Source organism: Dickeya zeae NCPPB 2538, assembly GCF_000406165.1.
Classification (GTDB): Bacteria; Pseudomonadota; Gammaproteobacteria; order Enterobacterales; family Enterobacteriaceae; genus Dickeya; species Dickeya zeae.
This window is the reverse complement of record NZ_CM001977.1, coordinates 3,507,660-3,565,330: the sequence shown is the minus strand read 5'-3', so window position 1 is coordinate 3,565,330 and position 57,671 is coordinate 3,507,660. Positions and strand designations below refer to the sequence as shown.

At 54.0% G+C, this 57,671-nt stretch carries 47 protein-coding genes (1 of these 47 only partly in view); 32 read left to right on the top strand and 15 right to left on the bottom strand.

The window, feature by feature from the left end; genetic code table 11:
* The 4 genes from DZE2538_RS15690 to garD form a co-directional block, all read right to left on the bottom strand.
* A protein-coding gene (locus DZE2538_RS15690) for a FlxA-like family protein (RefSeq protein WP_019846175.1) crosses the window boundary here: on the bottom strand, nt 1-223 show its 5' portion. 140 nt of this gene lie to the left of the window's left edge; the window shows 223 of its 363 coding nt (coding positions 1-223); the start codon lies at nt 221-223; its stop codon lies beyond the left edge, outside the window.
* Between the two features lie 327 nt (nt 224-550).
* Complete coding sequence (locus DZE2538_RS15685) at nt 551-883, bottom strand: FlxA-like family protein (protein ID WP_012885976.1); 333 nt, start codon at nt 881-883, stop codon at nt 551-553.
* Between the two features lie 158 nt (nt 884-1,041).
* Nucleotides 1,042-2,577, bottom strand: coding sequence for a methyl-accepting chemotaxis protein (locus DZE2538_RS15680; protein ID WP_038916751.1), 1,536 nt, complete (start codon nt 2,575-2,577; stop codon nt 1,042-1,044).
* A gap of 644 nt (nt 2,578-3,221) precedes the next feature.
* Nucleotides 3,222-4,811 carry a galactarate dehydratase gene (gene garD, locus DZE2538_RS15675; protein WP_019846173.1) on the bottom strand — a complete coding sequence of 530 codons (1,590 nt, stop codon included), beginning with the start codon at nt 4,809-4,811 and terminating at the stop codon, nt 3,222-3,224.
* Between the two features lie 686 nt (nt 4,812-5,497).
* On the opposite strand from garD, the gene DZE2538_RS15665 reads away from it, so the two are divergent.
* The 6 genes from DZE2538_RS15665 to DZE2538_RS15640 all read left to right on the top strand — a co-directional run bounded on the left by DZE2538_RS15665 (nt 5,498) and on the right by DZE2538_RS15640 (nt 12,647).
* Complete coding sequence (locus tag DZE2538_RS15665) at nt 5,498-6,850, top strand: MFS transporter (RefSeq protein WP_023640630.1); 1,353 nt, start codon at nt 5,498-5,500, stop codon at nt 6,848-6,850.
* Between the two features lie 20 nt (nt 6,851-6,870).
* Complete coding sequence (locus DZE2538_RS15660; RefSeq protein ID WP_038916750.1) at nt 6,871-8,232, top strand: enolase C-terminal domain-like protein; 1,362 nt, start codon at nt 6,871-6,873, stop codon at nt 8,230-8,232.
* A 15-nt stretch (nt 8,233-8,247) separates the two neighbouring features.
* On the top strand, nt 8,248-9,588 hold the full coding sequence (gudD, locus tag DZE2538_RS15655) for a glucarate dehydratase (RefSeq protein ID WP_012885971.1): 1,341 nt from the start codon (nt 8,248-8,250) through the stop codon (nt 9,586-9,588).
* An 86-nt stretch (nt 9,589-9,674) separates the two neighbouring features.
* Nucleotides 9,675-10,445, top strand: coding sequence for a 2-dehydro-3-deoxyglucarate aldolase (garL, locus tag DZE2538_RS15650; RefSeq protein WP_019846169.1), 771 nt, complete (start codon nt 9,675-9,677; stop codon nt 10,443-10,445).
* Between the two features lie 68 nt (nt 10,446-10,513).
* Entirely contained in the window at nt 10,514-11,404 is an 891-nt protein-coding gene (garR, locus tag DZE2538_RS15645) for a 2-hydroxy-3-oxopropionate reductase (protein ID WP_172640073.1), read from the top strand.
* A 100-nt stretch (nt 11,405-11,504) separates the two neighbouring features.
* Nucleotides 11,505-12,647, top strand: coding sequence for a glycerate kinase (locus tag DZE2538_RS15640; RefSeq protein ID WP_038916749.1), 1,143 nt, complete (start codon nt 11,505-11,507; stop codon nt 12,645-12,647).
* Nucleotides 12,648-12,772: 125 nt separating this feature from the next.
* On the opposite strand, the gene barA is transcribed toward DZE2538_RS15640, so the two are convergent.
* Nucleotides 12,773-15,541 carry a two-component sensor histidine kinase BarA gene (gene barA, locus DZE2538_RS15635; protein WP_038916748.1) on the bottom strand — a complete coding sequence of 923 codons (2,769 nt, stop codon included), beginning with the start codon at nt 15,539-15,541 and terminating at the stop codon, nt 12,773-12,775.
* Between the two features lie 60 nt (nt 15,542-15,601).
* Here barA and rlmD point away from each other — a divergent pair, with 60 nt between their 5' ends.
* The 7 genes from rlmD to bglB all read left to right on the top strand — a co-directional run bounded on the left by rlmD (nt 15,602) and on the right by bglB (nt 26,630).
* Nucleotides 15,602-16,936, top strand: coding sequence for a 23S rRNA (uracil(1939)-C(5))-methyltransferase RlmD (gene rlmD / locus DZE2538_RS15630; RefSeq protein WP_038916747.1), 1,335 nt, complete (start codon nt 15,602-15,604; stop codon nt 16,934-16,936).
* A gap of 9 nt (nt 16,937-16,945) precedes the next feature.
* Nucleotides 16,946-19,183, top strand: a complete 2,238-nt coding sequence (relA, locus tag DZE2538_RS15625; protein ID WP_019846164.1) for a GTP diphosphokinase — start codon at nt 16,946-16,948, stop codon at nt 19,181-19,183.
* A 67-nt stretch (nt 19,184-19,250) separates the two neighbouring features.
* Nucleotides 19,251-20,048 carry a nucleoside triphosphate pyrophosphohydrolase gene (mazG, locus tag DZE2538_RS15620; protein ID WP_019846163.1) on the top strand — a complete coding sequence of 266 codons (798 nt, stop codon included), beginning with the start codon at nt 19,251-19,253 and terminating at the stop codon, nt 20,046-20,048.
* Nucleotides 20,049-20,274: 226 nt separating this feature from the next.
* The gene (gene pyrG, locus DZE2538_RS15615) at nt 20,275-21,912 is read left to right on the top strand and encodes a glutamine hydrolyzing CTP synthase (protein ID WP_016940421.1); all 1,638 of its coding nucleotides are present in this window, start codon (nt 20,275-20,277) and stop codon (nt 21,910-21,912) included.
* 97 nt (nt 21,913-22,009) lie between these two features.
* Entirely contained in the window at nt 22,010-23,308 is a 1,299-nt protein-coding gene (eno, locus tag DZE2538_RS15610) for a phosphopyruvate hydratase (RefSeq protein ID WP_012885962.1), read from the top strand.
* A gap of 515 nt (nt 23,309-23,823) precedes the next feature.
* Nucleotides 23,824-25,398: an MFS transporter gene (locus tag DZE2538_RS15605; RefSeq protein ID WP_023640624.1), complete on the top strand. Its 1,575-nt coding sequence runs from the start codon at nt 23,824-23,826 to the stop codon at nt 25,396-25,398.
* Nucleotides 25,399-25,490: 92 nt separating this feature from the next.
* The gene (bglB, locus tag DZE2538_RS15600; protein ID WP_038914531.1) at nt 25,491-26,630 is read left to right on the top strand and encodes a beta-galactosidase BglB; all 1,140 of its coding nucleotides are present in this window, start codon (nt 25,491-25,493) and stop codon (nt 26,628-26,630) included.
* A 72-nt stretch (nt 26,631-26,702) separates the two neighbouring features.
* Here the strand turns inward: bglB and DZE2538_RS15595 are convergent, their stop codons facing one another.
* Nucleotides 26,703-27,677, bottom strand: coding sequence for an MBL fold metallo-hydrolase (locus DZE2538_RS15595; RefSeq protein ID WP_038916746.1), 975 nt, complete (start codon nt 27,675-27,677; stop codon nt 26,703-26,705).
* 256 nt (nt 27,678-27,933) lie between these two features.
* On the opposite strand from DZE2538_RS15595, the gene queE reads away from it, so the two are divergent.
* The gene (gene queE / locus DZE2538_RS15590; RefSeq protein WP_019846159.1) at nt 27,934-28,605 is read left to right on the top strand and encodes a 7-carboxy-7-deazaguanine synthase QueE; all 672 of its coding nucleotides are present in this window, start codon (nt 27,934-27,936) and stop codon (nt 28,603-28,605) included.
* Nucleotides 28,606-28,641: 36 nt separating this feature from the next.
* Here queE and queD read toward each other — a convergent pair whose 3' ends face one another.
* Complete coding sequence (gene queD / locus DZE2538_RS15585) at nt 28,642-29,010, bottom strand: 6-carboxytetrahydropterin synthase QueD (RefSeq protein ID WP_012885957.1); 369 nt, start codon at nt 29,008-29,010, stop codon at nt 28,642-28,644.
* A 213-nt stretch (nt 29,011-29,223) separates the two neighbouring features.
* Nucleotides 29,224-30,558, bottom strand: a complete 1,335-nt coding sequence (locus DZE2538_RS15580; protein WP_038914528.1) for a glycoside hydrolase family 28 protein — start codon at nt 30,556-30,558, stop codon at nt 29,224-29,226.
* Between the two features lie 534 nt (nt 30,559-31,092).
* Between DZE2538_RS15580 and DZE2538_RS15575 the strand changes: the two genes are divergently transcribed.
* On the top strand, nt 31,093-32,382 hold the full coding sequence (locus tag DZE2538_RS15575) for an ABC transporter substrate-binding protein (protein WP_038916745.1): 1,290 nt from the start codon (nt 31,093-31,095) through the stop codon (nt 32,380-32,382).
* A 17-nt stretch (nt 32,383-32,399) separates the two neighbouring features.
* On the opposite strand, the gene DZE2538_RS15570 is transcribed toward DZE2538_RS15575, so the two are convergent.
* Entirely contained in the window at nt 32,400-34,112 is a 1,713-nt protein-coding gene (locus DZE2538_RS15570) for a hypothetical protein (RefSeq protein ID WP_038916744.1), read from the bottom strand.
* Between the two features lie 313 nt (nt 34,113-34,425).
* Here DZE2538_RS15570 and cysJ point away from each other — a divergent pair, with 313 nt between their 5' ends.
* The 16 genes from cysJ to rpoS all read left to right on the top strand — a co-directional run bounded on the left by cysJ (nt 34,426) and on the right by rpoS (nt 51,170).
* Nucleotides 34,426-36,246: an NADPH-dependent assimilatory sulfite reductase flavoprotein subunit gene (cysJ, locus tag DZE2538_RS15565; RefSeq protein ID WP_038916743.1), complete on the top strand. Its 1,821-nt coding sequence runs from the start codon at nt 34,426-34,428 to the stop codon at nt 36,244-36,246.
* Complete coding sequence (cysI, locus tag DZE2538_RS15560; RefSeq protein WP_038916742.1) at nt 36,246-37,961, top strand: assimilatory sulfite reductase (NADPH) hemoprotein subunit; 1,716 nt, start codon at nt 36,246-36,248, stop codon at nt 37,959-37,961. The genes cysJ and cysI overlap by 1 nt, the downstream gene beginning before the upstream one ends.
* A 12-nt stretch (nt 37,962-37,973) precedes the next feature.
* A complete protein-coding gene (locus DZE2538_RS15555; protein WP_038916741.1) occupies nt 37,974-38,708 on the top strand; it encodes a phosphoadenylyl-sulfate reductase in 735 nt (244 codons plus the stop codon).
* Between the two features lie 60 nt (nt 38,709-38,768).
* Nucleotides 38,769-39,797 (top strand): hypothetical protein, encoded by a 1,029-nt coding sequence (locus DZE2538_RS20930; RefSeq protein WP_152486147.1) that lies wholly within the window; start codon nt 38,769-38,771, stop codon nt 39,795-39,797.
* Between the two features lie 199 nt (nt 39,798-39,996).
* Nucleotides 39,997-41,418: a siroheme synthase CysG gene (cysG, locus tag DZE2538_RS15545; protein ID WP_038916739.1), complete on the top strand. Its 1,422-nt coding sequence runs from the start codon at nt 39,997-39,999 to the stop codon at nt 41,416-41,418.
* 10 nt (nt 41,419-41,428) lie between these two features.
* Nucleotides 41,429-42,337 (top strand): sulfate adenylyltransferase subunit CysD, encoded by a 909-nt coding sequence (cysD, locus tag DZE2538_RS15540; RefSeq protein WP_012885949.1) that lies wholly within the window; start codon nt 41,429-41,431, stop codon nt 42,335-42,337.
* 11 nt (nt 42,338-42,348) lie between these two features.
* Entirely contained in the window at nt 42,349-43,776 is a 1,428-nt protein-coding gene (gene cysN / locus DZE2538_RS15535; protein ID WP_038916738.1) for a sulfate adenylyltransferase subunit CysN, read from the top strand.
* A 1-nt stretch (nt 43,777) separates the two neighbouring features.
* Nucleotides 43,778-44,410, top strand: a complete 633-nt coding sequence (gene cysC / locus DZE2538_RS15530; RefSeq protein ID WP_038916737.1) for an adenylyl-sulfate kinase — start codon at nt 43,778-43,780, stop codon at nt 44,408-44,410.
* Nucleotides 44,411-44,546: 136 nt separating this feature from the next.
* Nucleotides 44,547-44,909, top strand: a complete 363-nt coding sequence (locus DZE2538_RS15525; RefSeq protein ID WP_038916736.1) for a DUF3561 family protein — start codon at nt 44,547-44,549, stop codon at nt 44,907-44,909.
* 198 nt (nt 44,910-45,107) lie between these two features.
* Nucleotides 45,108-45,461: a cell division protein FtsB gene (gene ftsB / locus DZE2538_RS15520; protein WP_023640614.1), complete on the top strand. Its 354-nt coding sequence runs from the start codon at nt 45,108-45,110 to the stop codon at nt 45,459-45,461.
* A gap of 2 nt (nt 45,462-45,463) precedes the next feature.
* Entirely contained in the window at nt 45,464-46,171 is a 708-nt protein-coding gene (ispD, locus tag DZE2538_RS15515; protein ID WP_038916735.1) for a 2-C-methyl-D-erythritol 4-phosphate cytidylyltransferase, read from the top strand.
* A 24-nt stretch (nt 46,172-46,195) separates the two neighbouring features.
* Nucleotides 46,196-46,693, top strand: a complete 498-nt coding sequence (ispF, locus tag DZE2538_RS15510) for a 2-C-methyl-D-erythritol 2,4-cyclodiphosphate synthase (protein ID WP_012885943.1) — start codon at nt 46,196-46,198, stop codon at nt 46,691-46,693.
* Nucleotides 46,693-47,739 carry a tRNA pseudouridine(13) synthase TruD gene (truD, locus tag DZE2538_RS15505; RefSeq protein ID WP_038917204.1) on the top strand — a complete coding sequence of 349 codons (1,047 nt, stop codon included), beginning with the start codon at nt 46,693-46,695 and terminating at the stop codon, nt 47,737-47,739. The genes ispF and truD overlap by 1 nt, the downstream gene beginning before the upstream one ends.
* A 128-nt stretch (nt 47,740-47,867) precedes the next feature.
* Entirely contained in the window at nt 47,868-48,494 is a 627-nt protein-coding gene (locus DZE2538_RS15500; RefSeq protein WP_012885941.1) for a protein-L-isoaspartate(D-aspartate) O-methyltransferase, read from the top strand.
* Between the two features lie 388 nt (nt 48,495-48,882).
* Nucleotides 48,883-50,124 carry a murein hydrolase activator NlpD gene (gene nlpD / locus DZE2538_RS15495; RefSeq protein WP_019846145.1) on the top strand — a complete coding sequence of 414 codons (1,242 nt, stop codon included), beginning with the start codon at nt 48,883-48,885 and terminating at the stop codon, nt 50,122-50,124.
* 53 nt (nt 50,125-50,177) lie between these two features.
* The gene (rpoS, locus tag DZE2538_RS15490; RefSeq protein ID WP_012885939.1) at nt 50,178-51,170 is read left to right on the top strand and encodes an RNA polymerase sigma factor RpoS; all 993 of its coding nucleotides are present in this window, start codon (nt 50,178-50,180) and stop codon (nt 51,168-51,170) included.
* Nucleotides 51,171-51,268: 98 nt separating this feature from the next.
* Here rpoS and proS read toward each other — a convergent pair whose 3' ends face one another.
* The 6 genes from proS to metN form a co-directional block, all read right to left on the bottom strand.
* Nucleotides 51,269-52,987, bottom strand: a complete 1,719-nt coding sequence (proS, locus tag DZE2538_RS15485; RefSeq protein WP_038916734.1) for a proline--tRNA ligase — start codon at nt 52,985-52,987, stop codon at nt 51,269-51,271.
* A gap of 115 nt (nt 52,988-53,102) precedes the next feature.
* Nucleotides 53,103-53,810, bottom strand: coding sequence for a tRNA (N6-threonylcarbamoyladenosine(37)-N6)-methyltransferase TrmO (tsaA, locus tag DZE2538_RS15480; RefSeq protein ID WP_038916733.1), 708 nt, complete (start codon nt 53,808-53,810; stop codon nt 53,103-53,105).
* Nucleotides 53,807-54,214, bottom strand: a complete 408-nt coding sequence (gene rcsF / locus DZE2538_RS15475; protein ID WP_019846142.1) for an Rcs stress response system protein RcsF — start codon at nt 54,212-54,214, stop codon at nt 53,807-53,809. The genes tsaA and rcsF overlap by 4 nt, the downstream gene beginning before the upstream one ends.
* Nucleotides 54,215-54,328: 114 nt before the next feature.
* Nucleotides 54,329-55,144, bottom strand: a complete 816-nt coding sequence (locus DZE2538_RS15470) for a MetQ/NlpA family lipoprotein (RefSeq protein WP_038916732.1) — start codon at nt 55,142-55,144, stop codon at nt 54,329-54,331.
* Between the two features lie 64 nt (nt 55,145-55,208).
* Nucleotides 55,209-55,862 carry a methionine ABC transporter permease MetI gene (locus DZE2538_RS15465; RefSeq protein WP_038916731.1) on the bottom strand — a complete coding sequence of 218 codons (654 nt, stop codon included), beginning with the start codon at nt 55,860-55,862 and terminating at the stop codon, nt 55,209-55,211.
* Nucleotides 55,855-56,886, bottom strand: coding sequence for a methionine ABC transporter ATP-binding protein MetN (gene metN, locus DZE2538_RS15460; RefSeq protein WP_023640610.1), 1,032 nt, complete (start codon nt 56,884-56,886; stop codon nt 55,855-55,857). Before metN ends, DZE2538_RS15465 begins: the two co-directional genes overlap by 8 nt.
* Nucleotides 56,887-57,065: 179 nt before the next feature.
* On the opposite strand from metN, the gene gmhB reads away from it, so the two are divergent.
* Nucleotides 57,066-57,632, top strand: coding sequence for a D-glycero-beta-D-manno-heptose 1,7-bisphosphate 7-phosphatase (gene gmhB, locus DZE2538_RS15455; protein WP_023640609.1), 567 nt, complete (start codon nt 57,066-57,068; stop codon nt 57,630-57,632).
* Nucleotides 57,633-57,671 lie beyond the last annotated feature (39 nt).

The following is a 57,671-nucleotide window of genomic DNA, read 5'->3' as shown; positions in this document are numbered from 1 at the left end:
GTTGTTGGATTTGCGCCTGAATCATCTTTTGCTGTTGCTCAAGCTGCTGGCGCTCTTCATCCGTTTTTGCTTCTGTCGCCTGCTGAGTCAGCTGGGTCGCTTGCTTAGTCAGCGATTGAATTTGCTTGTTTAACTGGGAAATCTGCTGATCAACACTGGCGCTACTGCTGCTGCCTGATGATGCAGAAACGGCTGATGTTGCTGAGCCGATAGAACTTGCCATAAATTCCTCCTGAAAATAGCCATAACGGCTATACCGTTATCGGCATTGTATCGCGATAGCCTTATAGGTTTTTCGATTTCCTGACGAAGTATATACAAATATACCGGCATAAGAACGGTTGTTATCGCGCACCTTCAGTGAAATGCGCTACCACAGGTCAACGATTGCTCGTACGTCAATGATTGCCATACATCAACGACTTCTTTCTATCGAATCTGGTGAAAACCGCGCTGACCACGGTGTTGCCGCTGTATCCCCCGGCCTGAAAACGCAAAAGCCCGCTGGGTGGCAGCGGGCTAAGTTAAACGATATGTCTGACAGACCGAATCAGATATAGATGTCGATCGCGTGTTCGGCAGAAGGGCGGTTAACACCCTCAACCGGCCGCACCATCGGCTTGCTTTCCTGCGGCGGTGGAACCTGCTGATTTTGCATCTGTGCAATTTGCCCTTGCATCACAACGATCTGAGCTTGCATCGACTGCTGTTGCCCGTTAATCGTGGTTTCCTGCTGCTTTTTGGTACTTTCGCCTGATGTCTCAGCGGCTTTCAGGTTTTGCAAATTACGATCGGAAACCTTCTGTTCCGTATTGGTTTCGACGCTGGTGGATGCTGGCACCGGCATCACTGCAAACGCAGAGCTGGTAATTGGACTCAGCATACATCCTCCTGATTAGGTCGTCTTAGCAGGGGACTGTCCCTGCTATCTCTATTATCGGCACCTGGCGCGATCTTATGAGTGATTATTAACCAAAACGTGACACCTGGCTACTCTTTGAGCGTGATGAGAGGTAAAGAATTGTATCTTTATGCCTGACATCATTTCCCGTAGACGTTAATGGCATCGGTTAATCGCAGCGCCTGTTGGCTGAGGTTAGCGGAGAATTCAGCGGATTGATCGACCATACCGGTATTGCCTACGGTCATCTGTTCAATCTGGGCGATAGAACCGTTGATAAGCGACAGAGCCTCGGTTTGCTCCCGGGTGGCATTGCTGATTTCGCTAATCATCGCCGCCACCTGCTGCACGTCGTTAATGATATCGTGAATATGCTGACCGGCGTTATCCACCAGGGCGCTGCCGGTTTCAACGCTCGCCATATTGGCGTCGATCAACGCCTTAATTTCACGGGCAGCGGAGGCGGAATGTTGTGCCAGATTGCGCACTTCCGCGGCTACAACAGCAAAACCGCGCCCTTCTACACCCGCCCGTGCCGCTTCTACTGCCGCGTTCAGCGCCAGAATATTGGTCTGAAAGGCGATGCTGTCGATGACGCCGATAATATCGACTATCTTGCGGCTGGCGTTTGAAATCGATTCCATCATGCTGACAGTTTCAGCCATGATGTCGCCGCCTTTGCGAGCTGAGTGACTGGCGTTTTGCGCCATCTGCGTTGCTTGTGTGGCGGTATCTGCGCTTTGCTGTACTGCCACGGTAATTTGTTCGATAGCGGCCGCGGTCTGTTGCAGATTCGCAGCGGTTTCTTCGGTGCGTACACTCAGGTTGCTGTTGCTGTCGGCCAGTTGCTGGCTGATGCTGTTGATGCCGGAAACCTGTGTGCTGACATCGTTGACCAGCGAATGCAGGTTCAGCCCAAACTGGTTGACGACCCGCAGCAATAGCCCGATCTCATCCACCCGGTTGAGATGGATGCTGTCCGCCCGGCGGCCCGACACCACCTGCTGTGCCTGACGGAGGATCAAACGCAATGGGCGGGCGATTTGTTGTTGCAAAAAGGAGTCCAGCATCACCATGATCAGCAGTGTCGTGGCAATAGATGCGCCAGTGCCAATGCCCAGCAGGGTGAGGGCCAGTGGCATCAAGCCGCCAAATAATACCGCCAGCCGTAATCGCCAGCGTATCGATAAGCGCTGGAATAATGACAATACGGAGAATAGCCCGGTACGGACCACCAGTCCTTTATAAAAACGAAGGTGGCGGGCTTGCTTATTTTGTACTGCTTCATACAACGGTTCCGCTGCCTGAATTTCTGCCGCTTTAGGGGTATTGCGAACCGAAATATAGCCCGTCAGTTGGTTGTTGTGATAAACCGGCGTGACATTGGCACGCACCCAGTAGTGATCGCCGTTTTTACGACGGTTTTTTACCAGCCCGGTCCAACTGTCCCCCTGTTGCAGGGTGTACCACATGTCCGCAAAGGCTTCGACGGGCATATCAGGATGACGAACAATATTGTGCGGCGCACCCATAAGTTCATCTTCATCAAATCCGCTTATACGTATAAATGCGGAATTGGCGTAAGTGATGTGGCTTTTAACATCCGTGGTCGACATTAATGTTGTGTCGTCATCCAACAGGTGTTCCTGTTGTGTAATAGGTGTATTAACCCTCATTGGAAACCCCGATGCTGTGTGTCAGTAATATGTCGTGAGAATAAAAGGGCCAACGTGTGAGTGTGGCCTGATTAATCACACCGGTTGAAAACCTGCCTTTCGGGCCTTTCCGCGCAGTCCGCTTGTAGTCTGGCTGTGGCAAGGGCACCCGCTAAGCGAGATCATTAACGGTGTGTTAGATCATCATTTTTTGTTTTGATCATGGTTAGAAGGTACGAAAAAAAGGGCGCTTCAAATGAAAAAGCATCCCTAAGTAAAATTATTCCTTTTTTTGTAGGAAGGAATTTATGCTTTGGGTCTTTGTGTTGTCAATGAAATCATTTTTTGAACAGCACTTTTTTTATCTTCTTTGTGTTTATTAAATGTTGATCGATTTTTTCTTAAAGACGACATCACAATAAAAACGTTTTATTAACATGAGTCACGAAAACAGTCCTCCTGAAATGGAGTAAGATTGCATTACTTATTTAGGGGTATTGATGGTGGGCCGGGGGAAAATATGTGGCGTTATTTTCTTTCGAGAATAATTCACGTAATTGACACAATAAATTAATTTCAGGGTGCTGCCTGCTTTTGGCGTGCTTAAATCATCCCCCCAGATAAGGCATCTGGGGGGATGGGCGTTGATGGCATGATGGTGCGTATCAGGTAACCGGAGCCGGGTTAAACACCGACAGGGCATTATGCAGACCCCATTGATCAGACCAGGTTTTTTTCCTGCCGCTGGCAATATCCAAAATAAAGTGGAACAGCTGCCAGCCCACATCCTCAATAGTGGCCTCACCCGTCGCAATAGTACCGGCGTTAATATCCATCAGGTCATGCCAGCGTTCTGCCAACGCTGAGCGAGTCGCCATCTTGATAACCGGTACGGCTTTGAGTCCGTAAGGCGTGCCGCGCCCGGTGGTAAAGACCTGCACCGTGATACCGGAAGCCAACTGCTGCGTACCACAGACGAAGTCGCTGGCGGGGGTGGCAGCGTAAATCAGACCACGTTTAGTCGGGCGTTGGCCCGGCGATAGTACTTCCACAATCGCGCTGGTGCCGGATTTAGCGATAGACCCCAGCGCTTTTTCCACCACATTGGCCAGGCCGCCTTTTTTGTTACCGGGCGATGGGTTGGCGCTGCGGTCGGTTTTACCGCTGTCCAGATAATCGTCATACCAGGCCATTTCTTCCAGCAGTCGTTTACCGACTTCTTCGTTGATGGCCCGTGGCGTCAGCAGATGGATGGCGTCGCGCACTTCGGTAACTTCGGAAAACATCACCGTGGCACCGCAGCGCACCAGCAGATCAGAGGCGAACCCTACTGCCGGATTGGCGGTCACGCCGGAAAACGCGTCGCTACCGCCGCACTGCATACCAACCACCAGTTCAGAGGCCGGTACGGTTTCACGTTGACGACGGTTGAGCTGTTGCAAGTGTTTATCCGCCATGGACAGGATATCGTCCACCATCGATTTGAAACCGACATGGTGTTCATCCTGTAATCGCACAATACTGGTTTCATCGAGCGAAATCGCCTGCACATCCGGTGTGCCTTGCAGCAGTCGTTCCGGCTGCAGTTTTTCGCAACCCAGCCCGACGACCAGTACTTCGCCACCGAAATTCGGGTTTAACGCCAGATTATGAATAGTGCGAATGGGCACCACTGCCGCTGGGGCATTGATCGCCACACCGCAGCCGTACAGATGGTTCAACGCCACGACGCCGTCGACGTTAGGGTAGCGGGGCAGTAAATCACGCTCTATCAGATTGACGACATAGTCCACCACACCGGCGACGCAGTGAACGCTGGTGGTAATCCCAAGCAGGTTCTTGGTACCGACGCTACCGTCCGGGTTACGGTAGCCCTGGAAGGTAAAACCCTCCAGCGGCGGCAGTGCAGGCGGAACTTTCGTTGCCAGCGGCAGTGTCTCCAGCGCTGGCGCGCTGGGTAATTCCACTAGCGATTCGTCTATCCAACTGCCACGGGCGATATCCCTGAGGGCATAGCCGATGATTTCGCCGTAACGAACGATCGGAGCCCCTTGGGCGATATCGCCTAACGCAACCTTGTGGCCTTGCGGTATATGTTCTTTCAATTCCAGACCACAGCTGAACTGGGTACCGGCTTTCAGGCCATTATTGTTGACGACAATGGCGACATTGTCAGACTCATGGACCTTGATATAAAGCGGCCGCTCACTGTCCACACCCGTTGTTGTATTCTCTGACATGGCGCTAACCTTCATGAATTATCAACTGGTTATAGTTATAACGCGCGGTTTATGTTCACTGTTGCTGCTAATAATAACTTTGCTCGGCATCAGTATAGGTGAGCTTTCCACCATCATGCATTATGCAATTGACTGACATCCCGACGTGTTGTGCTTAATTTCTCGGGCGAAGAAACAATAGGCAGTGAGACCTGTCACATTATTTCGTCCATTGATGTAGCGACTATCCCATTAGGGCTATTTCACCGGCCATTTTGGCCTGGGCAGTGCCCGAACTCCTCACGTACTCCGTGTACGCTCCGGGTTCTCCGCGGCTTCCCGAGTCCAAACTGGCAGCGCCAATAATGCCTACTGGGATAGTCTCTGATTCCCTCCTTATTCTGACCGTCGTGTTTTGTGACTGCGATGACAAAAAACGGTGTTTTCGTGAAATGACTCCCAATGGCTTGGGCGATTGCCATAATCCATTTTGGATATTGTGGTGATTGTTGTGCGCCTGTCCAGTGAGGTGCTCGGTACCGCCCTTTATAATCGTTTCCAGAAGTCTAAGAGGTCCGTGGTTTATTTTTGCTGTTCTGTTTTTCCTTTGCTCAGGTTTCAAACCATTACCGACTCTTGATTTCATTCTGGTAACTCAACCCTACATTGTGTTGTTATTCGGAATGAATGAGCTAACCGCTATCTGAAAGTAGGAGTTCATCATGAATACCGTCAGCACAGCAGCAGGCGTACTACAAAAGAAAACCAACGCCCGTTACTGGATTGTCGTGATGCTGTTCATTGTCACGTCATTCAACTATGGCGACCGAGCCACGATTTCTATCGCCGGTTCCGCCATGTCCAAAGAAATTGGTCTTGATGCCGTTGGCATGGGCTATATCTTCTCCGCGTTCTCCTGGGCTTATGTCATAGGTCAAATCCCCGGCGGCTGGCTGCTGGACCGTTTTGGTTCAAAGCGGGTTTACTTCTGGAGTATTTTCACCTGGTCGCTGTTTACCCTGCTGCAAGGGTTTGTGGATCTCTTCCACGGCTCGGCCATCGTCATTTCCCTGTTTATGTTGCGCTTCATGGTGGGGCTGTGTGAATCCCCGTCTTTCCCTGGTAACAGCCGTATTGTGGCGGCCTGGTTCCCGGCGCAAGAACGTGGTACCGCTGTCGCCATCTTCAACTCCGCGCAGTATTTCGCCACCGTTATCTTCGCCCCCATCATGGGCTGGCTGACGCATGAAGTGGGCTGGGCGCACGTGTTCTGGTTCATGGGCGGCCTGGGTATGGTTATCAGTTTCCTGTGGCTGAAAGTGATTCATGACCCGAAAGATCACCCGGGTGTGAATAAAGCCGAGCTGGAATACATCGAAGCGGGTGGCGCACTGATCAACATGGATGCGTCAGCCGCGAAAAAAGACGTCGCTCGCGGTGAGAAGTGGCACCAGATTAAACAATTACTGACCTCCCGCATGATGATGGGCGTCTATCTTGGCCAATATTGCATCAATGCGCTGACTTATTTCTTTATTACCTGGTTTCCGGTGTATCTGGTTCAGGCTCGCGGCATGTCGATTTTAAAAGCCGGGTTTGTGGCATCAATACCGGCCATTTGCGGGTTTGTCGGCGGCGTGCTGGGCGGCGTAATTTCCGATTACCTGATGCGTCGCACCCAATCGCTGACCCTCGCCCGCAAAACGCCGATCGTGCTGGGTATGATGCTCTCCATGTCGATGGTGATTTGTAACTACGTCACTACGGAATGGGTAGTGATCGCGGTGATGGCCGCGGCGTTTTTCGGCAAAGGCATCGGCGCGCTGGGCTGGGCGGTGATGGCGGATACGGCACCGAAGGAAATCAGTGGTCTGAGCGGTGGCCTGTTCAACATGTTCGGCAATATCTCCGGCATCGTTACGCCGATTGCCATCGGTTATATCGTTGGCAGTACCGGCTCGTTCAACGGCGGCCTGATCTACGTCGGTATCCATGCGTTGGTGGCGATTCTGAGCTTCCTATTCATTGTGCAGGACATCAAACGTATCGAACTGAAACCTTATAAACCCCACTGATGCCGGGTAAGGACGAGAAAATGAGCAGTACGCAAGATACCCCTGTTATTACCGAGATGACCGTCATCCCCGTTGCGGGCTATGACAGCATGTTACTCAATATTGGCGGTGCTCACGGGGCCTATTTCACCCGCAATATCGTGATTCTCAAAGACAACGCCGGTCACACCGGCGTTGGTGAAGCACCCGGCGGCGAGGTGATTTACAACACGCTGACGGCGATGACATCACAGGTCGTGGGGGCACAGGTTGCACGTATGAACCACCTGGTGCATCAGGTTCACAAAGGCAACCAGTCTTCGGATTTCGACTCGTTCGGCAAAGGCGCCTGGACGTTCGAACTGCGGGTCAACGCTGTCGCCGCACTGGAAGCCGCCCTGCTGGACCTGTTGGGGCAGCACCTGAATGTGCCTGTCGCCGAATTGTTGGGGCCGGGTAAACAGCGCGACGAAGTCACCGTGCTGGGTTACCTGTTCTATATCGGTGATCGCACTAAAACCGATTTGCCCTATCTGGCAGGCGAACAGGGTAAACACCCGTGGTATCACCTGCGCCATCAGCAGGCGATGGACAGCGCATCGGTGGTGCGGTTAGCGGAAGCGGCGGCCGATCGTTACGGTTTCAAAGACTTCAAACTAAAAGGTGGCGTACTGCCGGGCGAGCTGGAAATCGACGCCGTGAAGGCATTGAAAAAGCGCTTCCCCGATGCCCGTATCACGGTAGACCCGAACGGTGCCTGGCTGCTTGATGAAGCGATAGGTTTGTGCAAAGGCCTCAATGATGTGCTGACCTACGCAGAAGACCCCTGCGGTGCGGAGCAAGGTTTCTCCGGCCGTGAAGTGATGGCGGAGTTCCGTCGTGCCACTGGGCTGCCGGTCGCGACCAACATGATTGCGACCAACTGGCGTGAGATGAGCCACGCGGTGATGTTGCAGGCGGTAGATATCCCGCTGGCAGACCCGCACTTCTGGACCATGCACGGTGCGGTACGGGTTGCACAACTGTGTGACGAGTGGGGGCTGACCTGGGGTTGTCACTCCAATAACCACTTCGATATTTCGCTGGCGATGTTTACCCATGTGGGGGCGGCGGTGCCGGGCAAACCGACCGCTATCGACACCCACTGGATCTGGCAGGAAGGCCAGCACCTGACCAAAGAGCCGCTGCAAATCATTAATGGCAAAATTAAGGTGCCGGACCGTCCAGGCCTGGGCATTGAGCTGGATATGGCGCAGGTGATGAAAGCTCATGAGCTGCATAAAAAACTGCCGAGCGGTGCGCGTAATGACGCGGCGGCGATGCAGTACCTGATCCCCGGCTGGAAATTTGATCGCAAACGCCCGGTATTCGGACGCGAGTTACCCAAGAATTCTACGTTTTAACAGAAGGAAATTACCATGACGTCGCAAAGTTCTACCCCGGTTATTACCAGTATGCAGGTGATCCCTGTTGCCGGGCACGACAGCATGTTGCTGAACCTCAGCGGGGCGCACGCGCCGTACTTCACCCGTAATATCGTGATCATCAATGACAACGCGGGTCATACCGGCGTGGGGGAAATCCCGGGCGGCGAGAAGATCCGCCAGACGCTGGAAGACGCCGCGGCGCTGGTGGTGGGTAAAACGTTAGGCGAATACAAAAACGTGATGACGGCGGTACGCAACCAGTTTGCCGACCGCGATGCCTCCGGCCGTGGCCTGCAAACCTTCGACCTGCGTACCACCATTCACGTGGTCACCGGTATCGAAGCCGCCATGCTGGACCTGCTGGGGCAGTTCCTGAATGTACCGGTGGCAGCGTTGCTGGGCGACGGTCAGCAGCGTGACGCGGTAGAAATGCTCGGTTACCTGTTCTATATCGGCGATCGCAACAAGACCGACCTGCCGTACCAGAGCCAGCCGAATGACAAATGTGACTGGTATCGCCTGCGCCACGAAGAAGCACTGACGCCGGAAACGGTGGTGCGTCTGGCGGAAGCCGCGTACGAGAAATACGGCTTCAACGATTTCAAACTCAAAGGCGGCGTGCTGGCCGGTAGCGAAGAGGCCGAAGCGGTAACCGCGCTGGCTAAACGCTTCCCGCAGGCACGTATTACGCTCGACCCGAACGGTGCCTGGTCACTGGAAGAGGCGATTCGCCTCGGTAAACAGCTACGCGGTGTGCTGGCTTACGCGGAAGACCCGTGTGGTGCCGAGCAGGGTTTCTCCGGTCGCGAAGTGATGGCAGAGTTCCGTCGCGCCACCGGTTTACCTACCGCTACCAACATGATCGCTACCGACTGGCGGCAGATGGGGCACACCATTTCCCTGCAATCTGTGGATATCCCGTTGGCGGATCCGCATTTCTGGACCATGCAAGGATCCGTGCGTGTGGCGCAGATGTGCCATGAATGGGGCCTGACCTGGGGTTCTCACTCCAATAACCACTTTGATATTTCACTGGCGATGTTCACCCACGTGGCAGCGGCAGCGCCGGGCCGTATTACGGCTATTGATACGCACTGGATTTGGCAGGAGGGCAACCAGCGCCTGACCAAAGAACCGTTGCAGATTGTCGGCGGCATGGTGGAAGTACCGAAGAAACCGGGTCTGGGTGTCGAGCTGGATATGGAACAGGTCATGAAAGCCCATGAGCTGTATAAAAACATGGGATTAGGCGCACGTAACGACGCCGTAGGCATGCAGTACCTGATCCCTAACTGGACGTTCGATAACAAACGTCCTTGTCTGGTCCGTTAATCCATCACGGTTCGTTAATTATCGTAGGTTGTTAATGAAGAGCGCCGCTTCATCCGGGGCGGCGCGGTAAAGAGTAAGGACAAAACATGAAGACGCCACTGTTGCCTAACCAATTTCGCCAGGATTTACGTCAGGGCAATACCCTGATCGGTTGCTGGTGTGCGCTGGCTAATCCGATTTCCACCGAGGTATTGGGGCTGGCAGGGTTTGACTGGCTGGTACTGGACGGCGAACACGCGCCGAACGACATCAACACCTTTATTCCGCAACTGATGGCGCTCAAAGGCAGCCACAGCGCGCCGGTGGTGCGTCCGCCCTGTAATGAACCGGTGATTATCAAACGGTTGCTGGATATCGGTTTCTACAACTTCCTGATTCCTTTTGTGGAAACCGAAGAAGAAGCCATTCGTGCCGTCGCATCAACCCGTTACCCGCCTGCGGGGATTCGTGGTGTATCGGTCGGCCATCGCAGCAATGCTTACGGCACTGAGCCGGACTACTTTGCCACCATTAACGACAACATTACCGTGCTGGTGCAGATAGAAACACAGGAAGGGGTGGACAACCTGGACGCGATTGCCGCCGTCGATGGTGTGGACGGTATCTTCGTCGGCCCCGGTGACCTGTCGGCAGCACTCGGGTATCTGGGCCAGCCGAATCACCCGGAAGTGCAGAAAGTCATTCGCCACATTTTTGAGCGTGCGGCCGCCCACGGCAAACCGAGCGGTATTCTCGCGCCAGTGGAAGCAGACGCGCGTCGTTATCTGGAATGGGGTGCCCGTTTTGTTGCCGTTGGCAGCGACCTGGGGGTGTTCCGTGGTGCCACACAGGCATTGTGCGACAAATTCAAAAAGTAATTCGGATTAATCAGGGCCGCATCGGCCGTCAACATATCTGACCATGTCACTGAATGGACAACGAGGTTATCGCAATGAAAATTGGTTTTATTGGACTGGGTATCATGGGCAAACCGATGAGCAAAAACCTGATTAAAGCGGGTTATTCATTGGTGGTGCTGGACAGAAATAGTGAAGCCGTTGCCGAAGTGACCGCAGCGGGTGCTAGCGCGGCGGCAACGCCGAAAGCCATCGCCGAGCAGAGCGATATCATCATTACCATGCTGCCGAACTCGCCTCACGTAAAAGAGGTGGTACTGGGTGAGAACGGCGTGATCGAAGGCGCACGCAAAGGCGCTATCGTTATCGACATGAGTTCTATCGCGCCGTTGGCCAGCCGTGAAATTGCCGTAGCGCTGGCAGAAAAAGGCGTCGAGATGCTGGATGCTCCGGTCAGCGGCGGTGAACCGAAAGCGATCGACGGTACGCTGTCGGTGATGGTGGGCGGCGATAAAGCGGTGTTTGATCGTTGCTACGACGTGATGAAGGCGATGGCCGGTTCAGTGGTACACACCGGTGACATTGGTGCCGGTAACGTTACCAAGCTGGCGAATCAGGTCATTGTGGCGCTGAATATCGCCGCCATGTCAGAAGCACTGGTGCTGGCAACCAAAGCGGGCGTCAATCCAGACCTGGTGTATCAGGCGATTCGCGGTGGTCTGGCGGGCAGTACCGTGCTGGATGCCAAAGCGCCCATGGTCATGGACCGCAACTTCAAACCCGGTTTCCGCATCGATCTGCATATCAAAGATTTGGCGAACGCGCTGGATACCTCTCATGGCGTTGGGGCGCAATTGCCGCTGACCGCTGCTGTGATGGAAATGATGCAGGCACTGAAAGCCGATGATCTGGGCGGTGCCGATCACAGTGCGCTGGCTCGTTATTATGAGAAGCTGGCGAAAGTGGAAGTCACTCGGTAGTCGACAAGGCGGCGTCGGTATCACGCGCGCCGCCTGGTTGACGGAACATTTTGATTAGCGCCGGTTCTGCAGCGCGGGTAGTTGATGACGCGAGTCGTTTATGAAAATAGTTATCGCACCGGATTCTTACAAAGAGAGCTTATCCGCCCAGGAAGTGGCGACGCAGATTGAGGCCGGTTTTCGGGAAGTGTTCCCCGACGCCAGCTATGTGAAACTGCCGGTCGCCGATGGGGGAGAGGGAACCGTGGAGGCCATGGTGGCGGCAACCCGCGGTAAAATCATCAGAGTGAACGTCACTGGTCCGCTGGGCGATGATATCGAAGCCTTTTTTGGGCTGTCAGGGGATGAAAAAACGGCGTTCATCGAGATGGCGGCCGCCAGTGGACTGGAACGGGTGCCACCGCATCTGCGCAATCCGCTGCTGACCACCAGCTATGGCACCGGCGAGTTGATTCGCAGCGCGCTGGACCACGGTGTGCGTCACTGCATTATTGGTATCGGCGGCAGCGCCACCAATGATGGCGGCGCGGGGATGGTGCAGGCGTTGGGCGCGCAATTGCTGGATGACGCGAAGCAGCCGATCGGCTTTGGTGGCGCGGAGCTGGCCCGGCTGGCGTACATTGATACCCGTTCGCTTGACCCGCGTATTCAGCAGTGTCGTTTCGAAGTCGCGTGTGATGTCACCAATCCACTGACCGGCAAGCAAGGGGCTTCAGCGGTGTTCGGGCCGCAAAAAGGTGCCAGCGAAGCGATGGTAGAACAGCTGGATCAGGCATTGCAGCACTATGCCGGCGTTATCCGTCATGACCTGGATATCGATGTCGAGCCGGTGCCGGGTGCCGGTGCTGCCGGTGGCATGGGCGCGGCGTTACTGGCGTTCTGTGGCGCGGAGTTGCGCCGGGGCATTGAGATTGTGACCGAGGCGCTGGGGCTGGATGAGCTGGTCAAAGATGCATCGTTGGTCATCACCGGTGAAGGCCGCATCGATAGCCAGACCATTCACGGAAAAGTGCCGATTGGCGTGGCGTCTGTCGCCAAGCGCTACCATAAACCGGTGATCGGCATTGCCGGTAGCCTGACGGCCGATGTGGGTGTGGTACACGATCATGGCCTCGATGCCGTATTCAGCGTGCTGTACACCATTTGCTCGCTGGAGGAGGCGTTGGATAATGCCGCCAGCAATGTGCGTATGACGGCGCGCAATATCGCCGCCACCATCAAACTGGCACAGACGATAGCCTGAGCCACTGACTCATCACGAGCCGTCAGTAGGGCGGCTCATCAACCGGCAGGCGCAGCCTTTGTCTGCGACGCCTGCCTGATGGGAAGCCCGGCTGTCGAGCCTGATGACGCTTCCCGGTGAAGAATTCAGGCAGAGATCTCAAGCCGTTTGCGTGCGGCCTTTTCCACATTGGTCATCTCATCCATCAATTCCAGCCATTCCGGCTCCAGCTCATCAACGGGCAGGCCTTTGCGTAGCGACTGTTCAAGGTAGTGGCAAATCTGTTTGAGTCGCGGCACACCGCTATAACTGCAACTGCCGTGCAGTTTATGAATGATATCGACAAGATTATCCGGCGCGTTGCCAGCCAGCACCGCGTTTATCTGCTCACGTACTTCGGGGAGAAAGTCGAGCAACATCGCCAGCAGGTCGCGTGCCAGATCCGGTTTGCTGGCGGCCTGCCGTAATGCCAGGTCCCAGTCCAGTGACAGTGGCGATGGTGTGGTTATTGTTGATGGCAGCACGGTCAATTCAGGCTCGGGCTTGCTGGTATGGTGCAGCAGTGTCTGGCGCAGCATCTGTTCATCAATCGGTTTGGACAGGTAATCATCCATACCGGCCTGCAATAGCACTTCACGCTCTCCACTCATGGTATGTGCCGTGACCGCTACAATTGGGGTGTGTGCGTGTTGCGGCAATCGCCGGATGTGTTCGCTGGCCTGTAAACCATCCATACCCGGCATTTGAATATCCATCAGGATGATATCGAGGCGGTTTTCCTGAGCGCGGGCGATCGCATCCGCGCCGCTTTCACACAAAATGATGTTTTCTACCTGTTCTTCCAGCAATGCACCAATCAACTTCAGGTTGGCGGGGTTGTCATCGACTGCCATCACGCTGAGCGGTAAACGCTGGATCGATGTGGCAGGCGGCGGCAGGGCTGGCACCTCGTCGTGCTGATCCAGGCTAAACAGGTTGGTGTCTTGCAGCAGCGATAAGAGCCGTGGTGCGGTGATAGGCTTGCTTAAACTGGCATGAATGCCGAACGCTTTCAGTTGCTCGGCTTCTATTTCCGCCAGGCTGGGCAACGCCAGAATGACACGGGAGGCCAGACGGCAGAAATCACGAATTTGCGGCGTAAAATCCAGCAGTGTATTGCGATAGTAGATCGGTACACCTATCAGCAGGATATCGAAGGTGCGCTCCGGCAATTGCTCAGGCGTAGGGCTGTAGCTAACGGTAAGCGGCGTATGCACCAGAATGTCCAGCGTCGCCTGCGCCGCCGCCGGGTTGGTTTCCACGTAGGCCAGATGTTTACCCTGCAACGGCGCAAAGTGATAATCCGGTTCCAGCATATGTGGATTCAATGTCAGGTTGACGGTGCACCAGAAGGTGGTGCCCTGATTGAGCTTACTGTGGAAGCTGATATCGCCGCCCATCTCCCGAACCAGTCGCTGGGTAATCACCAGCCCCAAACCGGTGCCGCCGTGCTGGCGTGAAATGCTGGTGTCTGCCTGACGAAACGCCTGAAATAACTGGGTCTGCTGCGCTTCGGCGATACCGATGCCGGTATCTTTAATCTGGATTTCCAGTAATACCTGCAGGTTTTCCTGTTTGCGTTTCTCGATGCGGATATCAATGTTGCCCTGCTCGGTAAACTTGATGGCGTTACCCAGCAGATTGGTAATGATTTGCTGCAAACGCAGCGGATCGCCGACGAATTGTTCCGGCACATCGTGCTGAATGTTGAGTGTCAACTCCAGCCCTTTCTCATGGGCGGTGTGCGCTAAGAGCATGATCACTTCATCAAGTGTGTTGTGCAGCGAAAACGGGATGTTCTCCAGCACCAGTTTCCCGGCTTCCAGCTTGGAGAAATCCAGTACGTCGTTGATGATGTTGAGCAAATTGTTAGCAGAACGCTCAATGGTTTGCAGATAGTCCTTCTGGGTGGTCGTGAGCTGGGTTTTCAGCGTCTGCCGGGTAAAACCGATAACACCGTTGAGCGGTGTGCGCAGTTCGTGAGACATGTTAGCCAGAAATTCGGATTTAATGCGCGCAGCTTCCTGTGCCCGTTTTTTGGCCAAATCCAACTCGACGTTTTGAATTTCCATCTGTTCCAGCGTTTCGCGCAGGTCATACGTTGCCTGGTCGATGTTTTGCTGCATTTCCTCATGGTAGGCGGTCAGTGACATCGCCATCGAGTTGATGCCGTTTTTCAGCATGTCCAACTCGCCCAGCATGTGGCCTTCTACCCGGCTGTCCAACTGGCCGCGACGGATACGGTCTACGGTTTCCACCATGTTGCGAATGGGGGCTGTCACGTCGCGCATCAGGCGATAGGCCAGCAACATGGCCACCCCCATGCAGAACAGCAACAGCATCGCGGCCATGAACATCTCACGGTATTGCTGTAACCGTATCGTGTTTAAATCCAGCTCGACCGCCACATACCCTAATGGCGTTTGTCGACTGACCAGTGAATTGGCGGCAAGCGGGCCTTCGTTTTCGATAGGCATCTGCAACACCAGACTTTCGCCTTCGTCTTGTAATTGCAGCGTGGTCGGCATCGGGCTGCCTGACGGCACCTGCAACATCAAGGCGTGTGGGTTGTTCGGATTACTGGTGACGATTAACTGGTTACGGGCGTCAAATACGCTGATGGCGCGCACAATGCCGGAGTGATGGCGGTGCAGCATGTTGACCAATTGTCGTAGCGATTCAGGCTGTCGTTGGGTCAACGCATAGGCGCTATTGGCGGCCAACGGTTTAATGATGCTGGCACCCGCGTCGGCCAACTGTTCCTGCAACTGGTTATAACGGTGGATGACGAAAAAGCTACTGAGCAACAGCCCGATCAGCATGGTTGGGGCCAGAATCAGTATCATCATTCGTGCGCGCAGACTGTATTTGGTCATGGGGTTCCAATGTGGGACAATTAAGGTCGACTATTCCATTAAATCAATGACAGCACACTTATGGCGCAATTCTACTCTCCAAACCGACGCGTGACGACCCGGCAAACCCTTACCGTGACGGTGACCGATCTCGATCCATTCGGACAGGGTGTCGCCCGTCATCAGGGAAAAACGGTGTTCATTCCCGGCGTCTTACCGGGAGAGCAGGCCGAGGTGCAGCTAACGCAAGATAAACGCCAGTTTGCCCACGCTAAATTACGACGCTTGCTGACCACCAGCGAAGAGCGCGTGACGCCGCGTTGCCCACATTTTTCCGTGTGCGGCGGCTGCCAGCAGCAGCATGCCAGCCAGCCGTTACAGCATCGCAGTAAATCGGCCGCACTGAAACACCTGATGCAACGGGAAACCGGTGAAACCGTGCCGGAGCCGGAGGTTATCGGTGCGGCGGCCTATGGCTACCGCCGCCGCGCACGCCTTGCATTATACTATCAGGCGAAAACACGCCAGTTGCAGATGGGCTATCGGCAGGCGGGGTCGCACGACCTGGTGGATATCAGTGCCTGCCCGATTTTGCATCCGGCGTTGGAAGCCTTACTGGCACCGTTACGCGACTGCCTGGGGCAGTTGCGGGCGCAACGGCGGCTCGGGCATGTGGAACTGGTCTTGGCGGAGCAAGGGCCGCTGGTTATTTTGCGTCATCTGGAGCCGTTGTGTGACGCCGACCGGCACGCGTTGACGGCGTTTGTGCAGGCTTGCGGTGCATCGCTGTTTGTTGCGCCGGAGGCGGGCACGTTGGAGTGTCTGCACGGCGACATGCCGTCTTATCGTATCGCCGGGTTATCGCTGGCGTTCAGTCCGCGTGATTTTATTCAGGTGAATGATGAGATTAACCAACGTATGGTGGCGCAGGCGTTAACGTGGCTGGAACTGCAACCGCAGGACCGCGTGCTCGACCTGTTTTGCGGCATGGGCAATTTTACGTTACCGATGGCGCAGCACGCCGGTCGGGTGGTCGGTATTGAGGGCGTCGCGGCGCTGGTGGAGAAAGGGCAGGAAAATGCCCGGCGCAATGGGCTGACCCAGGTCACATTTTATCATCATAATCTGGAAGAAGACGTTACCCGACAACCGTGGGCGTCAATGGGGTTTGATAAAGTATTGCTTGATCCGGCTCGCGCCGGTGCGCCGGGTGTGATGCCGCAGATTGTGAAACTGGCTCCCCGGCGGGTGGTGTATATATCCTGTAACCCCACCACGCTGGCGAGAGATAGCAAGGTACTGATGGCGGCCGGTTATCGTTTGGCCCGGTTGACCATGTTGGATATGTTTCCACATACCGGACATCTTGAGTCAATGGCACTGTTTTTGCTTGGTTCCGAAGGTTCGGTAAAGTAGGGAGAAATTATGGTTGCGGTAAGAAGTGCGCATTTGAATACCGAAGGCAAGTTCGTGCCGGACGCGTGGATTGCCTCCCTGGGTATCGCCAGTAAAACATCGTGCGAACGTCTCGCTGAGACCTGGCGTTACTGCGAAGAAAAAACGCAAGACCACCCGGATGCGATGTTGCTGTTGTGGCGCGGCATCGAAATGGTGGAAATCCTCTCCACCCTGAGTATGGATAACGACAGCATGCGCGCGGCGATGCTGTTCCCGTTGGCCGACGCCAACGTGGTGGAAGAAGACACGCTGAAGGAAACCTTCGGCAAGAATATCGTCAATCTGGTGCATGGCGTGCGCGATATGGATGCGATTCGCCAGCTTAAAGCCACCCAGCACGATTCGATGGCATCTGAACAGGTGGATAATATCCGCCGCATGCTGTTGGCGATGGTGGAAGATTTCCGTTGCGTGGTGATAAAGCTCGCTGAGCGTATCGCCCACCTGCGTGAAGTGAAAGACGCACCCGAAGAAGAGCGCGTACTGGCGGCCAAAGAGTGTACCAATATCTATGCGCCGCTGGCGAACCGGCTGGGTATCGGGCAGCTCAAGTGGGAGCTTGAGGATTTCTGTTTTCGCTATCTGCACCCGGATGAGTACAAGCGCATTGCTAAACTGCTGCACGAACGGCGTATCGACCGTGAGCAGTACATTGACGACTTCGTTAAAAACCTGCGCGCCTCGATGGCAACCGAAGGGCTGAAAGCCGAGGTTTATGGCCGTCCCAAGCATATCTACAGCATCTGGCGCAAGATGCAGAAAAAATCGCTGTCGTTTGATGAGCTGTTTGACGTGCGGGCGGTGCGTATCGTGGTCGAGCGCTTGCAGGATTGCTATGCCGCGCTCGGGATTGTGCATACCCATTATCGCCACCTGCCGGATGAATTCGACGACTACGTCGCCAACCCTAAACCTAACGGTTATCAGTCGATCCACACCGTGGTGTTAGGGCCGGGCGGCAAAACGCTGGAAATTCAGATTCGTACCCGGCAGATGCACGAGGATGCCGAACTGGGGGTTGCCGCGCACTGGAAATACAAAGAAGGTGCCTCCACCAGCGGGCGCTCCGGCTATGAAGAGCGTATCGCCTGGCTGCGTAAACTGCTGGCCTGGCAGGAAGAAATGGCCGACTCGGACGAAATGCTCGACGAGGTGCGCAGCCAGGTGTTCGACGACCGCGTGTACGTGTTTACCCCGAAGGGCGATGTGGTGGATTTACCTGCCGGTTCCACGCCGCTGGATTTTGCCTATCACATTCACAGCGATATCGGTCACCGTTGCATCGGTGCCAAAGTGGGCGGGCGTATCGTGCCGTTCACCTATCAGTTGCAAATGGGCGACCAGATCGAGGTCATTACCCAGAAGCAGCCGAACCCAAGCCGTGACTGGCTGAACCCCAATCTGGGATATATCACCACCAGCCGCGGGCGCTCCAAAATTCACAACTGGTTCCGCAAGCAGGACAGGGACAAGAATATTCTCGCGGGTAAACAGATCCTGGATGATGAACTGGCGCATCTTGGTGTAAGCCTGAAGATGGCCGAAAAACTGCTGTTGCCGCGTTACAACATCAATTCGATGGATGAATTGCTGGCTGGCATCGGTGGTGGCGATATCCGCCTGAATCAGTTGGTAAACTTCCTGCAATCGAAGGTGAACCAGCCGAGTGCGGAAGAGCAGGATCGCGAAGCGCTGCGCCAGTTGACGCAGAAATCCCAGCAACCGGCTCAGCGTGTCAGCACCAAGGACAATGGCCGGGTGGTGGTAGAAGGGGTTGGCAACCTGATGCACCACATCGCGCGTTGCTGCCAGCCGATTCCGGGGGATGACATTATCGGTTTCATCACCCGCGGGCGTGGTATTTCTATTCACCGTGCCGATTGCGAACAGCTCGATGACCTGCGCAGTCATGCGCCGGAGCGTATTGTCGAAGCGGTGTGGGGGGAAAGCTACTCCAGCGGCTACTCGCTGGTCGTCAGGGTAACCGCCAACGACCGTAGCGGCTTGCTGCGTGATATCACCACCATTCTGGCCAACGAGAAGGTCAATGTGTTGGGGGTATCCAGCCGCAGCGACGTGAAACAGCAACTCGCGACTATCGACATGGATATCGAAATCTACAATCTGCAGGTGCTGGGCCGGGTACTGGCTAAGCTCAATCAACTGCCGGATGTGATTGACGCTCGGCGCTTGCAGGGCAATTAATGGATACCGTTGTTACTACCTTAAGGCGGGCTGGTCCCGCCTTTATCATGTCATTATCAGGATTATTATGAATTCATCTGCCATCGAGCGCTTGCTGCGCATCATGCAGCAACTGCGTGACCCGGAAAACGGTTGCCCCTGGGATCGCGAACAAACCTTTGACACCATCGCCCCGTATACGCTGGAAGAAACCTACGAAGTGCTTGATGCCATCAGCCGTAAGGATTTTGACGACCTGCGCAGTGAACTGGGTGACCTGTTGTTTCAGGTGGTGTTTTACGCACGCATGGCGCAAGAGCAAGGGCTGTTTGATTTCTCGGATGTGTGTGATGCCATCAGCGACAAGCTGGAGCGCCGTCATCCACATATTTTTGGTGACGCCACCTTGTCGAGCAGTGAAGCGGTGCTGGCTAACTGGGAGCAGACCAAAGCGCAAGAGCGGGCAGAAAAAGATCGCCATTCGCAACTCGATGACATTCCCCAGGCGCTGCCCGCGCTGATGCAGGCGCATAAAATCCAGCAGCGGTGTGCCGCCGTCGGTTTCGACTGGACGACGCTTGGGCCAGTGGTCGATAAGCTGTATGAAGAGATCGATGAGGTGATGGTTGAGGCGCAGCAGGCGGTGATCGACCCGGAAAAACTGGGGGAGGAGATAGGCGACATGCTGTTTGCAGCGGTCAATCTGTCCCGTCATCTTGGTCATAAAGCGGAAACGGCGTTGCAGCAGGCTAATCGCAAGTTCACTCGCCGTTTCCAACAGGTCGAGCAACGGATTGCTGCCCAAGGCAAAACCTTATCTGACGCGACGTTAGACGAAATGGAAATCGCCTGGCAGCAGGTGAAAGCATCAGAAAAAAACGCTTGAAGTCATTTTCTGAGTGAAGGGCGCGTTTTATGCGCTTTTTCGTGCTATCCGGCTGATTGTAAACCCGAACATTGTCTATCGCCTGCTTGGGAAATACCTTACCAGCCGGAGCCTGTCAACGTCACAAAGGGTAAAACGATCATTTGTGGCGTCTCCCAGGTTCGGGTATACTAGTTTCCCGTCCTGGTCTTTCCATCGTCCTTAAACCTAAACTTTCAGGTTCAGCATGACAACTAATTATATTTTTGTGACCGGCGGGGTCGTATCCTCTCTGGGTAAAGGCATTGCCGCAGCCTCCCTCGCGGCTATTCTCGAAGCCCGTGGCCTCAACGTGACCATCATGAAACTGGACCCGTATATCAATGTGGATCCGGGCACGATGAGCCCGACGCAGCACGGCGAAGTGTTTGTCACCGAAGATGGCGCTGAAACCGATCTCGACTTGGGTCACTACGAGCGTTTTATTCGTACAAAGATGACGCGCCGCAATAACTTCACCACCGGACGCATCTATTCTGACGTTCTGCGTAAGGAGCGTCGGGGTGACTATCTGGGGGCGACCATTCAGGTCATTCCGCACATCACCAACGCCATTAAAGAACGTATTATCGAAGGCGGCGAAGGCCATGACGTGGTGCTGGTAGAAATCGGCGGTACGGTTGGTGATATCGAGTCTCTGCCGTTTCTTGAAGCGATTCGGCAAATGGCAGTGGAAGTGGGCCGCGAGCACACCCTGTTTATGCACCTGACGCTGGTGCCGTACATGGCTGCGGCGGGTGAGGTGAAAACCAAGCCGACTCAGCATTCAGTGAAAGAATTGCTGTCTATCGGTATCCAGCCTGACGTGTTGATTTGCCGTTCCGACCGCACTGTACCGGCTAACGAGCGCGCAAAAATTGCGCTGTTCTGTAACGTGCCGGAGAAAGCGGTTATCTCGCTGAAGGACATTGATTCCATTTATAAAATTCCAGCGCTATTGAAATCTCAGGGTCTGGACGATTATATTTGTAAACGATTCAGCTTGAACTGTCCGGAAGCAAACCTGTCAGAATGGGAGCAGGTGATTTACGAAGAAGCCAATCCGGTTGGTGAAGTGACCATCGGTATGGTCGGCAAGTATGTAGAACTGCCGGATGCGTACAAGTCAGTCGTTGAAGCGTTGAAGCATGGCGGTTTGAAGAACCGTCTGACGGTGAATATCAAGTTCATTGATTCGCAGGATGTTGAAACCCGCGGTGTCGATGTACTGAAAGGTTTAGATGCGATTCTGGTGCCGGGCGGGTTTGGTTACCGCGGGGTGGAAGGGAAAATCATGGCGGCAGGTTATGCCCGTGAGAACAACATCCCTTACCTGGGCATCTGTCTGGGCATGCAGGTGGCGCTGATCGAGTTCGCTCGCCATGTCGCCGGTATGGACGGCGCCAACTCTACCGAGTTTGTGCCAGACTGTAAGTACCCGGTGGTGGCGCTGATTACCGAATGGCGTGATGCGGATGGTAATCTTGAAGTGCGTACTGAAGATGGCGACCTTGGCGGCACGATGCGTGTTGGCGGGCAGCAGTGCCATCTGACAGAAGGCAGCCTGGTGCGTCAGATGTACGGTGAGCCGACGATCATTGAACGTCATCGCCACCGTTACGAAGTCAACAATATGTTGTTAAAACAGATTGAGGCGGCGGGATTACGTGTTGCTGGTGTCTCCGCAGACCGCAAGCTGGTTGAGATTGTCGAAATTCCTGATCATCCGTGGTTCGTGGCGTGTCAGTTCCATCCGGAATTTACCTCCACACCGCGTGACGGGCACCCGCTGTTCGCCGGCTTTGTCAAAGCCGCCGGGGCGTACCAGAAGCGTCAGGTGAAGTAAGGTTTTACCAGTGAAATGAGTTTTGCAGCAACGCGCGGTCTTCTGATCGCGCGTTGCCGTCTGAGGTTTTAGTTTAACTTGTACTGAGGAAAATCTGATGTCCAAAATCGTTAAAGTCATTGGCCGTGAAATCATCGACTCACGCGGAAACCCGACTGTTGAAGCGGAAGTTCACCTGGAAGGTGGTTTCGTTGGTCTGGCTGCTGCACCGTCAGGCGCTTCTACTGGCTCCCGCGAAGCGCTGGAACTGCGTGACGGCGACAAATCCCGTTTCCTGGGCAAAGGCGTTACTAAAGCCGTTGCTGCGGTAAACGGTCCGATTGCACAGGCTGTTCTGGGCAAAGACGCTAAGGATCAGGCTGCTATCGACAAGATCATGATCGATCTGGACGGTACCGAGAATAAATCCAACTTCGGCGCTAACGCCATTCTGGCTGTTTCTCTGGCTAACGCCAAAGCCGCTGCCGCGTCTAAAGGCCTGCCGCTGTATGCTCACATCGCTGAACTGAACGGCACCCCGGGCAAATACTCCATGCCGCTGCCGATGATGAACATCATCAACGGTGGTGAGCACGCCGACAACAACGTCGACATCCAGGAATTCATGATTCAGCCGGTTGGCGCGAAAACTGTTAAAGAAGCCATCCGTATGGGTTCTGAAGTGTTCCACAACCTGGCAAAAGTACTGAAGTCCAAAGGCATGAACACTGCTGTAGGTGACGAAGGTGGCTATGCGCCGAACCTGGGCTCCAACGCTGAAGCGCTGGCCGTTATCGCTGAAGCGGTAAAAGCAGCCGGTTACGTGCTGGGCAAAGACATCACTCTGGCGATGGACTGTGCAGCGTCTGAATTCTACAAAGACGGTAAATACGTTCTGGCTGGCGAAGGCAACAAAGCGTTCACCTCTGAAGAATTCACTCACTTCCTGGAAGACCTGACCAAACAGTACCCGATCGTTTCTATCGAAGACGGTCTGGACGAATCTGACTGGGACGGTTTTGCTTACCAGACCAAAGTGCTGGGCGACAAAATCCAGCTGGTGGGCGACGACCTGTTCGTCACTAACACCAAGATCCTGAAAGAAGGTATCGAGAAAGGCATCGCCAACTCCATCCTGATCAAATTCAACCAGATCGGTTCTCTGACTGAAACGCTGGCTGCTATCAAGATGGCGAAAGATGCAGGCTACACTGCCGTTATTTCTCACCGTTCTGGCGAAACTGAAGACGCTACCATCGCTGACCTGGCGGTAGGTACGGCGGCTGGCCAGATCAAAACCGGTTCTATGAGCCGTTCTGACCGTGTTGCTAAGTACAACCAGCTGATTCGTATCGAAGAAGCACTGGGCGACTCTGCACCGTTCAACGGCCTGAAAGAAGTGAAAGGTCAGGCTTAATCGCCTGCCATCCGGTGAGTTAACTCGCCGGAAATCACCTCTGCAATCCGGAAGCGTTTTCGCTTCCGGATTTTTTTTGCCTGTCGCTCATGGTCTGCTGCCAGCGCGATACGGTCTGGTGTGGTAGATAGCGTTACCCTGTCTTTTGACCTGCCAGGAAGGGGGCGATGTTGTGGATGTATGAGCACGCTTCCTGACTCTTTTTAGAGTCCTGAACCTTGCACTAACAAATAATGAACCTGATCCCAAATCTCTTCTTCGCCGCATGCGGCCTGCCTCACGACCCGGTAGAGTGATTTCAAACTACAGGTTCTGCTGATTCAAAATCCTATTTCGATAAGAAGTTTGAAGCCGATCGGCTGGTTCTTCCCGCGGATGCCAGCAGCGATGAGGGGGTGGCAAACGCACAAAGGTTTTTGCCTTGCTGCCTCGTTACCTTAACGCTACGGCGGCAGCGATGTTTTTTAGGGCCGCTGCAACACCTTCATAAATACAATCAATGAGGAAGGATGGCGATGAAAACACGTAAGATTGGGCTGGCGAATTATCTGGCCTATGGTTCCGGCGACTTTCTCGGGGCCGGCACCACGGCGCTCACCGCTGGCTGGTTGCTCTATTTTTACACCACGTTTTGCGGTCTGACGCCGATTGAGGCGACCTTTATTTTTGCTATGGCCAGGGTGCTGGATGCCGTCGTCAGCCCATTGATGGGCTTCCTGACCGATAACTTCGGTTCGACCTGGTTGGGTAAGCGTTTCGGGCGTCGCAAATTCTTTATTCTGCTTGGTATTCCTTGTGTCTTCAGCTACAGCCTGATGTGGGTCGGCCACATGGATTACTGGTATTACCTGCTAACTTACCTGCTGTTTGACGTGATCTACACCATGGTTCTGGTGCCGTATGAAACGCTGGTGCCGGAAATGACGGATGACTTTAAACAAAAAACCAAGTTTTCCGGCGCGCGTATCGCGCTGGCACAGTTGTCGGCCATTCTGGCCGCGTTTTTGCCGGGCATTCTGCTGGGGCATTTCGGTAAAGATAACGCGGTGTCTTTTTTCTACGCCAGTCTGGTGTTCTCAGTCATTTGCGCGTGTGTACTGACATTGGTGTATCTGTTTACCTGGGAGCGCTCACGCGACCAGATGTCTGAAGCCTCATTACGGGCGGAAAAAGAACGTCAGTCACTGACGCTCGGACAGAGCCTCAAGCGCCTCAATATTGAACTGCTGTCGACGCTGCGCATTCGCATCTTCCGCCAGCATTTAGGGATGTATCTGGGCGGTTACATCGCGCAGGACGTATTTAATGCGGTGTTCACGTATTACGTGGTGTTCGTGTTGATGCAAAGCCCGACGGTGGCGTCAAACCTGATGGGGACGATGGCTATCCTGCAATTTATCTCGGTGATCGCGATGATCCCGTTGTGCATCAAATTTGGTCCGGCACCGTCTTACCGCATGGTGGTATGCCTGTTTGGTGTAAGTGCACTCTCGTATGGCTTCCTCTATTACAGCGGGATGCATTCGGCGTTTTCGCTGTTGTTGCTGGTATCTGGTCTGGCCGGTCTGGGACGTGGCGGCATCAACTATGTCCCGTGGAATACCTATACCTACATTGCCGATGTGGACGAGGTGATCACTGCACAACGTCGTGAAGGGATTTTCGCCGGGATTATGACCTTGACCCGTAAAGCCTCTCAGGCGGGGGCGGTGATGCTGGTGGGGATCGTTTTACAGTTATCCGGTTTTGTTTCTGGTCAGAGCGTGCAGGCACCGGGCGTCAGCCACACCATTCTGACGGTGCTGTGCTTTGGGACTGTCGCCGTACTGGCATTGGGTTTTCTGGTATCTCTGCGCTTTAAACTGAATCTGCAAACCCATGAAGTGTTGCGGCAGGAAACGGCGAAAATGCGCGAAGCTGGCCGTATCGTACCGGAAAAAATTACGCCTGAAGCGCGTGAGACGGTGGAGATGCTGGCGGGTATGCCTTATGAGTCGCTGTGGGGGAACAACAACATTGGTTACCTCAACCGCCATAAAGCGCCAGCCCGGCCAATAGCCCGTGGAACGCCTCACCACGGCGTCCATTGAGTCTGTCGTTAAACTGACGCGCGATTGACGCGATGTGATTGACTGTTAAGCCATCGATTGATGGGTAATAAAACTGGAACTGGATATCTGTTATGACCATTTTTCCTGTAAAGCATAGTGCGCTGTTGCGCCAGCCCGAATACGTTATCTCACGGGACGAGTTAAAGGCATTGATTTGCCGGGTGACCGACAACCTTGTCAATATCGAAGATAAAACCGGCGAATTCCTGCTGCGTCTGGATGACGGGCGGGTCATCGACACCAAAGGGTGGGCAGGTTGGGAATGGACGCACGGCATCGGGCTGTATGGCATCTACCAGTATTATCGCCAGACCGGTGACGAGCGGATGCGCGCTATCATCGATGACTGGTTTACTGCTCGACTGGAAGAGGGAACGCCGACCAAAAACGTCAACACGGTATGCCCGTTTTTGACGCTGGCCTACCGCTATGAAGAAACCGGCGACAGTCGTTGGGTGCCGTATCTTGAACGCTGGGCAGAATGGGTGATGTACGATATGCCGCGTACCCACAAGGACGGGTTGCAGCATATTGTCTATAACAGCGAAAACACCGATCAACTGTGGGACGATACCCTGATGATGAGCGTGTTGCCGCTGGCGAAGATCGGCAAACTGCTTAATCGCCCTGAATTTGTGGAGGAGGCGACTTACCAGTTCCTGCTGCATGTGCAGTACCTGATGGATCGTCAAAGCGGCCTGTGGTTCCACGGTTGGACTTTTGACGGCAACCACAGTTTTGCCCAGGCGCGTTGGGCTCGCGGCAACAGTTGGTTGACCATCGTTATTCCGGAGTTTATCGAACTGCTGGATTTGCCGGAAGGTAACGCCACCCGACGTTTTCTGATTCAGGTGCTGGAGAGCCAGGTCGATGCGCTGACGAAGTATCAGGATGATAGCGGTCTGTGGCATACCCTGCTCGATGACCCTAATTCTTATCTGGAAAGCTCCGCGACTGCCGGGTTTGCCTATGGCATCTTGAAAGCGGTACGCAAACGCTATATCGACCGTCGCTACGCAGAGGTAGCGGAAAAGGCGATGCGTGGCGTACTGGCAAATATCAGTGAGAGCGGTGAGCTGCTCAACGTCTCCTTCGGGACGGCGATGGGGAAAGATCTGGATTACTATCGCCAGATTCCGCTGACCTCCATGCCGTATGGTCAGGCGATGGCGATTTTGTGTCTGTCAGAGTACTTGCGCGTTTATCTGTAAACACGTCGACAGGTAAAGGTCATGTTGCACGGGCTTCCACTGGAAGCCCGTGTTTTTGATGAATGCTATCACTCACAATCCCGACAGGCTGTAATTCACCGGTAACCAGCGATAACCGTTGGTTTTACCGCTGGCATCATGCTGTGCCGCGACGTGACCAATACCGGGGAATGGCAGGTGTGCGCCAGCCACCCAATAGCCTTGTTTTACCGTCTCTTTCAGCAACGCATCGCGGGTGCGAACCGCCTGATCGCTATCGGAGTCAAAGGTGATAGCGGTATCCGGTAGTGGCATTTGCACCGCTTCAGCATGGACGATATCTCCCCACAGCAGGATTTTCTGCCCGTCGCTGTTGACTAAAAATGCCGTATGGCCGGGGGTGTGACCCGGTGTCGGTACGGCAATGATATTGGCTGGCAGCGACTGGTTATCGGTAAATGTTCTGAGTTTGCCAGCCTCACGGATATGGCGGAACACTTCCTGCACGCGTTCAAATCCGGCTTTTTTATCTTTGGGCGCTTTTTTCAGATTATCCTGACTCAACCAGAAATCCGTGTCTTTCTGGTTCACATAAATAACGGCGTTGGGGTAAACCAGCTTGCCGTCGCTAACCAGCCCGCCGAAGTGATCGGCGTGCAGGTGGGTGACCAGCACGGTATCAACCTGCTCCGGTTTATAACCTGCGGCTTTCAGGTTGCTCAGGGTTTTACCGGTGGTTTTCCCTCCCAGAGCCCCGGTGCCACTGTCGACCAGAATCAGGTTTTTGCCGGTGTTGATGAGAAAGGCATTGATGGAGGTTTCCACCTGTGGCTTCAGGTAACTGGCGTCCAGCAGGCTGACAATTTTCTCCCGTGGGGTGCGGGTGAGTAATTTGTCCATTGGCATGGTGTTGGTGCCATCAGACAAGGCAGTAATTTCATATTGCCCGACCATGATACGGTAATAACCGGGTTGGGTTTTGACTTGCGCGACGGCTTCGGCATGGGCGAAAGTCGACACCAGAGAAAGTGATAAACAGAAAACAGCCAGAGGCTTTAATAACGTCATCGTGCATTTCCTTATTTGAAGAAGTTCGGCCGGATATATGCTGCCTGTTGATTATTAACCGGGAAGCGGGAAGGTACAAATTTCCGGCAATCGTCTTTTCTCGGTAACTGCATTTTTTCTGATAACCGTTTTCAGGTAACCGTATACAGGTCACCGTTTCATTCAGCCGTTTGGTTGGGATGCGCACCCGGCGGTTTGGCATGGCTCCGACTATCGGCGATAATAGTGGTTTAGCCAGAAGGAATACTCAAACACGATGCGTTACCCGATTAACGAAATGTTCCAGACCCTGCAGGGCGAAGGTTTTTTTACCGGCGTCCCGGCGGTGTTTATCCGTCTACAAGGGTGCCCGGTAGGGTGCAGTTGGTGTGATACCAAACACACCTGGGACACACTGCCAGAGCGGCAGATCTCACTGGCGGAGGTGCTGGTTAAGCACGGGGAAAGTGATGCCTGGAGCAGTTCCAGTGTCGAGGAGCTGTTGCAACAGATAACGCAGCAGGGGTACAGCGCCAGACATGTGGTGATTACCGGCGGCGAGCCTTGTATTCATGATTTAACGCCGTTGACGCAGGCGCTGGAACAGCAGGGATTCAGTACCCAGATTGAAACCAGCGGCACCCATGAGGTGCGTTGCTCATCAGCTTGTTGGGTGACGGTGTCTCCCAAAGTGAATATGCGTGGCGGTCTGGCGGTGTTGGATCAGGCGTTGCAACGGGCGGATGAAATCAAACACCCGGTGGCGCGTGAGCGGGATATCGAGGCATTGGATGGGTTACTGGCGCGACTGGATGACGATAAGGCGCGGGTTGTGGCCTTACAACCCGTCAGCCAGAAAGAGGATGCCACCCGGCTGTGTATTGAAACCTGCATCGCCCGCAACTGGCGTTTATCGATGCAGACTCACAAATACCTGAATATCGCCTGACGAGCCGGAAAATAGCGCGTGGCGTCGGGTGTGGGGTTAGTCCTCTTCGCCGCGGTAGATGCACCCGGCGGTGCAGGTTTCCTTGACGGTCACGGCGCTGAGTAACGGCAGTGTCGGTTTAAGCTGCTGCCAGATCCACCGCGCCAGCACTTCGCTGGTTGGGTTTTCGAGCCCAGGGATCTCGTTGAGGTAGTGGTGATCCAACCGCTCCCAGGTCGGCTTGAACGCCGCCTTCAATTCGGCGAAATCCATCACCCAGCCGGTATAAGGATCGACCTCACCGGTAATTTCCAGACGAACCATGAACGAATGCCCATGCAGGCGGCCGCATTTATGGCCGTCCGGCACATGGGGAAGCCGGTGTGCGGCCTCAAACTGGAAGTCTTTAAACAGTGTGGTTGGCATGGTGATGCTCTCGTGTCATTCAAAAAACCGTCGCATACTACCGGAAAGTACGGTGTGAAGCACGTTTCCTGACAACCCGACTATACCTTGTGTGAGGTCTATGCCTTGTGCAGTCACTGTCGCTTGTGTCTGTTGCGCCAGTCCGAATAGAGCGGAGCAATCAGGTGGTCAGGTTACGCTGTCAGTTCAATCATTACGCTGTCAGTTCAAGAGCTACTCTGCCAGTTCAATAATCGCATCGCGGTTCCAGCCGACAGGCAACGGGGAGGGGCGTTGTAGCGTCATGTTGTGCCATGTCAGCCCGTTGATGCCGCGCGCAAACAGCGCAGGCATTCCCCCCGGATAAACCTCCACGCCATAAGCGCGCCCGGTATCCGGATTAACCAGATACGCATTATCCAGTCCCATGCCGGTGGGGCGGGCCGGGTTACAGGGCGGGCGAACGTCGTACAGGCCTTGTTCCGTACTATCGCCTGATTGTTGTGTCAGCGTTATGTCCTCGAAATGAATATCGCGGACATAACCTGCTGGCGTACTGTGCAGATTGATAGCCCCTTCACTGACACCGGTTATCCGCGCAAAGCGAACCTGCTCAATAACCCCCGGTTCGATCGTTGGATCGCGGTAGCGTACCGAGATGAATATCGGGTCTGCTTTCCCCCAATGACACGGCGGCGCAGTGACGCATTCGACCGTGATATCGCTAAAACAAATTCGACGAAACGCACCACCATCGCGGGAAATAAGGCCGATCCCCCGGTTGGAGTCGTAGAGAGTACAGTGGCTGACGTTCAGGTCTTCGATATCGGCAAAGGTCTCGGTACCGATTTTCAGCGCACAGCTGCGTGAGCGCAACCGGCAGTGGCTGACGGTCATACGTTGGGCTTTATATTGCATGGCAGGGGGCTTGGCGGTGGTTTTGATGCACAAGGCATCATCGGCGGCGCTTAGATGACAATCGTGGACGATGACATCCTGACAACTGTCGAGATTGAGCGCGTCGGTGTTGGCCATCGTCATGTCGTTATCCACCGTCAGGCGTTCAACGTTGACCTGACGGCAACTCACCAGATGGACGGTCCACATCGGGGCGTGTTCGATAGTGATATCCTGTATCGTAATCTGCTCACAGTCCTCCAGCACCACAATACGCGGCCGATGCTGTGCGGGTAACCGATAGCCTTGCTCATCGGGCTGTGCCGAAAAATAGGCATCGGCGCTGCCAGTAATTTTTCCTTTTCCACACAAGGTGATGTTGCGCTGCTGGCGTGCATACAAAAATGCACGATCGGAAAGCTCTGCCACGCTGAGCGTTGTGGTGTGGGCAAAATCGTCATAACAGGCGCTGGCGATGAGCTCCGCGCCTTCATCCAGTTGCAGGCAGCAGTTCGAAGGAAGCCGCAGGCCCCCTAGCAAATAACGTCCCGACTCGACCACCAGCGTGCCGCCGCCCTGTGCGTCCAGGTCGTCGAGTGCTTGCTGGAAGCGTGCGGTATCCGGGGTAATGCCATCGGCGGCGGGTTGGTAAGTACGAAAAGATAGCGTCATGGTGGTGATCCTGTATCGGGCAGATGATGAGCTATTCCAGCACGGCTTTTTCTCGTCAGCAGCCGTAGCGCGACGGGAAATCATTGAAGGTTAGAGCGCCTTCACAGCCTCTCTGACGCCATCAGCCGGAATGTGATCGTGATAACGTCATACCCGCCACCGCCCGAACGTAATGCGTGTTTCATCACACTTTAATCCCTTCTGATGTAATCCAGCCGTATCAGTGACAGATTGTGTTTTGTTTTTGTTAATTAAGTGTGAAGCGGATCGCGCAAGATGTTTACTGCGGGCGATGGGCTGTGAGGTAGCAGGAGTGCCGTACGATGAAGAGGGCACCTATGTCCATGAAATGAATGTTGTCAGGGCTGACGATACACATTTTTTCAGCCTGCCCCGCATAACGCGTATCAGAGGCCTCCCCGGCACTGGTGAAAGCAAAAACAATCTGCCTATTTTGTCCGCTAGCGGGGGGCGCTCTGTACCTGCCTGACTACCCTTCCGCCCTGAAATAACAACACCAAGAGGATCGGGGACATGATGAGATTACTGACAGGATTACTGTTGCTGGTATTGACCTTGCTGGGCCAGGTTCAGGCAGCGGAACAAGTAACATTGCGTATGGCCTGGTGGGGAGGTAACAGCCGCCATCAGGCTACGCTGGCTGCTATTGACGCATTTCAGAAGAAATACCCGGGAATTACCGTTAAAGCAGAATATACCGGCTGGGACGGCTATCTTTCACGCCTGACGACGCAAATCGCCAGCGGGCAGGAACCGGACGTTATGCAGATCAACTGGAACTGGATCCCGATTTTTTCCCGTACCGGTACTGGCTTTTATGACCTCAATACACTGAAAGACACCCTGAAATTGCAGGATTTCCCCGCCGATGCGTTAACGACGGTCGATGGCAAGGTGAACGCTATCTCGACCTCACTGAACGGGCTGGTGATGTACTACAACGTCGATACCTGGAAAAAAGCCGGACTGGCGTATCCCACCACCTGGGAAGAGTTGTTTCAGGCTGGCAAGGTGTTCAAAGAAAAGCTCGGTGATAACTACTTCCCACTGGCTTCCCCGGCGCAAGACAGCGGGGAAGGGCTGCTGGAACTGCTCAACACCTATATGACGCAGAAATTCAATATCGGCATGATTGACGAGCAGAACAAGCGCTTTAATTACACCGAAGCACAGTGGCTGGAAGCGTTCCGTTTCTATAAACGGTTGGTGGATGAGCATGTTATTCCATCGACCAAGTACTACAACGCCTTTGGCAAGGCGGGAGTCTTTGAAACCCGGCCGTGGATTAACGGTGAGTATGGCGGGGCGCAATTGTGGGCCTCGGTAGTGAAAAAATACGCTGAGCCGTTAGCACCGCCAGCCAAACTGGAACTGGGGCCGTACATCATGACGCCCGGCTCGGATAACCCCGGGCAGTTCTTCAAGCCCTCCATGCTGTTTGCCATCAGCAAAAACAGCGGGCACCCGAAAGAGGCGGCACTGTTGCTCAATTTCCTGATGAATGAACCGGAAGGCAGCCTCCTGATGGGGACCGAACGTGGCGTACCGCTCAGCCGGGTGGCACGACAGGCACTACAGGATAACCAGAAACTGGACACGCAAGATCTGGCGGTGAAAGGGCTGATGCAGGCGCTGGAAAAACCCATGCAAACCCCGGTGTCTTCGTATATTGAAGACCCGCAACTGTCCAGCCTGATTCTGCAAACGGTCGAGCAACTGGATTACGGCAACAAGACCGTGGAAGTCTCCGCCAGGACGTTTAGCGATGCTGGTAATCGCATTCTCAAGCGCGTGATCCGCTAATTGTCGGCCCGACGGCGCTACGCTTCATGGCGTGGCGCTGCCGTGTGATGACCACCAATATCTTGCGTGAGCGCAGTCAGCTGCTGTTGCAGACTGTCTGCCAGCGTGCGTGGGCGGTCAGCATCAAACATGACATGTATGCTGACAGGGTAATCCCGGTGTTGCAGGCTGAAATCATCCATTTCATGGGCTACACCATAAAGCGCCTGAATGTTGGTTTTGGCTATCTCACGCAGCGTCCAGTTATTTTCCACACGCTGGCAATAGTGCAACGTGAAAAAGGCTTTCTGTGCATGGACGAAAGCCCGGCAATAGAGCGCGAGCCCTCGCCATTCCTGCAGCCAGCGCTGACGTAGCGGCTCCGGAAGCTGGTGGTCGCGGACAAACTGCATGGCGGCCTGCTGGCTTTGCTCGGCTAACTGCCAGGCGGTGTCTTTCTCCCGCACAATCTGGTACAGATTGTGGGAGGCCAGCTCTGTTTCCTGACGTTCAAAGGTGATGTCGCGCCCGGAACCGGGGAGCCAGTGATTGCGGTTAAGCTGACCGTACAGGCTCCACACCGCCTGACCATAACTGGACGGTAACAGGCTATGGCGATGGAACACGTGATGGCGGGCGTACAGCGATAACGACAGCGCCTGTTGGGCCTGTTCCAGCAACGTTCGCATGGTGTGACAAACCTCATCATCCGGTTGCCATTGCCAGCATTCCGCCAGCCAGCGGCGAAAAAGGTCGCTTTCGTTAATCGGTGGCGCGTTGTCATTCAACAGGTGCGCGCAAGCAAACAGGGTGAATTCACTCAGCGAGCCTAATACGCTGTGGTTATCGACGCCGTCCCAACTGATGCGACAGGCCGCGCTGACGATGGCCGGATTTTTCTCCCGACACCATAACAACCGCCCTTGTACTTCGGTGTAGCGCAAAAAGGGCAAATTGCCCCAGCCGACTTCTTCACCAGCCAGATCCAACTCCACCCAGACTTCCCGATCCCCCAGTTCCAGCAGTGCCGGATTATTGGGAAATTCCGGCCAGAAGCGTTCCGGCGTCATTTTGATGGCGGCAGATACGCTAGTCGGCAGGCTGCGGATAGCGTCCAGCACATGAGACATATCCTGATGATTAGCCGGAAAGGCGCGTAATACCAGGTGGCGCTGGTGGGCGTGGATAACGCGGGCAACGGCCGCGAACAATTGCCGGTAGACCGGTTCGCTGTCTGTGGCGGGGGGGACTGTGCCGCCACGCTGTATCTCTTCGCCGGGTGGGGGGGCGAAGCGTATCAGGCTGTCACTGTTGGAGATAGCCAGCATCAGCCCATGCAATCGTGGGATTTGTTGCATCAGTTGTTCGACTTTGGCGGCCAGATAATCGCACCAGAAGTGGGTATCAATACGAAACTGGCGTGCATCATCCAGTAAATGGGGATACTGCAATAGCAAGTCGGTGGGGAACGTCAGTTCTTTGCATTGCAGGTATAACGCTAATCCTTGCTCGCGACAATAAGCGGCAACCTGATTGAGGTAGACGCAGCGCGATCGCTGTTGACTGCTGATACGATCGTCAAAGCGGGTTGACTGATAAGCCGGGGGCGTCACCAGTTTGTCCAGCAAGTCCGCCTGACCTAGCACCAGCGTATTGAAACCGTAACGACGGGCATATTCCACCAACGTGACGACCCGCTGCCAGTGCCAGATATCCTGGGTATTGAGTTCCAGCGCGCGACGTTGCCACATTATCGGTATGCTCCCAGAGTCACGAAATACGGTTCTGCCCCCGGATTATTTAGGGTTTCACGTCTGTGCGATAGCGGAAAATAAACATCCCAATAATCAATGCAATAAATTGTGATCAATAACACTTAAAGCAATAAGTGTTATCAAAAAAACTATTTAGTCATTTTGGTTATTAAATATTTCCATCGCGTCTTTAATTGTTCAGGTAGGGATGGTTACCTTATATCCTATCTGACTTTCTATTTCATGATATTGGCTATGGCGGCAACCCGGCATTCGCGCCCGCAGCCAGAACAAGGATACCGACACCATAATGAGCATTCCGGCTTCTCCGACTCCGCAGCTCCCGTTGAGCGCGGAGCAACTTTCGCGTCTTCAGGCGGCGACCGGTGATCTTTCACCGGCGCAACTGGCCTGGCTGTCTGGCTATTTCTGGGGCGTGATTCAGCAGCAACCCGGTGCGCTCGCCGCACCAACCAGCGCGTTAGCCGCTGTAGAGGCGGCACCGCCTGCCGCCATTACGCTGATTTCAGCCTCCCAGACTGGCAACGCGCGCCGTGTGGCGGAGCAGGTTCGCGATGAGCTGCTGGCGGCCAACCTGCCCGTGACGCTGGTGAATGCCGGTGATTACAAGTTCAAGCAGATAGCACAGGAAAAATTGCTGTTGATTGTCACCTCGACGCAGGGCGAGGGCGAGCCGCCAGAAGAAGCGGTGGCGTTGCATAAGTTCCTGTTCTCGAAGAAAGCGCCGTCGCTGGCGGGGCTGACATTCGCGGTATTTGGTTTGGGTGATACCTCTTACGAATTCTTCAGCAAGGCCGGTAAAGATTTTGACAGTCGCCTGGCGGAATTGGGCGCTGAACGTCTTTTGGATCGTGTCGATGCTGATGTGGAGTTCCAGCCACTGGCAGAGCAGTGGCGACGTCAGGTGGCTGAGGCGCTGAAAGCGCGTTTCGCCAGCCAGACGGCGGTAGCGGTACAAACGGCTGCCAGTGGTCAGGTTAACGCGGTAACCACCAGCCCGTACCATAAAGAAGCACCTTATACTGCCTCGTTGGTAACTAATCAAAAAATTACCGGCCGCAACTCAGAGAAAGATGTCCGCCATATCGAAATCGACTTAGGGGATTCCGGCCTGCGTTATCAGCCCGGTGATGCGTTAGGGGTGTGGTATGAGAACGCCCCGACGCTGGTACAGGAATTACTGGGTCTGTTGTGGTTAAAAGGCGATGAACCGGTCAATGTCGGCGGCAACACTCTGCCGCTGTCCGAAGCACTACAACGCCATTTTGAGCTGACGCAGAATACCGCACCGATCGTTGCCAACTATGCGGCGTTGTCCCGTAACGACACCTTGTTGGGATTGGTGGCGGATAAGTCTGCCTTGCAACAGTACGCACAACGTACTCCGCTGGTGGATATGGTACGCGAAGCACCGGTGGAACTGACGCCGGAACAGCTCATCGGGTTGTTGCGTCCGTTGACGCCGCGTCTCTACTCTATTGCATCGTCACAGGACGATGTGGGCAGTGAAGTGCACATCACCGTCGGCGTCGTGCGCTATGAATATGAAGGGCGTGCGCGTAGCGGCGGCGCGTCAGGTTATCTGGCTGACCAGCTGGACGAAGAAGGCGAGGTCCGTGTGTTCATTGAACACAATGATAATTTCCGTCTGCCTGCCAACCCAGACACGCCGGTTATCATGATTGGGCCCGGCACCGGTATTGCTCCGTTCCGCGCGTTTATGCAACAGCGTGAGGCCGAGGGAGCTGGCGGCAAAAACTGGCTGTTTTTCGGCAACCCCCACTTCACCGAAGATTTCCTTTATCAGGTGGAATGGCAGCGCTACGTCAAGGATGGGCTGCTGACCGACATTGACCTGGCCTGGTCACGCGATCAAGCCCACAAAGTCTATGTGCAGGACAAGATTCGTGAAAAAGGCGCGCAGGTGTGGCGCTGGATTCAGGATGGCGCCCATATTTATGTGTGCGGCGATGCCAATCGCATGGCGAAAGATGTGGAACACGCGCTGCTGGACATAGTGGCTGAACAAGGTGGGATGGACGCCGAACAGGCGGATGAGTTTTTAAGCGAGCTGCGTCTTGAGCGGCGTTATCAGAGAGATGTGTACTAATGAGCGAAAGATATTCTGGTCCGCTGGTGGTCGAGGGTACGCTGGCTGACGCCGAACGTATGAAGCGGGAAAGCAATTACCTGCGCGGTACGATTACACAAGATTTAAACGACGGTCTGACTGGTGGTTTTAACGGCGATAATTTTCTGCTGATCCGCTTTCACGGCATGTACCAGCAAGACGATCGCGATATTCGTGCCGAACGTGCCGAGCAGAAACTGGAGCCGCGTCATGCCATGATGTTGCGCTGCCGTCTGCCGGGTGGGGTGATGACGCCGCAGCAGTGGCTCGCTATCGATAAGTTTGCGGGTGAAAAAACGCTGTACGGCAGTATTCGCATCACGAACCGTCAAACTTTTCAGTTTCACGGTATTTTGAAAAATGATCTGAAATCCGCTCATCAGTTGCTGCATGACGTTGGGCTGGATTCGTTGGCAACCGCCAATGACGTCAACCGTAACGTGCTCTGTACCTCCAATCCGGTAGAGTCGGTGCTGCATCAGCAGGCCTACGAGTGGGCGAAGAAAATTTCCGAACATCTGCTGCCGCGTACTCGCGCTTACGCCGAAGTGTGGCTGGATAAGGAAAAGGTTGCCACCACCGATGAAGAGCCGATCCTGGGGCCGACTTATCTGCCGCGTAAATTCAAGACCACGGTGGTGATCCCGCCGCAGAATGATGTGGATCTGCACGCCAATGATCTGAACTTTGTCGCTATTTCAGATAACGGCCAACTGGTGGGCTTTAACGTGCTGGTCGGCGGCGGCCTGTCTATCGCTCATGGCGACAAGACCACTTATCCGCGTACGGCCAGTGAGTTGGGGTATATTCCGTTGGCGCAGACACTGGCGATAGCCGAAGCGGTGGTCACCACCCAACGTGACTGGGGCAACCGTACCAACCGTAAGAACGCCAAGACTAAATATACGCTGGAGCGGGTGGGCGTCGACACCTTTAAACAGGAAGTCGAGCGTCGTGCCGGTATTGCGTTTGAAGCGGTTCGGCCGTACGCGTTTACCGGGCGTGGCGATCGCATCGGTTGGGTTAAGGGGATCGATAATCACTGGCACCTGACCCTGTTCATTGAGAATGGCCGCATTCTGGATTATCCGGGGCGTCCGTTAAAAACCGGCATGGCGGAAATCGCTAAAATCCACAAAGGCGATTTCCGACTGACCGCGAATCAGAACCTGATCGTGGCGGGGGTGTCGGCTAAGGATAAAGCGAAAATTGAGGCGCTGGCACGCCAGCATGGCCTGATCGACGATAGTCTCACCGAGCAACGGCAGAACTCGATGGCCTGTGTTTCGCTGCCAACCTGCCCGCTGGCGATGGCGGAAGCCGAGCGCTTCCTGCCGGAGTTTGTCACGCAGGTCGAAGGCATTATGCAGAAACACGGTGTGGGTGATGACCATATCGTGTTGCGCGTAACGGGTTGCCCTAACGGCTGTGGCCGCGCCATGCTGGCGGAAATTGGCCTGGTGGGGAAAGCTATCGGTCGTTACAACCTGCATATCGGTGGTAATCGCGAAGGTACCCGCATTCCACGTATGTACCGGGAGAACATTACCGAAAAAGAGATCCTGACGGAGATTGACCAATTGGTCGCGCGTTGGGCCAGCGAACGCGAAAGCGGCGAAGGGTTTGGCGATTTTGCCATCCGTGTCGGCATCATTAAACCGGTGCTGGATCCCGCTGTTGATTTTTACGACTGACAGGAGAACCTGATGTCCAGTCTGAATCTGGAGGCGCTGCGCGCCTTGTCTCAAACGGAGCAGACCGCCGCTCTGGCGGAGGTCAATCAATTGCTGGAAGGGCTGTCTGCTGAAGCGCGTGTGGGCTGGGCTTTGGAAAACCTGCCGGGTGAGTTTGCACTGTCCTCCAGTTTCGGCATTCAGGCCGCGGTGAGTTTGCATCTGGTGACCCGGCAACGGCCGGATATCCCGGTTATCCTCACCGATACCGGTTATCTGTTCCCGGAAACCTACCAGTTCATCGATCAATTAACCGAACAGTTGAACCTTAACCTGCATGTTTACCGTGCCCCCCAGTCTCCTGCCTGGCAGGAGGCACGCTACGGCAAATTGTGGGAACAGGGGCTGGAAGGGCTTGAACAGTACAACCAGATCAATAAAGTCGAACCGATGAACCGGGCGTTGCAGGAGTTACAGGTCGGCACCTGGTTTGCTGGCTTGCGTCGTGAACAGTCAGGGAGTCGTGAAGGCTTGCCGGTGCTGGCTATCCGACGTGGGGTATTCAAGTTTTTGCCGATCATCGATTGGGATAACCGCACGGTATACCAATACCTGAAAGCTAACGGGCTGAGCTACCACCCGCTCTGGGAGCAGGGGTATCTGTCCGTCGGCGATACCCATACCACCCGCAAGTGGGAACCGGGCATGAGTGAGGAAGAAACCCGTTTCTTCGGCCTGAAGCGCGAATGCGGGCTGCATGAGGGGTGATTCCTTCTGTCTGATACGGTGCATGTAGGAATGGATGACTGTCGTCGATGGTGGAAGGATGTGGTAGACCGCGAAGGAAAATGGCAGGGACTGTCGCTCGATATCTGGCAGCCTGACATAGCTTCTCGTGGCGGACGGCTACAAATACAGGTTGGACCCCAAGGAATAGCCAAGCTGGTGCTAGATAAGCTGACATTGTTTTGGGCACGTATTGCCACGAACAGTGCTGATGCCTGGATATTAAGAAACTCACTCCAGGCAGAGGAAACAAAGATTATCGATCCTATTCGATCATCAGATGTGGAGAGCGCCAGGATTAAGGTGGCTGATGATAAGAAAGATGCATTCTGGTGTCGTTTTTTCGCTGAACGACTTAGTCACGTCTCTGCGCCAGTTCTTGGGCAAGGACAATGGCTATTACGGCCCATGCGTTATGTTAAGCCGCCTGCTCCACGTAACGCTCTTTCACAGCCAGTCTCCCAGTGGCGATTCGCGTCACCAGAATCTGCCGCTTCTTATTGTCCCCATTGGTCGTTGTTTGCCGAAAAAATCCCGGACCTTAGTGTTCTGACGCCGGTTATCGATATTGATCGCTGGTGGGATAATGAGCCTTTGCTGGCGCTACATGCAGTCGACCCACACAGTTCGCGGTTGAAATGGTGGAAAAAGGTCTGTCGAGAAGGAGAGCTACCGCCAGTGCTGGTGTGGTTTGTTTCGGGTATTGGCACCTATGTTATTCTAGATGGGCATTACCGTTTGCAGGCTGCATTGTCAGAGAAGGTTCCGCCGCGTTTTATCGTACTCAGTGGCTTACGCTATCAAACATTTGAGTATGATGATAGTCATCGATGTAAAATTGAGAAAGCATTTAAATATCAGCAGGATAGAAATCCATCTACTCCGGTAGCAGCTATCAATCAGGCACTGATTGATTTGTATGATAATCACCAGCAGTTATGTGGTGTGACGTTCAGTCGGGCTGTGTTGCATCCCAAACTTTGGTTTCAGGAAGTCCTCTTCTATTTAGGTCAGCAGGGGCTTGAAGATTACCAACCGCATTTTTGTGAGACATCATCACCTGTGTGCTGATGTTCCCGTCTGCCAATGCAGACTCAGGCGAACGCGAAGTGTAAAAATCGTCATGAAAACCGTTATTAAGCGTTTTTATTCTTTCACGCGCAGTTTGTTATTCCATTACGGAACTAATCATACTAATTCGGCATTTCATAACCCTTCTCTTCACGTTTTATAGTCGCTTTATAGAATTTTTAGCTTAGTAAAGGCATCTGTGAACTATCTCCCTATATTCGCCGATCTCCGGCAACGCCCCGTGTTGGTGGTGGGGGGCGGTGAGGTGGCAACCCGCAAAATTGACTTGTTGCAACGTGCCGGGGCGGATGTCCGGGTCGTAGCGCGGTCGTTGTGCGAGCCGCTTCAGGCTTTGCATCAGGCGGGACAACTGGCCTGGGTCGCGCAGGATTTTTCCCCTGCGCTGCTGGATAACGTATTTCTGGTGATTGCCGCCACCGATGACGGGGTGCTGAATGCCACGGTATTTGAGCAGGCTAATCAACGCCAGCTACTGGTTAACGTGGTAGACGATCAACCTAAATGCTCGTTCATTTTCCCGTCGCTGATTGACCGCTCGCCCTTGGTGGTGGCGATTTCATCGGGTGGTCAGGCACCGGTGCTGGCACGGTTATTACGAGAAAAGCTCGAGGCGCTATTGCCTGCTCGTCTGGGGCAGATGGCAGAGCTGGCCGGAAAATGGCGCGGCCGCATCAAGCAGCAACTGGCATCAATAACGGAACGCCGTCGGTTTTGGGAGCGAGTGTTTACCGGCCGTTTTTCCAGTCTGGTAGCGGCCGGTCAACTGGCTCAGGCCGAGCAGGAACTGGAACAGCAGCTGTCGCAGCCTGAGGGGCAACAGGGCGAGGTAGCCTTGGTGGGGGCTGGTCCCGGCGATGCCGGTTTGCTGACACTGCGCGGCTTGCAGGTCATCCAGCAGGCGGATGTGGTGCTTTACGATCATCTGGTCAGTAACGATGTGCTGGATCTGGTACGCCGTGATGCCGAGCGAATTTGTGTCGGTAAACGCGCCAGCGCGCACCTGCTGCCACAAGAAGAGATTAATGCGCTGTTGGTGAAACTGGCGCAAGAAGGGAAACGGGTTGTACGGCTCAAAGGCGGCGATCCCTTTATTTTTGGCCGCGGTGGCGAAGAACTGCAACAGGTAGCGCAGGCCGGTATTCCGTTTCAGGTGGTGCCGGGAATTACGGCGGCGGCAGGTGCGACAGCCTACGCTGGCATTCCGTTGACACACCGGGATTACGCGCAGAGCGTGACATTCATCACCGGACATTGTCGACCGGATGGCGATGCGCTGGACTGGTCGACGCTGGCGCGCGGCAGGCAGACATTGGCTATCTATATGGGCACGGTCAAATCGGCGGAAATCAGCCAGCAACTGATTGCGCATGGTCGGGCTGCACAGACGCCGGTGGCGGTCATCGGCCGCGGTACCCGACAGGATCAGGTCGTGCTGACGGGAACACTGGCGGAATTAGAAACGCTGGCGCAACAGGCTCCGACGCCTGCATTGCTGGTTATCGGCGAAGTGGTGGATTTGCATCAACACATCGCCTGGTTTGGTGAACAAGCGCGGATGACGCCGAATGATGGGCGCTCGGCCGTGGTGAATCTGGCTTAAGGTTAAGGTTATGGACGAGAAAAGACTCACGCATTTAAAGCAGCTTGAAGCAGAAAGTATTCATATCATTCGTGAGGTGGCGGCCGAATTCAGCAACCCGGTGATGCTGTACTCCATCGGCAAGGACTCCTCCGTGATGTTGCATCTGGCCCGCAAGGCGTTCTTTCCGGGTACGTTGCCGTTTCCGCTCTTGCATGTGGATACTGGCTGGAAATTTCGCGAAATGTACGAATTCCGCGATCGTACCGCCAAAGCTTATGGCTGTGAGTTGCTGGTGCACCGTAACCCGGAAGGGGTGGCGATGGGGATCAATCCCTTTGTGCACGGCAGCGCCAAGCATACCGACATCATGAAAACCGAAGGGCTAAAACAGGCACTGGATAAGTACGGTTTTGATGCCGCATTTGGTGGCGCTCGCCGTGACGAGGAAAAATCCCGTGCTAAAGAGCGTATCTACTCTTTCCGCGATCGCGCCCACCGCTGGGATCCTAAAAATCAGCGGCCGGAATTGTGGAACAACTATAACGGCCAGATTAATAAAGGCGAAAGCATCCGCGTATTCCCGCTTTCCAACTGGACTGAACTGGACATCTGGCAATACATCTATCTGGAAAATATCGATATTGTGCCGCTGTATCTGGCTGCGGAACGTCCGGTGCTGGAGCGCGATGGCATGCTGTTGATGGTGGATGATGACCGTATCGATCTGCAACCGGGTGAAGTTATCGCCAAGCGTATGGTGCGTTTTCGCACACTGGGTTGCTGGCCGCTGACCGGTGCAGTGGAGTCACAGGCGCAGACGTTACCGGAAATCATTGAAGAGATGTTGGTGTCCACCACCAGTGAACGTCAGGGACGGGTCATTGACCGCGATCAGGCCGGCTCCATGGAGCTTAAAAAGCGTCAAGGGTACTTCTGAGGAATCGTCAAATGAATCATAGCATTGCAAAACAGATTGCCGAGCAGGGCGGGGTTGAGGCTTACCTTCATGCACAGCAGAACAAAAGCCTGCTGCGTTTTTTGACCTGCGGCAGCGTTGACGATGGCAAAAGCACCCTGATTGGCCGATTGCTGCACGATACGCGTCAAATTTATGAAGATCAGCTCTCTACGTTGCACAATGACAGCAAACGCCTTGGTACGCAGGGTGAAAAGCTGGATCTGGCATTGCTGGTGGATGGCTTACAGGCTGAGCGCGAGCAGGGCATCACCATAGATGTGGCCTATCGCTATTTTTCCACTGAAAAGCGCAAATTTATTATTGCCGATACGCCGGGGCATGAGCAGTACACCCGTAATATGGCGACCGGCGCGTCTACCTGCGAATTGGCGATTTTGTTGATCGATGCGCGTAAAGGCGTGCTGGATCAGACCCGGCGTCACAGCTTCATCGCTACGCTATTGGGGATTCGCCATCTGGTAGTCGCTGTTAACAAGATGGATTTGGTGGATTATCAGCAGGCGGTCTTTGAACAGTTCAAGCGCGATTATCTGGATTTCGCTGGTCAGTTACCGGCGGATTTGGATATCACCTTTGTGCCGATTTCCGCGCTGGATGGCGATAATGTGGCAACGCCCAGTTCGTTTATGAACTGGTATAGCGGCCCGACGCTGCTGGACGTGCTGGAAACCGTTAATGTCTCTGCCCGTAGCCTGAGTCAGCCAATGCGTTTCCCGGTGCAGTATGTCAACCGCCCGAATCTTGATTTCCGTGGTTATGCCGGTACGGTCGCCTCAGGCACCGTGCAGGTTGGCCAGCGAGTAAAAGTCTTACCGTCCGGCGTGGAGTCCAGCGTCAGTCGTATCGTGACTTTCGATGGTGACCTACAGCAGGCGCAGGCGGGTGAAGCGGTGACGCTGGTGCTAGCCAGCGAGGTTGATATCAGCCGGGGAGACTTACTGGTCAGCAGTGAAGAAACACGTCAGGCGGTTCGCAGTGCCAATGTGGATGTGGTGTGGATGGCTGAGCAGCCCTTGGTACCGGGACAAAGCTACGATATCAAAATTGCCGGTAAGAAAACCCGCGCACGGGTGGAAAAAATTCACTATCAGGTGGATATCAACACCCTGACGCAGCGGGTTACCGAATCGCTGCCGCTTAACGGTATTGGTCTGGTAGAGCTTACCTTTGATGAACCGTTAGTACTGGATAAGTACCAGCACAATCCCGTTACCGGCGGCATGATTTTTATCGATCGTCTGAGTAATGTAACGGTCGGTGCCGGGTTGGTGCGTGAGCCGGTGGTACAGACTGTCACGCAGACCGGTGATTACAGTGCGTTTGAGCTGGAGTTGAACGCCTTGATTCGCCGTCACTTCCCGCACTGGGGTGCACGTGACCTGCTGGGAGGGAAATAAGGTGACGCAAACGCATTCCAGACCGGTTGACGACAATAGACCGGTTGATGCCAATGTGGTGTGGCATGACCATGCGGTGGCGCGTGAAGACCGGGAACGGCAACACGGTCACCGTGGCGTGGTGGTGTGGTTTACCGGGTTGTCCGGTTCCGGTAAGTCTACGTTAGCCGGGGCGCTGGAGCAGTCGCTGTTTGCCCGTGGTGTCAGTACTTATTTGCTTGATGGCGATAATGTTCGGCATGGCCTCTGCCGTGATCTGGGATTCAGCGACGACGACCGGCGGGAGAATATCCGCCGGGTGGGCGAGGTCGCCCGGTTGATGGTCGATGCGGGCCTGGTTGTATTAACCGCGTTTATCTCTCCGCATCGTGCTGAACGGCAGATGGTACGCGAACTGCTTGATCAGGGGCAGTTTCTTGAAGTGTTCGTTGATACGCCGCTGTCGATTTGTGAAGCCCGTGACCCCAAAGGTCTGTACAAGAAAGCCCGAGCCGGTGAGCTGCGTAATTTCACCGGTATTGATGCCATTTATGAGGCGCCGGAACAGCCGGAATTGCATCTGGACGGCCAACAATTGGTAACAAATTTAGTCGACGAATTATTAGATATGCTGCATGGTCGAGCTATCATCTAAGCCTCAGATGGCCCTTCACGAGGCTGTTCACCTCTGTGGCGTAGGTGTGTTTACGTTGTCGCGCTACGGGGTGTGCGAGTGAAGGGGCAGTCTTCAGGCCAACGGTTACCCGGTGATGGGGTAAGCAGGAACGATGATGCAGAGTGTGACGCCATTACCTGATAGCAGTACGCAAACCTATAACAGCACGCAGAGCTTTCAAGGTGAGGAGGACGTGCATCCTGGGGCGTCCTACAGTCCGCTGGTGGGTGCACTGGCCGGTTTTTGTTTCTACTGGCTGGCTTTTTCCCTGCCATTCGTGTTCTACGGCCTGAACTCCACGCTGCTGTTGATGCTGTATACCTGGCCTTTCTTCCTGGCGCTGATGCCCCTGTCGGTTCTGATCGGTATGTTGTTCCGCGTATTGTTGCCAAATCATGTGGGGTGGATGATGCTCTGCTGTGCGGTCAGCATTCCGGGCCTGTTCTGGTTGGTGTTTGTGTTAATCACCGGATGGTAGCCCTTCAGGCGTTATTCCCGCCACGATACCGATTTCAGACTATTTATTTCTTTGCTAAAACTGTGTCCATGAGTGAGTAACTTTATCCGTCACCGACTGGTTACGCCTGACTTTTCCCTGCCAGAAACGAATGCTGCTGGCGGAGGTGGAGTCCTGACAAAAGTTATGGGATGATTAGGCGGCTTTTCAGGGGGCTGGATGGGAAAACTTTCGCTATTATTGTTGATTCTTCTCGGTTGGTTGCAATATTCGCTCTGGCTGGGGAAAAACGGTGTTCATGATTATGTGCGGGTGAAGGATGACGTGGCGGTGCAGCAGGCCAACAACGTTAAACTGAAATCCCGTAACGAACAGCTGTTCGCCGAAATCGACGACCTCAACGGCGGTCAGGAAGCCATTGAGGAGCGTGCGCGCAACGAGCTGGGTATGACCAAACCGGGTGAAAGTTTTTATCGTTTAGTAGCAGACCAGGCTGATCGCCGTTCGGGCAGTAGCTCGTCACCTGCCCCATCCTCCCCGACGTCTTCCACTTCATCATCGATGTCTCGCTAGGTATGTCTACTCTGAATCACGCCGTGGCTGAGGTGGTCGCTGTTTTGCCGGCGGCGGGTAACGGCAGCCGGATGCTCAGTGATCGCCCCAAACAGTATCTTTCCATCGGTACGAAAACCATTCTTGAACACACGGTCGCCGCGTTGCTACGCCAGCCGCGAATTCAACGGATAATTATCGCTATTAGTGCCGATGACCCCTATTTTTCCGCGCTACCTCTGGCTTCGGATCCCCGTATTCAGGTGGTGATCGGCGGTCGTCAGCGTGCCGATTCGGTGCTGGCTGGGTTGCAACAGGTGCAGCAAGCTGATTGGGTGTTGGTGCATGATGCCGCCCGCCCTTGTTTACATCAGGATGATTTATCAAGACTATTGCTCCTGACCGGGCAGAGTGAAGTCGGTGGCATTTTGGCGGCCCCGGTACGTGATACCATGAAGCGCAGCCGTGATGGACACATTGACCACACGGTAGAACGTGAAGCGCTGTGGCATGCACTGACGCCGCAACTGTTCCCGCTGGCGCTGCTGCGCTCGTGTCTGGAACGCGCGTTGCGTGAAGGGGCAACCATAACCGATGAGGCCTCGGCGCTGGAATATTGCGGTTATCAGCCGCAGATAGTTCCGGGGCGTGCAGACAATATCAAAGTCACACGCCCGGAGGATCTGGCTCTGGCGGAATTTTATTTGATGCGCAGTCTGGATCATCATTAACACGATAATAAAGGAGCCTGAGTGATGCGTATCGGTCATGGTTTTGATGTGCATAAATTTGGCGGGGAAGGTCCGTTGGTGATCGGTGGGGTGCGTATTCCCTATGAGCGCGGTTTGCTGGCGCATTCCGATGGTGATGTTGTGTTGCATGCGGTTACCGACGCATTGCTGGGCGCAGCGGCAATGGGCGATATCGGCAAACTGTTTCCCGATACTGACCCGGCTTATCGCGGCATCGACAGCCGTGAATTGCTGCGTGAGGCCTGGCGTCGTATTACCGATAAAGGGTACGAGTTGGGTAACCTGGATGTCACTATCATTGCACAGGCCCCGAAGATGGCACCGCACATCCCACAAATGCGCGTCAATATTGCTGAAGATCTGCAATCGCATATGGATGACGTTAATGTGAAGGCGACCACCACGGAACAACTGGGTTTTACCGGGCGTGGCGAAGGAATTGCCTGTGAAGCGGTCGTGTTACTGGTCAGAAGCGATGCGGCGGGAGTCGTGGCATGGTGATGGCTCGTGAATCACTGTTTTGGCTGCATGGTGAACCTGTCGCAACAGGGGCACTCAAGGCGTCGCCAGATGATTTCTTCGTTGCCGAGGATTTGGGGTTTAGCGCAGATGGTGATGGCGAACATGTGCTGGTACGCCTTCGTAAACGAGAGTGTAATACCATTTTTGTGGCGGAAGCACTGGCCAGGTTTGCAGGTATCCCGGCGCGTTCTGTCAGCTATGCCGGACTAAAAGATCGTCATGCGGTAACCGAGCAGTGGTTCTGTCTTCATTTGCCAGGTAAAGAGGACCCTGAGTGGTCCGCATTTGCGCTCGATGGGTGTGAAATTCTTGAAGCACATCGCCATCGCCGTAAACTGCGAATTGGTGCGCTACGTGGCAATGCATTTCGACTGGTGTTGCGTGAGATCAGTGACCGTGCCGAGGTCGAGACCCGTTTGCAGCAGGTCGCAGCCGGGGGCGTCCCTAATTATTTCGGCAGTCAGCGTTTTGGTCGCGATGGTAATAATCTGGATCAGGCCCGTCGTTGGGCGAATGACGAGATTCGTGTTAAGGATCGCAGCAAACGGAGTTTCTACCTGTCGGCCGTTCGCAGTGAATTATTTAATCAGATAGCCAGTGCGCGGCTGGCGACATATGGCCCAACAGAAGTATTGGTGGGTGATGCACTGCAACTGACCGGTCGCGGTAGCTGGTTTGTGGTGAAGCCGGAGGAGTTGGACGACGCGCAGTCACGAGTGAATGCTGGCGACGTACAAATTACCGCGGCCTTACCGGGACAAGGCGACCCTGGCGTGCAAGCGCTGGCGCTGTCGTTTGAGCAGCAATGTTTGCAGGAGCACACTCAGCTCTTATCATTGTTGACGCGCGAGCGGGTGGAGAGTGCTCGTCGCGCTATCATGTTGTATCCGCAAGAGATGCGCTGGTCGTGGCAAGATGATGCCACGCTGGAGTTGCACTTTTGGCTGCCTGCGGGGTGCTTTGCCACCAGCGTGGTGCGGGAACTGCTGCTTCCTGTGCAACAGGAACAACAGGAAAATAGGTAATCGGTCTGATCCGCGGTGGATTTTTCGGTCGCAGACGCCTGTGTTATGCCGGGATGTGCAGTCGGTTTCTTTGCTATCGGGGGACGGAGCGAGTTGATGAGGTGGGCTAACGCTGGAGCGGGCTGGGAATGGTGAACAAACGCGTGCAAACGCTGCTGGAACAGCTTCGCCAGCAGGGAATTCAGGATGAGCGCCTGTTGCAGGCGATGGCTTCGGTTCCCCGTGAACGCTTTGTTGACGAGGCGTTCGAGCATAAAGCCTATGATAATGTCGCCCTGCCCATCGGCTCCGGACAAACCATTTCTCAACCATACACCGTCGCCAGAATGACGGAGTTGTTACGGCTGACGCCGGTATCGCGTGTGCTGGAAATTGGCACGGGGTCCGGCTATCAAACCGCCATCCTGGCACATCTGGTGCAGCATGTGTTTTCAGTTGAGCGCATTAAAGGCCTGCAGTGGCAGGCGAAAAGGCGTCTTAAGCAACTGGATCTGCATAATATTTCCACCCGCCATGGCGATGGCTGGCAAGGCTGGGCTTCTAAAGGGCCATTCGATGCCATTATTGTCACGGCGGCTCCGCCGGAGATCCCCTCGGCGTTGATGGAGCAACTCGATGAAGGCGGCATTATGGTGTTGCCGGTAGGGGAGCAACAGCAAACGTTGCAGGTGGTTGTGCACCGTCATGGTGAATTTATCGTCCAGACGGTGGAAACAGTTCGGTTTGTTCCGCTGGTCAAAGGGGAACTGGCTTGATACCGTGGCACTCGCCGTCACCATCTTCAATGACATCGTCTTGATCGGCAAACCAGTACTGACTGGTAAATAGTATCTATTGGTAAACAGTATTCATCGGTAAAACATCCGTCTTTAAAATTTCAATACAACTGTCTTATGGTGATAACGGATTGATATTGATAGGCTGTGTGCCGTCGTTGTCCGTGTCTTAGCCCTGTTGGTACGGTATGGCTGCCAGGCAGAACTGTGTAGTGATTGCCTGTTTGTATCGACGAATACGATGAATGGTGGCTGCGTTTTGCGTTGTTTGGCATGCTCGCTACCCTTCATCAGGGTACCCCGGACAGGAGTAAACGCCGGGGCCGGGCAGATTTCGTCATTTTTGGTTATAGGGGGAATTTGGCGCATGGGAAGCCAAATCGTTAACTGGCGTCAGATCGCTGTGTGTTCGATTATTACTCTGGGATTGGCTGGTTGTGCAAATGACAATAATCAGGCCGCCCCGATCAGCAGCGTGGGAGGTAACGACGCAGGAAGCCGTTCGGGCAGTACGACCACCTATTCACCACCACCGCGTATTTCGAGCGTTGGCAGCAGCATGAGCAATAACTCGCAGCCTCTTCCTTCTGCGAGTATCAGCCGTCCTTCTGGCGAGGCGTCGCCAGCACCCGCAGCCGTCACCACGCGGGAAGGGAAGATTGTCTATAACCGTAGCTATAACAGCATTCCGAAAGGGAGCTATACCGGCAATAACTACACTGTCAAACGTGGGGATACCCTGTTTTATATTGCCTGGATCACCGGTAATGATTATCGCGAGCTGGCCCAGCGCAACAATATTCAGGAGCCTTATAGTCTGAATGTCGGCCAGACGCTGAGTCTTGGCAGCAACATGAATGCTTCAGGCGGTTCTCAGGGGATGGCGATCGCCGGTACGCCGACGATGACAACGACCCCTGCTCCTGTCGCCAGCAGCCCGTCTGACAGCGGCCATATGTTGCCAGAAAATGCGGCTAAAGCCTCTGGCGGTAGTCGTATGTTGTCGGGCAATAATAATACCGCGAACAGCAGCGGTCATATGCTGCCAGCCAACGCGGCGGCCGCTGCTGCGGCATCGCCATCGTCAACACAAATGCAAACCGCACAGGTTGATTCTCAACCAACTAATGCGTATTCTGAAGGTTCGGGTAAACAGAATGCGGGCGGTAAGATGCTGCCTGCGGCAGGGGCTGCAGCTACGTTGCCTGCCACCGAACCGACGCAAACCAATACGGCAATTGCCAGTTGGCGTTGGCCTACAGATGGGAAAGTCATAGATAATTTCTCAGCCTCAGAGGGGGGAAATAAAGGGATTGATATCGCCGGCTCACGTGGGCAATCCGTTGTCGCTACCGCTTCAGGGCGCGTAGTGTATGCGGGTAACGCGTTACGCGGTTACGGTAATCTGATAATCATCAAACATAATGATGACTACCTGAGCGCCTATGCCCATAACGAAACCATGCTGGTCCGGGAACAACAAGAGGTAAAGGCGGGTCAACAAATTGCTACCATGGGTAGCACCGGAACCAGTTCAGTACGCTTGCACTTTGAAATTCGTTACAAGGGGAAATCCGTAAACCCGCTGCGTTTTCTTCCGCAGCGATAAATCGGGCAGGGTATGTTGGTATCCTGCCATGGGATCACGGGTAGGAGCCACTTATGAGCCAAAATACGCTGAAAGTTAACGAGTTGCATGAAGATGCTGAATTTGATGAGAACGGAGTCGATGTTTTTGACGACAAAGCGCTTGCGGAGGAAGAAACCAGCGATAGCGATCTACTCGATGAGGAATTGCTCTCGCAAGGAACTGCACAGCGCGTGCTGGACGCAACTCAGCTCTATCTGGGAGAAATCGGCTACTCACCTCTTCTGACGGCTGAAGAAGAAGTTTACTTTGCCCGTCGGGCACTACGCGGCGATGTCTCTTCTCGCCGCCGTATGATCGAGAGTAACCTGCGGCTGGTGGTGAAAATCGCCCGCCGCTACAACAATCGAGGGCTGGCATTGCTGGACCTGATTGAAGAGGGGAACCTCGGTCTTATCCGCGCTGTTGAGAAATTTGACCCTGAACGTGGGTTCCGTTTTTCAACTTACGCCACCTGGTGGATCCGTCAAACGATTGAACGGGCCATCATGAATCAAACCCGAACTATCCGTTTACCTATCCATATCGTTAAAGAACTCAACGTTTATCTGCGTACTGCACGTGAGCTTTCCCACAAGCTGGATCATGAGCCGAGTGCGGAAGAGATTGCTGAACGCCTGGATAAGCCAGTGGACGACGTAAACCGCATGCTGCGCCTCAATGAGCGCATCACGTCGGTCGATACCCCATTGGGCGGAGATTCGGAGAAAGCGCTGCTGGATATTCTGGCCGATGAGAAAGATAACGGCCCGGAAGATACCACTCAGGATAACGATATGAAGCAGAATATCGTTAAGTGGTTGTTTGAACTGAACGCCAAACAGCGTGAGGTACTGGCTCGTCGTTTCGGTCTGCTGGGATATGAAGCCGCTACACTGGAGGATGTCGGTCGTGAAATCGGTCTGACACGTGAGCGGGTTCGTCAGATTCAGGTAGAAGGGTTGCGCCGTCTGCGTGAAATCCTGCAAGTGCAGGGCTTGGATATCGAAGAGCTGTTCCGCGAATAATCTGCACAATAATTAACATGGCACAAAAAATGGTGGGTTTCCCCACCATTTTTTATGTCCGACGTATCAGACGTTGTATGTCTGAGAGGCGGTTTGCCTTATCGGGCACATTGAGACAGCAAAAACTCAACGATATCGCCGGCTTTGATCATCTCTTTCTCGCCTTTACGACGGTGCTTATATTCGATCTCGTCATTGTCGAGGTTACGATCGCCAATCACGATAGTATGCGGAATCCCGATCAATTCCATATCGGCAAACATAACGCCAGGACGCTCTTTACGGTCATCCAGCAACACATCAATGCCGTTTGCACGTAACTGCTGGTAGATGCCTTCGGCTACTTCCTGCACACGGAAGGATTTATGCATGTTCATCGGCAGAATAGCGACCTGGAACGGCGCGATAGCGTCAGGCCAGATAATGCCGCGATCGTCGTGGTTCTGTTCAATGGCGGCGGCGATCACACGGGTGACACCGATGCCGTAGCATCCCATAGTCAGAGTCTGGTTACGACCGTCTTCACCTTGTACCGTGGCTTTCAATGCTTCGGAATATTTTTTACCCAACTGGAAGATGTGGCCTACTTCGATACCACGCTTGATAAGCAGCGTGCCTTTACCGTCCGGGCTGCGATCACCTTCTACTACATTGCGGATATCCGCAACCTGCGGCAGCGCGACATCGCGTTCCCAGTTGATACCGAAGTAATGCTTACCATCAATGTTGGCACCTGCACTGAAGTCGCTCATGACGGCGACAGTCCGGTCAACGACAACCGGTACCGGCATATTGACCGGCCCCAGTGAACCTGGGCCTGCTTTTACAATCGCACGGATTTCATCTTCGGTAGCAAATGTCAGCGGGCTGGCAACCAGTTCCAGTTTTTCTGCTTTGACTTCGTTCAGTTCGTGATCGCCACGAACCAGCAGGGCAACCAGTTTATGGCCGCTTTCTTCCGTCGCTTTCACCAGCAGGGTCTTAACGGTTTTTTCTATTGGCAGAGTAAACTGTTCGACCAGCTCGGCGATGGTTTTAGCGTTCGGCGTATCTACCAGCGTCATCGGTTGAGTCGGCGCGCCGAGACCATGTTCCGGTGCGATGGCTTCCGCCAGCTCAATATTGGCGGCGTAATCCGATTCTGTAGAGAAGACGATATCGTCTTCACCGCTGCTGGCCAGCACCTGGAATTCATGGGATGCATTGCCGCCGATAGAACCGGTGTCAGCCTGTACCGGGCGGAAATCGAGGTCCATGCGACTGAAAATCTTGCTGTAGGCGGCATACATGGCGTCGTAAGTAACCTGCAAGGATTCCTGGGTGGTATGGAACGAATACGCATCCTTCATCAGGAATTCACGCGCACGCATGACGCCAAAACGCGGACGGACTTCATCACGGAATTTGGTCTGGATCTGGTAGAAGTTCAGCGGCAACTGCTTGTAGGAGCTGATTTCGTTACGGATCAAATCCGTAATCACTTCTTCATGCGTTGGGCCGAGTACAAACGGGCGGTCGCCACGGTCAACAAAGCGCAACAGTTCAGGACCATACTGCTCCCAGCGGCCGCTTTCCTGCCACAAGTCGGCGGGTTGAACCACCGGCATTGAAATCTCGATGGCACCGGCGTTATTCATTTCTTCACGCACGATGTTTTCGACTTTTTTCAGCACCCGTAATCCGGTTGGCAACCAGGTATAAAGGCCGGATGCCAGTTTACGAATCATCCCGGCACGCAGCATTAACTGATGGCTGATGACTTCGGCATCGGCAGGCGTCTCCTTCAGCGTGGAGAGCATATATTGACTTGTACGCATGATGTTTGAGTTCCGTCAGAACAAATAAATAGCATTAACCACAGTGTGGTTCAGGCAGAAAAAGTGGTTTAGTTTACCAGTGCGGGCGGTTCCCCAAAAGTCGCCGCCGCGTTTTTTAACCGGCATCAAGGCTGATCACTTCCGTTTGACCGTCAATGACCTGCCATTTGACATTAAATTCCAACAACCGTGCGGCATACACTTTGGTGTCATCCTCCCCTTTGCGATACGCTGGGCGAGGGTCTTGTGCCAGCACCTGGGTAATAAAACGCCGCAAATTAGGATGTATGTGCTGCTGCGTAGTCAGTTGCTGTTCCGCCAGCGCGGAAAAGCGAACGGGCATATCGGCGTCGGGTGCCAATTGTGCAAAACCAGCACGCGCTTGCGGCTGGCTTTCGGCGAAGGGCAAATACGGTTTGATATCAACGATAGGGGTGCCATCAACCAGGTCCAGACTACCCAGTTCCAGTATGACGCCATCCCGACCTGTGCGAACCGCTTTGAGTTCAACTAGCGACATACCGATTGGGTTAGGGCGAAAGGTTGAACGGGTAGCGAATACGCCCATACGGGCGTTGCCACCCAGACGCGGGGGCCTGACCGTTGGGTGCCAGCCAGCCGAGGCTGTCTGGTGGAAGATAAACAGTAGCCACAGATGACTGAAATCTTCGAGCCCGCGAACGGCCTCGGGTTGATCATAAGGCGAGAGGAGATGTAACTCCCCACCGCCATCCTTAATCAGACCGGGTTGCCGGGGTACGGCGAATTTTTCTTTATAAGGGGAGCGGATAACGCCGATCTGATTAAAGCAAAATTGGTTCATTGCGCGGAAACTTTCAATGCGGTGCCCTGGCAAACGGCCTGACGATAGCATCCTGCGACATTGCTGATTATCTGGCAGTCATGCAGCAATACCGCGTTAGCTTTCATGGCGGTAGCGCGGTTTTGCATCTTTCTGCGGGCAGAGGGAATGCTGGGGGGCGTATCTTGCGCACTTGACTGGCAGGACGAACCCGATACTTCGCCCATATCACGGAATGGTTTACCTACCAATTCTTCGGCACTTTTATACATCACGGCAGGTGCGGTATGTACGACCGGCTTCGGCTTCGGCGGCGGTTCTACTGCTGCAGGGGGCTGAGGTTGTGGCGTAGGCGCAGCGGGTTTGTGCAGCAGGGAACACCCTGTTAGCGAAAGTGCCAACAACAGAACAGGTACAGCACGCATAAATTTTCCTCTGGCTTGGATAAAGTGCGGTTATTGAAGCAAGCTATACAGAAAATAACAAGACGGGCTGGCGCCCGTCTTTCATCTCTTTTGTGCGAGAAAGTAAGTATTAACTTACCAGCCTTTCACTGCACCACCATTAAAGACTTTCAATGCCGCCTGATTCACTTCCTCAGACTGATAGGCCTTGACGAATTTTTTCACGTTTTCTGCGTCTTTGTTGTCTTCACGGGCAACCAGCAGGTTTACGTATGGTGAGTTTTTGTCTTCTACAAACAGACCATCTTTGGCTGGGGTCAGATTGATTTGGCTGGCATAGGTGGTGTTGATGATAGCCAGCGCAATCTGGTCGTCATCCAAAGAACGCGGTAATTGCGGCGCTTCCAGCTCAACCAGTTTCAGGTTTTTCGGGTTTTCAACCACATCCAGCACGGTCGGTAACAGGCCAACATTGTCTTTGAGTTTGATTAAACCGACTTTCTGTAGCAGCAACAGCGAGCGGCCCAGGTTTGTCGGGTCGTTAGGCAGTGCTATCTGAGCGCCATTTTGCAGTTCGCTCAGCGATTTGATTTTTTTGGAATAGCCTGCGATCGGGTACACAAAGGTGTTGCCGACGGAAACCAGCTTATAGCCGCGGTCTTTAATTTGCTGGTCGAGATACGGTTTGTGCTGGAAGGCGTTCAGGTCGATATCGCCTTTGCTCAGCGCTTCGTTCGGCAGCACGTAATCATTAAAGGTCACCAGCTCAACATCCAGGCCGTATTTTTCTTTGGCGACTTTCTGTGCCACTTCCGCTACCTGCTGCTCTGCACCGACGATAACGCCCACTTTAATGTGGTTAGGGTTCTTCTGCTCCTGACCGCATCCGGCCAGCGCCAGTGCACCAATCAACGCACCCACTGCGGCGATAGATTTCAATTTAATTGCCATTTTTTACCCCTATGTAATGTTTTTAACCTGCACGGAAGAAGATAAACGCGATGCTAAAACTCAATTATTTATGAGTAACGGCCCGCACCACTCGGTCACCGAAGAACTGAATCAGATAAACCAGAATCACCAGCAAGATCAGAACGGTATTCATTACCAAAGGGTTGTAGGTCACATACCCGTATTGAATACCTAATTGCCCCAGACCTCCCGCACCGACAGCCCCACCCATTGCTGAATAGCCAACCAGTGTTATAAGCGTAATCGTAGCGGCGTTCACCAATCCCGGCAGCGCCTCGGGCAATAGTACTTTGCGGATAATTTGGATTGGGGTCGCCCCCATTGCTCGCGACGCTTCAATCAATCCTACGGGCAATTCCAACAGTGTGTTTTCCACCATTCGAGCGATAAATGGCGATGCGCCGACTGTCAGAGGTACGATCACTGCGTAGAGGCCGATAGACGTACCGACAATCATGCGGGTGAATGGGATCATCCATACCAATAAGATGATAAAAGGAATTGAACGGAAGACATTGACTAGCGCTGAAATCACTCGGTACAGCGAGATATTTTCCATAATCTGCCCAGGACGGGTGACATACAGTAGCACGCCGAAAGGCATTCCAACGGCAAACCCCAAAAAGCCAGAGGCAAAAGTCATAAACAACGTTTCCCAGATACTCCGGGCAAATAACCATACCATTGCCTCAGACATAACCCAATACCTCAATATTTACATGGTGTTGCTGCAGAAATGCGATAGCGGCTTGAGTATCAGTATCTTGTCCGTGCATTTCTGCCAGCATGATGCCGAATTTAACGCCACCGGCGTAATCCATCTGCGCACTGATAATGTTGTTGTTGACGTTGAACGTGCGAGCCACTTCGGACAGCAACGGCGCATCGACCGACTGACCGGTGAATTCCATTCGCAGTAGCGGTACGCTTCCCTGACGGGGTGTTGGTGATAGTCGTTGCTGGTAGTCATCCGGAATATCCAGATGCAGGGTAGACTGAATAAATTTCTGTGCCAGCGGCGTTTTCGGGTGTGAGAACACCTCGCTGACCGTGTCCTGCTCAATCAGCTTACCGTCACTGATTACCGCTACCTGATCACAAATACGTTTAACGACATCCATTTCATGCGTAATCAATAGAATGGTCAGACCCAGTCGACGATTAATGTCTTTTAGTAATTCAAGAATAGAACGGGTAGTGGCTGGGTCCAGTGCGCTGGTGGCTTCATCACACAGCAATACTTTAGGATTACTTGCCAACGCACGGGCGATGGCGACACGCTGTTTTTGACCGCCAGACAGGTTGGCTGGATAAGCATCATGTTTGTCCGACAGGCCGACCAAATCCAGAAGTTGATGTACCCGTTGCTTGATATCAGACGCAGGAGTGTTGTCCAGTTCCAGCGGTAACGCTACGTTGCCAAATACGGTACGGGAGGATAACAAATTGAAGTGCTGGAAAATCATGCCGATTTGACGGCGGGTGCGCGTCAGTTGGCTTTCTGACAGACTCATCAGATCTTTCCCGTCGATCAGCACTTTCCCTTGAGTCGGTCTTTCCAACAGATTGACGCAACGAATCAGTGTGCTTTTACCCGCACCGGATGCGCCGATTACGCCATAAATCTGGCCAGCGGGTACGCGTAGTGTTACGTCGTCAAGTGCAGTGACGGCGCGCCCCTTTTGCTGAAAAACCTTTGTAATATTAAGTAGTTCAATCATAAGTTTTATCAAAGATGCCGATAGCCGGATTAGAAACCATGATAATCCGGCTCAATGTGGAAGGGATGTTAAGGCGTCTAGACGTCCAAGTCAATCTAGATCCTATTGGGGAGGTACTCTCTCTGATAATGAAAACATGCGATACTACGCGCAATTTACGCCATCAGGAGCAAAGGCAAGTGGCAAATAGCGTTCCAGCAATTTTTCTCGACCGTGACGGTACTATTAATGTTGATCATGGCTATGTCCATGAAATCGATCAGTTTCAATTTATCGATGGTGTCATCGAAGCCTTGCATGAACTCAAAAAAATGGGGTTTGCTTTGGTATTGGTGACTAATCAGTCGGGGATTGCCAGAGGTAAGTTTACTGAAGAGCAGTTCATGCAACTTACCGAATGGATGGACTGGTCGCTGGCCGATCGCGGTGTTGATTTGGATGGTATCTACTATTGTCCGCATCATCCTGATGCCGGTGAAGGGGAGTACCGCCAACAGTGTGACTGTCGTAAGCCTCAGCCAGGCATGTTCATCTCCGCGCAGCGTCATCTACATATTGATATGGCGGCTTCTTATATGGTGGGCGACAAAATGGAAGATATGCAGGCAGCTCAGGCGGCAGGAGTTGGCACTAAAGTCTTGGTAAAAACCGGTAAGCCACTCACTGAAGAGGGCGAAAAATTGGCTGATTGGGTAATTGATAGCCTGGCAGACCTGCCTAAAACGATAAAACAGCACGGAAAATAGCCGTAAGGGTGGAAAAATGCGCGAACGGAAAAAAAGATC

Excerpts from the sequence above, each read along its gene's own strand:
- rlmD (WP_038916747.1), top strand. The coding sequence starts at position 15,602 with ATGGCGCAATTCTACTCTCCAAACCGACGCGTGACGACCCGGCAAACC.
- DZE2538_RS15685 (WP_012885976.1), bottom strand. The coding sequence starts at position 883 with ATGCTGAGTCCAATTACCAGCTCTGCGTTTGCAGTGATGCCGGTGCCA.
- pyrG (WP_016940421.1), top strand. The coding sequence starts at position 20,275 with ATGACAACTAATTATATTTTTGTGACCGGCGGGGTCGTATCCTCTCTG.
- queD (WP_012885957.1), bottom strand. The coding sequence starts at position 29,010 with ATGCCAACCACACTGTTTAAAGACTTCCAGTTTGAGGCCGCACACCGG.
- metN (WP_023640610.1), bottom strand. The coding sequence starts at position 56,886 with ATGATTGAACTACTTAATATTACAAAGGTTTTTCAGCAAAAGGGGCGC.
- gudD (WP_012885971.1), top strand. The coding sequence starts at position 8,248 with ATGACGTCGCAAAGTTCTACCCCGGTTATTACCAGTATGCAGGTGATC.
- ispF (WP_012885943.1), top strand. The coding sequence starts at position 46,196 with ATGCGTATCGGTCATGGTTTTGATGTGCATAAATTTGGCGGGGAAGGT.
- eno (WP_012885962.1), top strand. The coding sequence starts at position 22,010 with ATGTCCAAAATCGTTAAAGTCATTGGCCGTGAAATCATCGACTCACGC.
- DZE2538_RS15470 (WP_038916732.1), bottom strand. The coding sequence starts at position 55,144 with ATGGCAATTAAATTGAAATCTATCGCCGCAGTGGGTGCGTTGATTGGT.
- nlpD (WP_019846145.1), top strand. The coding sequence starts at position 48,883 with ATGGGAAGCCAAATCGTTAACTGGCGTCAGATCGCTGTGTGTTCGATT.
- DZE2538_RS15640 (WP_038916749.1), top strand. The coding sequence starts at position 11,505 with ATGAAAATAGTTATCGCACCGGATTCTTACAAAGAGAGCTTATCCGCC.
- queE (WP_019846159.1), top strand. The coding sequence starts at position 27,934 with ATGCGTTACCCGATTAACGAAATGTTCCAGACCCTGCAGGGCGAAGGT.
- DZE2538_RS15595 (WP_038916746.1), bottom strand. The coding sequence starts at position 27,677 with ATGACGTTATTAAAGCCTCTGGCTGTTTTCTGTTTATCACTTTCTCTG.
- cysN (WP_038916738.1), top strand. The coding sequence starts at position 42,349 with ATGAATCATAGCATTGCAAAACAGATTGCCGAGCAGGGCGGGGTTGAG.
- DZE2538_RS15570 (WP_038916744.1), bottom strand. The coding sequence starts at position 34,112 with ATGTGGCAACGTCGCGCGCTGGAACTCAATACCCAGGATATCTGGCAC.
- DZE2538_RS15465 (WP_038916731.1), bottom strand. The coding sequence starts at position 55,862 with ATGTCTGAGGCAATGGTATGGTTATTTGCCCGGAGTATCTGGGAAACG.
- DZE2538_RS15665 (WP_023640630.1), top strand. The coding sequence starts at position 5,498 with ATGAATACCGTCAGCACAGCAGCAGGCGTACTACAAAAGAAAACCAAC.
- ispD (WP_038916735.1), top strand. The coding sequence starts at position 45,464 with ATGTCTACTCTGAATCACGCCGTGGCTGAGGTGGTCGCTGTTTTGCCG.
- relA (WP_019846164.1), top strand. The coding sequence starts at position 16,946 with ATGGTTGCGGTAAGAAGTGCGCATTTGAATACCGAAGGCAAGTTCGTG.
- garL (WP_019846169.1), top strand. The coding sequence starts at position 9,675 with ATGAAGACGCCACTGTTGCCTAACCAATTTCGCCAGGATTTACGTCAG.
- DZE2538_RS15575 (WP_038916745.1), top strand. The coding sequence starts at position 31,093 with ATGATGAGATTACTGACAGGATTACTGTTGCTGGTATTGACCTTGCTG.
- DZE2538_RS15605 (WP_023640624.1), top strand. The coding sequence starts at position 23,824 with ATGAAAACACGTAAGATTGGGCTGGCGAATTATCTGGCCTATGGTTCC.
- tsaA (WP_038916733.1), bottom strand. The coding sequence starts at position 53,810 with ATGAACCAATTTTGCTTTAATCAGATCGGCGTTATCCGCTCCCCTTAT.
- cysI (WP_038916742.1), top strand. The coding sequence starts at position 36,246 with ATGAGCGAAAGATATTCTGGTCCGCTGGTGGTCGAGGGTACGCTGGCT.
- rcsF (WP_019846142.1), bottom strand. The coding sequence starts at position 54,214 with ATGCGTGCTGTACCTGTTCTGTTGTTGGCACTTTCGCTAACAGGGTGT.
- DZE2538_RS15660 (WP_038916750.1), top strand. The coding sequence starts at position 6,871 with ATGAGCAGTACGCAAGATACCCCTGTTATTACCGAGATGACCGTCATC.
- DZE2538_RS15525 (WP_038916736.1), top strand. The coding sequence starts at position 44,547 with ATGCAGAGTGTGACGCCATTACCTGATAGCAGTACGCAAACCTATAAC.
- rpoS (WP_012885939.1), top strand. The coding sequence starts at position 50,178 with ATGAGCCAAAATACGCTGAAAGTTAACGAGTTGCATGAAGATGCTGAA.
- DZE2538_RS15580 (WP_038914528.1), bottom strand. The coding sequence starts at position 30,558 with ATGACGCTATCTTTTCGTACTTACCAACCCGCCGCCGATGGCATTACC.
- bglB (WP_038914531.1), top strand. The coding sequence starts at position 25,491 with ATGACCATTTTTCCTGTAAAGCATAGTGCGCTGTTGCGCCAGCCCGAA.
- DZE2538_RS15555 (WP_038916741.1), top strand. The coding sequence starts at position 37,974 with ATGTCCAGTCTGAATCTGGAGGCGCTGCGCGCCTTGTCTCAAACGGAG.
- DZE2538_RS15500 (WP_012885941.1), top strand. The coding sequence starts at position 47,868 with ATGGTGAACAAACGCGTGCAAACGCTGCTGGAACAGCTTCGCCAGCAG.
- garD (WP_019846173.1), bottom strand. The coding sequence starts at position 4,811 with ATGAAGGTTAGCGCCATGTCAGAGAATACAACAACGGGTGTGGACAGT.
- mazG (WP_019846163.1), top strand. The coding sequence starts at position 19,251 with ATGAATTCATCTGCCATCGAGCGCTTGCTGCGCATCATGCAGCAACTG.
- ftsB (WP_023640614.1), top strand. The coding sequence starts at position 45,108 with ATGGGAAAACTTTCGCTATTATTGTTGATTCTTCTCGGTTGGTTGCAA.
- proS (WP_038916734.1), bottom strand. The coding sequence starts at position 52,987 with ATGCGTACAAGTCAATATATGCTCTCCACGCTGAAGGAGACGCCTGCC.
- DZE2538_RS15680 (WP_038916751.1), bottom strand. The coding sequence starts at position 2,577 with ATGAGGGTTAATACACCTATTACACAACAGGAACACCTGTTGGATGAC.
- barA (WP_038916748.1), bottom strand. The coding sequence starts at position 15,541 with ATGACCAAATACAGTCTGCGCGCACGAATGATGATACTGATTCTGGCC.
- cysJ (WP_038916743.1), top strand. The coding sequence starts at position 34,426 with ATGAGCATTCCGGCTTCTCCGACTCCGCAGCTCCCGTTGAGCGCGGAG.
- truD (WP_038917204.1), top strand. The coding sequence starts at position 46,693 with ATGGCTCGTGAATCACTGTTTTGGCTGCATGGTGAACCTGTCGCAACA.
- cysD (WP_012885949.1), top strand. The coding sequence starts at position 41,429 with ATGGACGAGAAAAGACTCACGCATTTAAAGCAGCTTGAAGCAGAAAGT.